Below are 57,671 nucleotides of genomic sequence, written 5' to 3' on the forward strand. Positions count from 1 at the left end.
CCACCATCCTCCCCCGGACGCCGCCCAAGCCGCCCAAGCCGCCCCGGCGCCGCCGGACGACTGGAAAGGACTCGAAGGGGACGGCCACTCCGCCGGAGACGCCCGAGCAGCGCGAGGCGCGCCGCAACCGCCGCCGCCTCACGCTCACCGAGCTGCGGGAGGTGGCGCGAAACCTGAGCCACTCCGCGAGAGATGACGGGCTGGAGCACTGCTACGGCCGCGAGGCGCTGGTGCGCGAAGTGGTGGACGCGCTGGAGGGCCGGGAGGGCGCGGCCATCGTCCTGGTAGGACCGCCGGGCTCCGGCAAGACGGCACTGGTGCACGAGGTGGTGCGCCGGCTCACCGCGCGCCAGGACGCCGCGGGACAGCGCCGCGACGTGTGGCGCGTGGATGGCAATCAGTTCATCGCGGGGATGATGTACGTGGGCCAGTGGGAGGCCCGCGCGCGCGGCGTGGTGAAGGAGCTGGTGGAGGTGGGTGACCTGCTCTACGTGGACGACCTGGCCTCGCTCGTCTACGCGGGGCGCACCTCCAGCGAGCGCACCAACGTCGCGCAGTTCCTGGAACCCCACATGGCGCGCGGCGAATTGACCGTGCTCGCGGAGTCCACGCCCGAGCGCTTCGAGCGGGTGCGCGAGGAGGCGCCGACGCTCGCCTCGCTGTTCCGCGTGGTGCACGTGCCCGCGTTGGAGCCCCGCACGACGTTGCCAGCCCTGCTGGGGACACTGCGGGAGTTGGAGGGCTCGGGCGAAGGAGGGCCCGCGGTGCGGCTGTCCCCGCTCGCGCTGGAGACCCTGCTGGACCTCCAGCAGCGCTTCGTCGCGCACGAGGCCTTCCCGGGCAAGGCGGTGCGGCTCTTGCGCCGGGTGCTCGCGAGGCCCGGCACGGTGGACCAGAACGTGCGCCGCTTCACGGAGGAGGACGTCACCGCCGCGATGCGCGCGCAGACGGGCCTGCCGGACTTCGTGCTGGGGAGCGCGCCTCCGAAGTCCCGGGACGTGCTGGAGCGCGAGCTGGCCGCGCAGGTGGCCGGACAGCCAGAGGCCGTCGCCGCCGTGGTGGATGCCATCCTCACGCTCCAGCGCTCGCTGCAGCCGCCGGACAAGCCGCTGGCCACCTACCTCTTCGTGGGCCCCACCGGCGTGGGCAAGACGGAGACGGCCAAGGCGCTGGCGCGCACCCTCTTCGGCAGCGAGGAGCGGATGGTCCGCTTCGACATGTCGGAGTTCGTCTCCGCCTCCAGCATCACCCGGCTCCTGGGCCTGCCCGGCGCACCGGACGGCGAGCTGACGACGGCGCTGCGCACCCAGCCGTTCTGCGTGGTGCTGTTCGACGAGGTGGAGAAGGCGCACCCGCGCATCTTCGACGCGCTCCTCCAGTTCCTCGGTGAAGGCCGGCTGACGGACGGCGCGGGACGCACCGTGGACGCGCGACAGGCGGTGGTGGTGCTCACGTCCAACCTGGGCGTGCGCGAGGCCGCCGCCCGCACGGGCTTCCACCGCGCTCCGGAAGGCGCGGAGGCGCACTACCTCTCCTCGGTGCGCGCCTTCTTCCGCCCGGAGTTCTTCAACCGCCTGGACCGCGTGGTGCCCTTCCGCTCCCTCACGCCCGCCGCGCTGCGCGTCGTCGTGGAGCACGCCCTGGAGTCGCTGCTGTCGCGGCGAGGCATCCGCCGGGGCAACGTGCTGGTGGAGGTGGAGTCCGCGCTGCTCGACCTGCTGGTGGAGCAGGCATATGACCCGCGCTACGGCGCGCGTCCCTTGAAGCGCGCGCTGGAGCGACGCCTCACCGTGCCCCTGGCCCACCACCTGGTGCGGCGCGGCGGCGAGGACCTGGCCCGCGTGGAGCTGTTCCGCCGGGGCGAGGACATGGGGCTGTCGGTGGAGCTGCTCATGAGGGAGCCCGCGTGGGCCCGTGAGCAGGACCCCACCACCTGGACGCTCCCTGGCGTGTCGCGCGTCCTTGAGGAAGTGACGACGCGACTGGAGTCGCTCCAGGCGGCGGAGGCGAGGCGCTCGGACGGAGAGGCACCGCCCGGTGGTGTCGAGGCCGTGGAGCTGGGAGAGCGACTGGAGCGCCTGTCGGCGGAGGCCCTGGACATCCGCGAGAATGAACTGGCGGACCGCGACTTCCTGGAGACAGAGGAGCGCGTGGGCAAGCTGGAGCGTGACGGGTACCAGGACAGCTGGAGGCACAACAAGGGACGGGGCGGGCTGCGGCCTCGGCCCTCCTATGTCCCGGAGCCGATGCCGGTGTCCCCCGAGGAGCGGCTGCGTCGCTGCCGCCCCAAGGTGGTGAACCTGCGCGATGAGGTGGAGTGGCTCGCGCATCAACTGGCCACGCGAGCGCGCGGAATGGAGGTGCACGCGTTGCTGGTGGAAGGGCTCGCGGACTCGCCGACCTCCGCGCTGGATGCCGTGGTGAAGGGGCTTCCCCAGGGCCTGGGACGCGTGGTCGTCCACGAGGAGCACGTGGAGCCGGACGGCACCATCAGCTGGGCGGCACCGGGCTCGGCGCGTCCCGCGGGGGTGCGTGTGCGGCGGCAGGTGGTGAGCATGGCGGCGTTCGGTCTGTCGGAGGTGCTCGCGACGCTGGAGGGCTATGCGCTGGTGCATCTGGGCGTGCGGCCCGCGCTGGTCCGCGTGGAGCTGCTGGCGGACGCGCCAGACTTGATGAAGAGCGTGTCCCGGGCGGTGGCGACTCGCGACGCGGTGAAGCTGGCGGAGCGGGAAGCCCGTCGCGCGGGCCTGGTGCCCGAGTCGCCCCAGGGCCGCGTCGTCATGGAGGGCGAACCCGAGAACGTCGTTCATCTGGGGAGCGGGAGAACTCCCTCCGAGTCCGTGGCCTGGGCGGCGCGAGTGCTGCGTGACTCCGCGCGAGGAGGGCACTGACATGGACAAGAACTTCCATCTGTTCGTGCGGAACTACCCCGGCGTGGGGGTGGCCGCGCACGTGTTGACGCACCCGCATCTGGCCTCGTTCGCGCCGGACCTGGCGACCGCGCGACTGGATGTGGCCGAGGTGCTGGGCCGACTGCTCAAGCGGGGGGACTTGCGCGACGCGCAGACCCACTGGCCGGACCTGCGCACGAAGAAGATGAACCTCACCGTGCGCGCCGTGCAGCACGGGCGACTGTTGCCCGTTCCGCTCAAGCTCACGGTGGTGACGCGCGGTGGACGAGGGAAGGCGGAGCGCGGTGGCCGGAAGGGCGCGGCGAAGGGGGCCGTGCACGTCTGGGTTCCTCGCGTGGACGTGGAGGGCTCGCTGCAGGACCTCGGGGACCTGGAGGCCTATGTGGAGGAGCTGGTCCGCCACGAGCTCTACATGGCGCCGCTGGAGCGCCTGCACTCGCTGGCCTACCTGGGCGATGAGACCGTCGAAACCATCTCCGTGACGGTGAAGTCCCGTGAGGCGACCCGCGCGCGCATCATCGAGGAGCCCCGAGGGCCGGTGCGCCGCCCTCCCCCACCTCCTGGGCTCGCCGAGGCGAGTCGTTGCCTCAACGAGGAGGCCCGTGCGGGACTGCTGGAGCGTGCCTGGGAGCGCGACACGGAGGTCGGCCTGCTGGCGGAAGCCGTCACCTCGAGAGCGCGCGCCAGCGTGCTGCTCGTGGGGCCCCCCTCCGTGGGCAAGACGTCGCTGGTGCATGAGCTGGTGCACCGGGCGGAGTCCGCGTCGGCCGGGAATGCGCTCCAGGGACTGGAGGTCTTCAGCACCTCGGGCGGTCGCATCATGGCCGGCATGCGCTATCTGGGGCAGTGGCAGAAGCGCGTGCAGCTCATGGTCAACGAGCTGCGGGTGCGGCGCGCGGTGCTCCACCTGGACAGCCTCTCCGAGCTGCTCTCCCTGGGCGGCGGTGACACGGGCCTGGACGTCGCGCGGCACCTGCTGCCGGCGCTGGAAGGGGGCGAGGTGGCGCTGGTGCTGGAGGCCACGCCAGAGGACGTCGCGCGAGCGGAGCGCACGCATGGCGCCTTCCTCCAGGCGCTGCGACACGTCGTCGTGGAGCCGCTGGCGCCCGAGAAGGCACGGGCCGCCGTGCAGCAGGCATCCCAGCGCGTCGCGAAGGCGCGCAAGGTGCGCTTCACACCCGCCTCGTTGGAGCGCGCGGCGGAGCTGACGGAGCGCTTCGGAGAGGGGCCGCCTCCGGGTGGCGCGGTGTCGCTGCTTCGCGCCGCGACGGCGCAGGCCGCCACGGGAACGGAAGTGGACGCGGGCGCGGTGACCTCCGCGTTCTGCACGCGCACGGGCTACCCGAGGGAGCTGGTGGACTCCTCGATTCGCCTGGACCCGGATGCGTTGCTGCGCCGGTTCCGCGAGCGCATCGTTGGCCAGGATGAGGCCACGCTGCTCCTGCGCAACCTCGTCGTCACGCTGAAGACGGGACTGGCGGACCCCTCGCGTCCCCTGGGGGCGTTCCTGCTCCTGGGTCCCACGGGCGTGGGCAAGACGGAGTCGGCGCTGGCGCTAGCGGAATACCTCTTCGGCGACATCGCCCGGCTGGCCCGCTTCGACATGGCGGAGTACGCCGCGCCCGGCAGCGCGGGACGGCTGGTGGGTGAAGTGGGAGGCCAGCAAGGAGGCCTCGCGCGGCGCGTGCGCGAGCAGCCCTTCGGCGTGGTGCTGCTGGACGAGGTGGAGAAGGCGGACGCGGGTGTGCATGACCTGCTGCTCCAGGTCCTCGGCGAGGGACGGCTGACAGACGGCACGGGGCGCACCGTCAGCTTCCGGAACACGGTGGTGCTGCTCACGAGCAACCTGGGCGCGGAGTCGGCGGCGCGCTCGCTGGGCTTTGGTGGTGACACGCCTCGGGACATGGAGGCGCACTACCTGGGCGCGGCCACGGCCTTCTTCCGTCCGGAGCTGCTCAACCGGTTGGACCAGGTGGTGCCCTACCGCGCCCTCGCGCCGGACGTCATCCGGACGCTCGCGCGACGCACGCTGGAGGCTGCGCTGGGCCGAGAGGGACTCGCGCGGCGTGGGGTGAAGGTGAGCTTTGGCGAGGACGTGGTGGACTTCCTCGCGAAGGCCGGCTTCGACGCGCGCTACGGTGCGCGCCCGCTGAAGCGCGCGGTGGAGCAGCATGCCATCGTCCCGCTGGCGCAGTGGCTCGCGACACATGCGGGCACTCCGCACCGACAGGTGACGCTGCGAGTGGGCGCCCAGGGCCAGTTGGAGCTGGAGGCCCGGGCATGACTCACGCGCCGAGCAGCCTCATGGGACTGCCCTGGCTCCAGGCCAGGATGTCCTCCACGGCGTCGCGGTAATAGACAGCGTAATTCTCCCGCGTGACGTAGCCGAGATGCGGCGTGAGCACCGTGTTGGGAAGGGACCTCAACGGGTGCTCGCGCGGCAGCGGCTCGACGGAGAAGACATCCAGCCCCGCACCGGCGATGCGCCCTTCGCGCAGGGCCGACACCAGGGACTGCTCGTCCACGAGCCCCGCGCGAGAGGTGTTGACGAGGTAGGCCGAGCGCTTCATCGCCCCCAGCTCCGTCGGGCCCACCACGCCCTGCGTCCGCTCGCCCAGCACCAGGTGCAGCGTGACGACATCCGACGAGGCGAAGAGCGTGGCCTTGTCGACGAGGCGTGCTCCAGCCGCCTCCGCGCGCTCGGCCGTCAGGCCGCGACTCCACGCCACGACCTCCATCCCGAAGGCGAGCCCCACGCGCGCCACCTGTGTCCCCAACTTGCCGAGCCCCACGACGCCCAGGCGCTTGCCGGACACCGTCTCCGTCAGCCCCGTCTGCCATCCCCCCGCACGCAGCGATGAGTCCTCGTCCGGGATGCGCTTGAGCAGCGCGAGAATCAGCGCCCACGTCAGCTCGGCGGCGGGTGCGCCCACCGCGCCCGTGCCACACACGGTGATGCCCTGGCGTCGGCAGGCCTCGACGTCGATGGCCGCGTTGCGCATTCCCGTCGTCACCAGCAGGCGAAGCCGGGGGAGCCGTGTGATGAGCGACGCGGGGAACGTCGTGCGCTCGCGCATCGCGACGATGACGTCGAACTCCTGGAGCGCCTCCGCCACGGCGTCCTCTCCCGCGAGGGGCTCGCGGAAGAAGCGCGGCTCGGCCCCAGCGGGAAGTCGGGACCAGTCCGTCGAAGAGCGTGCGACCTCCAGATAGTCATCGAGGACCGCGACTTTCACGTGCATCCCTCCTCGCCATCACACTGCCATGACACGACGGAGGACTCACGCGAGACCTCCCCCCATTGTCGGCGCGGAGACCGTGGCATACCGCGCAACCACGGCTTCCAGACGGGGCCGCACGCGCATGCGACGCCTCCCTCCGTCGGCATGAAGACCGAGGCCTCGAACGTGGCTCGTCCCCTGCGGCGCTCAGGCTCCGCCCAGCGCCCGCGCCTTGCGGCCCGCGCCCGCCTGCCCCCCTCGACGCCGCACCGCACGAGTCCCGCGCGAAGCCTCGCGCCACCGTGACGAAGCCGCCACGTGGCACCCTCGCCCCTGTCGCGCGGGGACTCTCTGCTATCGTCGCTCGCGCCCACTTCCCACCCCAGTACAGGAACCCTCCCGTGGGAGGGGACACCCTTCATGCGCTGCGTCGATGAGACCGTCTTCATGAAGTTGCTCCTGGGCGAGCTGTCGCCCACGGAGAGCGCCGAGGTGGATGCCCACCTCGACACGTGCGCCTCGTGTCGGACGCTCGTGGCCGAGGGACTGCGCGCGCAGTCTCCGGACCTCATCACCAGCGCGACGCCCACCGAGCCCATGCCCCTGTCTCCCCGCCGCGAGGACTCGCCGCTGGAGAAAGGCACGGCGGTGGGCCGCTACCTCGTCCTGGAGCTGCTGGGCGCGGGAGCCATGGGCGTCGTGTACGGCGCCTATGACCCGGAGCTGGACCGCCGCGTCGCCCTCAAGCTGCTGCGCACCGGCGCCCTGGGGCTCGACATGGAGAAGGAGCGCGCCCACCTGCTGCGCGAGGCGCAGGCCATGGCCCGCGTCTCCCACCCGAACGTGGTGGCCGTCTATGACGTGGGCACCTTCGGCCAGCACGTGTTCCTGGCCATGGAGCGGGTGGAGGCCCAGACGCTGGGCGAGTGGCTGAAGGCCGCGCCCCGCCCCTGGCGCGAGGTGCTGGACCTCTTCCTCGACGCGGGCCGGGGGCTCGCGGCGGCGCATGCCGCGGGCGTGGTGCACGGCGACTTCAAGCCCGCCAACCTCCTCGTCGGCGGCGACGACAATGTCCACGTCACGGACTTCGGCCTCGCGCGCCTGGGCGCTCCCACCACACGCGAGAGCGCGCTGCCCGCGCGCACGGACCCTCTGCGTGACAAGACCGTGGAGCGCTCGCTGACGGGCGGCACGCCGGCCTACATGGCGCCGGAGCAACTGCTGGGCGAGACGCGCGCGGGCGCGGCCGGAGACCAGTTCTCCTTCTGCGTGGCGCTCCACGAAGCCCTGTACGGCGCACGCCCCTTCGAAGGCGCCACCCTGGCCGAGCTGGCCTCCCAGGTGTCCTCGGGACAGGTGCGGCCTCCGCCCAACGGCACGCGCGTTCCTCCATGGCTGCGTCGCGTGTTGCTGCGGGGGCTCGCCCGTCGCGCGGAGGACCGCTTCCCGAACCTGGAGGCCCTGCTCGACGCACTCCAGAACGACCCGGCCACGAGGTGGAAGCGAGGCCTCCAGTTCGCCAGCGCGGTGGCCATCCTCGCCACCGCGGTGGGCCTCACACACGCGGTGCACACCCGTGGAGCACGGGCCTGCGCGAGCGCGCCGCAGGAGATGACCACCATCTGGGGCCCGGAGCAGGCCGCCGCCATCCAGGCCGCGTTCACCGCCACCGGCCGGCCCTATGCCTCCGCCGCCTGGGAGCGCGTGCGCCGGGAGCTGGACGCGTACACCGCCGCCTGGACGACGACGCGCACCACCGCGTGCGAGGCCACACGCGTCCGGGGCGAGCAGCCCGAAGAGGTGATGGCGTGGCGCATGCGCTGCCTCGACAATCGGCTGGCGGATGTCTCCGCGCTCACGCGACTGTTGTCCCAGGCGGACGCCAGGACGGTGGACGAATCGCACCGCGCGGTGAAGGGCCTGCCCCCCCTGTCGGGATGCTCGGAGGCGCTGGCACCCGGCGGGGCCACCCTGCCCGAGGGACCTGAAGCACGCGAGCGCCACGAGGCGCTGCGCGCGACGCTCGCACGAGGCCGAGCGCTCCTGGCCACCGGTCGCTACGCGGAAGGCGTCACGCTGGTGGAGCCGACGGCCGTGGCGGCGAAGCGGGCGGCGAACCGTCACGACGGCGCCGAAATCTCCCTGCTGCTCGGCGAGCTGCGCGAGGGCGCCGGAGACTGGCGTGGCGCGGAGGCCGCGCTCTTCGAGGCACTGAACGCGGCGGAGGCCACGCGTCAGGACGCCGTGGCCGCGCGCGCGTGGACGCTGCTGGTGCGCGTGTCCTGCATCGGCCTGGACGAGTACGAGCTGGCCTCGCGCTGGAAGGACCGCGCCGCGGCCGCCATCGAACGGCTGGGCGGTGGAAACGAGCTGACCCGCGTCCACCTCCTCACCTACTCCGGCACCGTCCTGCGCAAGCAGCGGCGCTTCGAGGAGGCCGTGGCGTTGCAGGAGCAGGCCCTGCTGTTCGCGGAGAGCACCTTCGGGCCGGACAGCCTGGAAGTGGCGGACGTGCTCCTGGAGCTGGGCTCCACGCAGTGGGTCCACCCCCGCCTCGCCGAGGCCCGGGCCCACCTGGAGCGCGCCGCCACCATCACCCGGCAGGCCCTGGGCCCCGAGCACCCGGAGGTCGCCCGGGTGCGACTGGCCGTGGTCCCCGTGCTCAGGGACCAGGAGGAGCTGAAGCTGGCGGAGGTGGTCGCCCGCGAGGCGCTCGGCGTCTTCGAGCGGACGCTCGGCCCGGACCACCCTCGCGTCTACGACGCGCTCAACGACCTGGCCTCGACGCTCGTCGTCCAATCGCGCATGGACGAGGCCCTCCCTTTCTACGAGCGCGCCCTCACCATCGTCGCGAAGACGGACGGGCCGGAGAGCTACGGCGCCTCCGTCATCCACGCCAATCTGGGCGTCCTCTTCTTCCAGAAGGGCCACTTCGACCTCTCCCTGGAGCACTTCCTGCGGACCATCGCCCTGCGCGACAAGTCGCGCGGACTGATGGACCCGTCGCTGGTGAGCCCGCTGCGCCTGGTCGGGAAGATCATGTCCCTCAAGGAGCGCTACGCGGACATGGCGCACTACTGCCAGCGGGCCGCGGACATCATGCTCCTGCAACCGGATGACAGCTCCGGACAGTGGACCCTCAGCCTGAGAGATTTGGGCACCGCCTTCCTCAAGCTGAAACGGCCCACGGAGGCGCTCGTGCCCCTGGAGCGGGCCGTCGCCGGCTGGGACAAGGCGCGGCCGGAGGTCGGCCAGCGCACCGAGGTGAAGTTCCTGCTCGCCCAGGCCCTGTGGGAGTCCGGCAAGGACCGCCCACGGGCCCTGCGCCTCGTTGCCGAGGCGCGAATCATGGCCATGACGGACGACCCCTCGGAGAAGACGCTCCCTCTCATCGACGCGTGGCTCGCGGCGCACAAGGTCCGCTGAAGCCTGGGGCCCCGCTCAGCGCGGCGTGGGTGACACCTGACGCTCGGCGGGACGGCCTCGGCTCCCCGCCTCCCACTCATCCCAGAGGTTGAAGGACTTCATCTGCTCGGTCAGGTCGGTGGCCTTCATGAGCGCCTCCACCTCCGCGCGTCCCTGCCGAGGGAGCCGCTCCTCCATGGTGGCGAAGCCCCACGCCAGCGCGCCCACCACCGCGGCATTGGCGCGCAGCGTGCGTGCGTCGCACTGCTCGAACTCGTCCGAGCGCGCATGGTAGTTCGGCCCATACGTGGCGGACTCCTGGTTGGCGATGAGGTTGGCCACGCCGCTCAGCATGAAGTCCAGGTTGTCGGTGCCCACCACCGGCACATCCACCTGAGTGAAGGGACCCAGGCCCGCCACCGGGAGGAGCGCCTTGTCCACCAGCGGCACCAGCGGAGGGCGGCCATTGGTGAAGAAGCCGTTGATGCGGCCACAGCCGATGTCCACCGACAGCGCCATGGCATGTCCATCCAGCTCCGCCGCGTGCGAGCGCACGTACCCGGCCGAGCCGTGCATGCCCTGCTCCTCGCCGTTCCACAGGGCGAAGCGGATGGTGCGCGCGGGCTTCAGTCCCAGCCGCCGCAGCTGCCGCGCCAGGTCGATGAGCATCGCCACGTTGGCGCCGTTGTCGAGCGCGCCTCCGCCCAGGTCCCAGCTGTCCAGGTGCGCGCCCAGCACGACGACCTCCTCCGGCCGCGTGGTGCCCCGAATCTCACCGATGACGTTGTGCGCCTCGTAGGGCCCGCCCGTCTTCAGCTCCAGCGCGGCCTTCATCGTGAGCGCGATGCCGGCCCGCAGCAGCCGCTGCGCGCGCCGGGCTCCATCGCGCTCCATCACCATCATCGGTCGGGTGTTCTTCGCGCCCGTCGACACGTTGTGCCGGTAGAGCTGATTGCCCGGACGGCTGCCCATGTAGACGACGCCCGCCGCGCCAGCGCCCACCGCGCGCGCCTCGATTCCCACCGCCTCCTCGTACTCGCGGAAGAGGCCCTCCACGTCCCGCAGCTCCTCCGTCTCCACCAGCACGAACGCACCCTTCACCTTCGTACCCACGCGCGTGAAGTCCGCCTCCGCGCCGCGTCCGACGTCCAGCAGCGGCGCGGCGAGGCCTCCCTTCGGCGTCGCCGTGGAGAAGGGCATCGCGGCCACCCGGGGCGCGAAGCGCACGCCCTTCCCTTGCACCGTCGCGCTCGCCGACTGCTCCAGCCACAGCGCCGGCATGCGGAAGGGCTCACTCGTCGCGGGGACGCCCGCCGCGCGGAAGCGCTCCAGCGCCCACGCCACCGAGCGACGGTTGGACTCCGAGCCCGTGGCCCGCCCCCCTACCTCGTCCACCAGCGAGCGCAGGTCCTCCACCATCGGCGTCGGGCCCAAGAGGGCCCCCGTCAGCAACATCACCTCGCGCTCCCGCCCCCCGGGCGCGGCGGCCTCCTGGGCCTCCCCTCGCGCGGATGAAACGAGGACCAGCGACAACAGCGCGGCGCTCCAGCGCCAGGACATGCGGGATGGGAACATGGCGCCAGCATTCCCAGCCTCATGGGTTTCATTCAAGGCGCGAGGTGCCAAGGTCTTCTCGGCACATCGGACTACAAGCGCAAATGAAGTTTCAATTCGGTTGCTTGAGTTTCAGGTTGAGGAATGGCAGACGGGCCCGAACACCCAGGGCGGTCGCCGGAGAGCGAAACCCGCGCCTCCGTCCTCACTGACACGGGGCCGAGACGATGCGTGGAAACCTGAAGCAAGCCTGGCTGTGGATGTTGCCGGTGGCCCTCCTGGGCGCCTGTGGTGGCGCGCCCGAGGCCGCGCTGGAAGACGGGGCGCTGGAGGAAGGCACGCAGGCGCTCATCTCCGCGCCGACGCTTCCCGCCAGCGGAAACATCGCGGACAGCACCACCCTCAAGGGTCCCCTGTCCATCGGCGGCGCGGTGGCGGGCTACCCGAGCACCTTGCCGGGGTACTTCGGCTACACGCTCCAGGCGAACGCGGGCGCGCAGCTCGCGTTGGAGGTGACACACCTGGGCAGCTCCATGTACCTGGACACCGGCCTGTTCCTCTATGGCCCCAAGGACGCGAGCGGCAGCCATGGCGCCACGCTGCACGCGCAGGATGACGACTCCGGCTACGGCACGTTGAGCAAGGTGGGGCTGGTGACGGTGCCGAAGACGGGCGAGTACCTGGTGGTGGTGGGCTTCGTGAACGGAGTGGACAAGCAGTTCCGCCTCCAGGCGGCGTGTGTGGGCGGCACGTGCCTGCCCAACCCGCAGCCGGCGCCCGCGGGAGCCGTGCTCACGTACGTGGAGAATCCGCTCACCGAGCGCCTCCAGTACACGCTCGACACCGCCAATCAGGTGCGCGAGGACGCGACGTCGTACCTGCGTCGGCTCGACTACCAGTGGCCGTACTCGGGCGAGGCCACGCTCACGCAGGCCGCCGCGGCCGTGCTCGCCCAGGGCCGCTACATCGGCTATCGGAGCGACCCGGCGCCGCTCGTGCTGAGCCTGCCGGAGTTGAACGACGCCATGTACTCGCAGTTCCGGCCGTTGCTGCCCGTCATGCTGGAGACGTACGGCAACGGCGTGGAGACGGTGCAGGTGAAGCGCTACTACCGCACGTTCTCCACGGGCCCCAACGGGGACAACTGGCGCAGCCTCTACGTCATCCTCTTCCCCCAGTCGTACAAGGTCCTCGTGTACGAGCAGACGGCCCACGAAATCTGAGGGCCCGGGCTGGCGGCCCGTCGAGCGCCAGCCCTCCGCCTCCCGCGCGTCTCCAGGCGGCGGCCAGCTCGCTTCCTGGTGAGCTTGTAGCTCCCCCGAGCCGCCGTGGATGCACAGCTTCCGGTGGAGGTGTCGTGCTCCCGGGACAGCGAGCAGGCACCGTCACCCTGCCAGCTCGTCCAGGGTGAAACGGCCGGGGGCACCGTGCGGGGACCAGGCGCCAGCGAGACGGAGAAGGAGAGCATCGAGGGCGTCTCCCCGGAGCAGTCGCGCTTCTTCCTCGAGACGATGGTCGCCGGCGCCCCCGTGGGCCTGGCCTTCGTGGACCTGGAGCTGCGCTTCATCCACATCAACGACGCGCTGGCGGAGATGAACGGCCTGCCACGCGAGGCCCATCTGGGCCGCAAGGTTCGCGACGTCGTCCCCGACCTGTGGCCCACCATCGAGCCACACTACCGGCAGGTCATCGAGCACGGGCTGCCGGTGCGAAATCTGGAGATTGTCGGGAGCACGGCCAAGGAGGCCGGAGTCCCCCGCAACTTCGTCATCAACTACTTCCCGGTGCGGGACGCGGGCGGCGCGCTGCAAGGCGTGGGCATCACCGTGGTGGAGACGACCGAGCAGAAGCGGGCGAATCAGGCCATCCGGATGAACGAGCAGCGCTATCGCTCGCTCGTGGAGGCCACCGCGCAGACGGTCTGGACCACCGATGGCCGGGGCGCGCTGAACGAGCCCGCGCCCCGTTGGATGGCCTTCACCGGACAGTCCCTGGGCGCGCACCTGGGACTCGGCTGGCTCGACGCCATCCACCCCGGGGACCGTGGCCGCTTCATGAAGGAGTGGGTCCGCGCGCTGGAGACCCGGGAGCCCTACCGGGGTGAGCTGCGGCTGCAGTTCCACGACAGCACCTGGCGCGACGTCATCGTCCGGGGCGTGCCGGTGTTCGACGAGGACGGCCTGGTGCGCGAGTGGATGTCCACCGCGGAGGACGTCAGCGAGCGAAAGCAGGCGGAGCAGGAGCTGCGCCAGACAACCCTGGCGCTCGCGGCGAGCGACGAGCGCTACCGGACCTTCGTCGCCCAGAGCACGGAGGGCATCTGGCGCCTGGAGATGGAGCCGCCGCTCGACACGCGCATGACGGAGGACGCGCTCGTCGAGGCCATGGCCAGCACGGGGCGCATCGCTGAGACCAACGAGGTCATGGCGCGCATGAGCGGCTTCGAATCGGCTCGCGCCATGGTGGGCTGCACCCTGCGTCAGCTCGTCACCCGCGTCGGGGACACCCAGGGCGCCTCCATCCGCGGCTTCGTCCGCGGCGGCTTCCGCGTGCAGGACATGGAGACGCGGCTGCCGGACCGGGACGGCGTCATGCGGGTGCGCCTGGCCAATCTCTTCGGCGTCGTCGTGGACGGATGGCTCGTGCGGGTGTGGGGGACGCAGCGGGACATGACGGAGCAGGCCCTGGCGAAGGAGGCGCTGGAGCAGAGCCGGGAGCAGGCGAGGCAACGGGAGCACCAGTTGCGCACCATCACCGACGCGCTCCCCGCCCTGGTGGCCTACCTGGACCAGGGCGAGCGCTACCTCTTCTGCAACCGCGCCTTCGAGACCTGGTTCGGCCTGCGCCCCAGTGACGTGGTGGGACGGACGATTCGAGAGGTGGGAGGAGAGACGCTCTATCCCCTCTTCAAGGACTGGGTGCGCAAGGCCCTGGCGGGCGAGCATGTCACGTACGAGACGGCGCTCGCGCTGCGCGACGGCCGGACGCTCCACGTCCAGTCGACCTATGTGCCGAGCGCGGACGCCCAGGGCCGCATCCAGGGATGTGTCGTCCTGGTCAACGACATCACCGACCGCAAGCGCACGGAGGCCGAGGTGGAGAACCAGCGCGCGCGGCTCTACGACATCCTGATGAGCGCGCCGGCCTCCATCGCCATCATCTCCGGACACGAGCAGGTCTTCACCCTCGTCAATCCCATCTTCAAGGGGATGTCGAATGACGCGGAGCTGGTGGGGCAGTCGCTGCGTGAGCTCGCGGAGAGGAGCGAGAAGGGCCGGGAGTATTCCCAGACGCTGGAGAAGGTCTACGAGACAGGCCTGCAGTTGCGGCTCACGGAGACGCCGCTGCTGCTGAACTTCCGCGGCACGGGCCTGGAGCAGCGCTACTTCAACATCACCTACCAGCCCCTGCGGGACACGAGCGGGCAGGTGGACTCGGTGATGTCCTTCGCGCTGGACGTGACGGAGCAGGTCCGTGCCCGGCATCAGGCCGAGGAGCTGGCCGCGCACCTGGACAGTCAGCAGAAGTGGATGGAGTCGGTGCTGGACCTCAGCCCCATCGCCCTGCTGTTGATGGAGCCCCACACCGGCAAGGTGCTCTTCGCCAATCAGGCGGCCCGCAACCTCACCGGAGGCCAGTTCCCGTTGGGTGTTCCCGTGCAGCGCTACGACACCGTCTACCGCGTCCTCGACCCCCAGGGCGGGGTCATCCCCAATGAACAGACTCCGGGTGCGCGGGCCGCGCGGGGGGAGACCCTGCGACGGACACCGCTGACGTGGCAGCTCGGCCCGGGGATTCCGCGGGAGTTCCTGGTGGATTCAGAGCAGTTGCCCTCCATGTACGGGCATCCGGCGACGATTGTCCTGGCGCTCCAGGACGTGACGCAGCTGAAGGATATCGAGGTGCGCCTCCAAGAAGCGGTGCGGCTGCGCGACGAGTTCCTCACCGTGGCCTCCCACGAGCTCAAGACGCCGCTCACGCCGCTTCAAATCAAGCTCCAGGGGCTCGCGCGCGAGGCCGCGACGTCCACGTCCGAGGAGCACCTGCGAGAGAGCGTGCTGCGGGCCTCGGAGAGCACCTCGCTCCAGGTGCGCAAGCTCGCCGCGCTCATCAACGACTTGCTGGACGTCACCCAGCTCACGGGCGCGACGCTGCCCCTGGAGCTGGGCCGCGTGGACCTGTCGGCCGTCGCTCGAGAAGTGGCGGAGCAGCTTCGGGCGCAGGCGGCACAGGCGGACTGCGCGCTCGACGTCCAGGCGCCCGTGCCGGTGATGGGCCGGTGGGACGCGCGCAGGCTGGAGCAGGTGGTGCGGGGGCTCGTGTCCAATGCCATCAAGTATGGGTCCGGCAGGCCCGTGCGAATCCGGGTGGAGGAGCGCGAGGGACGCGGGCGACTCACCGTGCGGGACGAAGGCATCGGCATCGCTCCCGAGGACCTGAGCCGCATCTTCGAGAAGTTCGGACGCGCCGTCTCGGCGCGAAACTATGGCGGGCTGGGACTGGGGCTCTTCATCAGTCGTCGCATCGTCGAGGCCCACCAGGGCACCATCCGCGCGGAGAGCCAGAGAGGACACGGCGCCACGTTCGTCGTCGAATTGCCGCTCACGGGGCCGGAGCCGTCCTCGCCGCCGTCCATTCATTGATGGGTGGCGGGAGCGGGAGTCGAGCACACGGCTGCACATCGTGCATCGCCCGGCGCACAGAATGGCCCTCGTGGCTTCGCTCTTCACCCGCGACACGTGGCAGCACGGCGCTTGCACTCAAGCCACGTCGGCCGGCACGGCGCCACCGCGTTGCTCCATGACGAGCGACCCGGGGCCCGTGAGTTCGACACCGAAGGTCATCCTCGAGAACCCAGCATGAGTGGAACCGTGATGATGCGTGGAGGGCTGTGCGCAGTGATGTTCGCGATGGCGGGGTGTGGTGAGGGAATGGAAGGACCCCCGGGGCCACAGGGAGAGCCTGGCCCCTCCGGAGAACAGGGTGTCCCTGGGGAGACCCAGACGTGTGATGGTTTGTATTTCGTGGATGCGAAGGGAGCCGTGGCCTTCCCTGTCTGCGCGCCGTACCTCGTCGATTCGCAAGGGTTTACCTGGAGGTTCGACTTCGAGTCGGGCCAGCCCACGCACGAGGCCTCCCTCCCATGGCACTCCACGCCCCTCTCTGACCTGGCGGCCCTGGTCCATTTCGAGACGGCGGATTGCACGGGAACGGCGTTCATGACGTTCCCCATCTTCCCGCGCATGCCGTTCCCCGTGCTGGGCAAGTACCGGGTGCGCTCGGATGACTCGACGTGGTCCACGCACTCGTTCCGCTCCGCATGGCGAGACGATGGCTCCTGCGATGGGTTCCAGGGGCGCCCCCCGGTCCGGGAATGGGAAGGCTTCCCGCTCGAAACCGAGCGGGAGTTGACCCCGCCCACGTCCTTCCAGGGTCCCCTGCACATCGAACGACGTCCCTAGCGACGACGACTCACCAGCCCGGCGGCGCCAGCGCGCCTGGAGGGAGCGGAGAGAGAAAAGCGCTCTGGTCCAGGTCGAGCTGACTGCCCGAGTGGCCGTAGTACTGGTCTCGGCCCGAATCGAGCACCACCGCGCCGGAGTAGATGTCCCAACCGGGGTCCGACGTCCCGGGCCTCGCGGCGTACATCAAGTCTCTCGCCGAATCGAAGACATGGCCCGAGGCGTGTTGATTGGGCGCGGCTGCGGGGACGATGCCCAGCCCGTGCAGCGTCTCATGCAGCATGGCGAACTCGATGTACCCCGGCAGCGTGCTCGACCCACCGATGGGATTCGAGGCGCAAGGCACCGGGCCGCTCGGCAATCCCTTGAGGTAGAGGGCGGTGACCCTGCCCACCAGCGTCGGAGGCCACGGGGCGCCACCACACGACCACTCACTGGTGCCGTCGTAGTAGACCGCGTACAGCTTCCGCGTGTCGCTGAGCAAGCCCATCGCGGCCAACTCGAGCTCGATGCGATCACGGACGTAGGCATAGCCCGTGTTCACATTGCCGGTGTTCGCCGTGCCCTTCATCACCGCGTCCGTCTTCGACAGACGGACGAACTGGATGTCCAACACGGAGCCCGAGACGTCGTAGCGGAGCGCCGCTCCGTTCGTCGTCTGGGAGGTGAACCACGAATACTGAGCCTGGACGGACCGGCAGAGAGCCCCGCTCGTGTCGAGCGCGCGGTCCACCCCATCCGAGGGCACCACATAGAGGATCTTCACCTTGTAGTCCGTGGTGCCATCCGCGCGGTCACCGGTGGCGCGCACGGAGGGACACGAGAACGGCGCGGGTGCCAGCGTGGGGTCTACGAAGGTGGACTCGGCGGCCTCCGCGTGAGGCCAGCCCAGTCCACCCAGGGCGACAATCGCCATCCCCGTCCCCAATATGGACAGCGTCAGCCTGCTTGTCTTCTTCATGGTCCCATGGCTCCCGTCATGCAATGCGAGACAGACTTCAAAGCGGGAACATCACTTCGAGGCACATCCAACCGCAGGCACCAGGAAGGCGCTCAGCTCGGATAGCATTGCCACTGACAGGACGCCATTCCCCCCGGCAAATCCACACATTGACGCGGCCAGCCGCCGCCCATCCCCACACAGCACGGCCAGCGCCACCCCAATTCTACACAGGCACCGTCCGGATGATGGGCAGCTCACGGACACGAGTCCCCGTGAGCGCGAAGATGGCATTGACGATGGCGGGGGCCACGGGCGGCACGCCGGGCTCCCCCACTCCACCGGGCGCCGCTTCGCTGCGCACGATGTCGACGTGGATGGCCCGAGGCGCATCGACGATGCGCACCAGCCGGTAGTCCCGGAAGTTCGACTGCTCCGTCGCTCCGTCCTTCATGGTGATGGAGCCATACATCGCCAGACTCATCCCGAAGATGACCGAGCCCTCCATCTGCGAGCGGACCCGGTCCGGATTGACGACGAGCCCCGCGTCCACCACCACCCAGGCCTCGTCCACCCGCGCCTTGCCCACCGCGTCCTTCTTCACCGACACCACCACGCCCACATAGCTCAGGAAGCTGCGGTGCGCGGCGAGCCCCAGCGTGCGCCCGTTCTTCGCGCGCTCGCTCCAGCCCGACAGCTCCGTGACGCGCTCGATGACCCCTCGCAGACGCCCCGCGTCGACTGGATGGTTCTCCACCGGCGCGCCGTAGTTCGGCAGCGCCGTGACGCCCAGCTCCGCCACCGACACGTGACGCGCGGGCCCAATCACTTCCAGCAGGTTGTCACGTGGATCCACGCCCCGCGCATGCGCCAGCTCGTCCATGAACGAGCCCACCGCGAACCCGTGGAAGATGTTGTTCACGGACCGCAGCCAGCCAATGCGCACCTTCGCCAGCGCCTCGCCCATCTCCGCCCGGACATTGGGAATGTCGAGCGCCAGGTCCAACACACCCTGGTTCAAGTCCCTGGCCACCGGCCCCGTCACGTCCTCGGAGAACGTCGAGCGGATGGCCGGAAAGGCCGTGCGATGCAGCCACGCCGTCGGCTTGCCCTTCGCATCCAATCCGGCGCTCAACCGCTGCGCACTGGCCGAATGGTAGTAGTCGTGACGGATGTCGTCCTCGCGCGTCCACTGCACGCGCACCGGCACCCCGGCCGCCTTCGCGAGGAACACCGCCTCCGCGACGAAGTCCGCCTTCGACTTGCGCCCGAAGCCGCCACCGAGGAGCGTGACGTTCACCGTCACCTTGTCCTCCGGCAGCCCCGCCATCTTCGCCGCCTCGGAGCGCGCCGCCTGCGGGTGCTGCGTGGGCGCCCACACCTCGCACACGCCCCCTTCCACACGCGCCAGCGCCACCGGCGGCTCCATGGGCGCATGGGACAGGTGAGGCGCGTAGTACTCGGCCTCCACCACGCGCGCCGCACTGGCCAGCGCCTTGTCCACGTCGCCCACGGACCGGGCCGGCTTGCCCGGCGCTCGGACCGACTCCAACAGCGCCTCGCGGTACTTCTCCGAGTCGTAGGACACGTTGGGACCGTTCTCCCACGTGATGTCCAGCGCCTCGCGACCGCGCATCGCCGCCCAGGTGTTCTCCGCCAGCACCGCCACGCCGCCCCAGCCCTGGAACAGATAGGGACGCTGAGGCGTGGGCAGCTCCAGCACCTGCTTCACCCCTGGAATCGCGAGCGCCCGCGTCGCGTCGAAGCGGGTCACCTTTCCGCCCACCACGGGCGGACGGGCCACCACCGCGATGAGCATCCCCGGCAACTTCACGTCCGCGCCGTACACGGCCTTGCCCGTGACGTACGCGGGCCCGTCGAGCAGCGGCAGCTCCGTGCCCACCCGGCGCAGCTCCGAGAGCGGCCGGAGCTGGACGGCCTCCGGCTTGGGGACGGGCAGCTTCACCGCGTCCGCCACCAGCTCACCAAAGCCCAGCGAGCGTTCCGACCCCCGAAGGTACACGGCGTGGTCACGCGCCTCGCACTGCTCCGGCTTCACCTTCCAACGCTTCGCCGCCGCGGCCACCAGCATGGTGCGCGCCGTGGCGCCCGTGCGGCGCAGCGCCTGGAAGACGCCACGGATGCTGCTGGAGCCGTCGGTGTTCTGGTCCCCGTAGACGGCGTCTCCCACCGCCTGGACGACCTTCACCCGGGCCATGTCCGCGCCCAGCTCGTCCGCGATGACCACCGGCATCGAGCTGCGAATGCCCTGCCCCATCTCCGAGCGGTGACAGACGATGGTGACGAGACCATCCGCCGCGACGTGCACGAAGACGTTGGGCCGCAATTCCGGCGCCGACTTCGCGCCCACGCCCGGAGCGGCCGCCTCGGCCGACACCGTGGGCACCAGGCCCAGGGCCAGCCCGCCGACGGAGAGGTTGAGTCCTTCGAGAAAGGAACGCCGGGTGAACACCACGGGCTGCTGGCTCATCGCATCCTCGCTACTTCGAGTCAGGCACGCCCGCGGCCTTCTTCACGGCCGCGCGGATGCGCGTGTACGTCCCACAGCGGCAGAGGTTGCCCGCGAGCGACTGGTCGATGTCCGCGTCCGTGGGCTGTGGCTTCTTCGCCAGCAGCGCCGCCGCGCACATGAGCTGCCCGGACTGGCAGAACCCACACTGCGGCACGCCCAGCTCCACCCACGCGCGCTGGAGCGGATGGCCCCCATCGGGAGACAACCCCTCGATGGTGGTGACCTCGCGCCCGTCCGCGCGACGAATGGGCGTCACGCACGCGCGCACCACCTGTCCATCCAGGTGCACGCTGCACGCGCCACACAACGCCTGACCGCAGCCGTACTTCGTCCCGGTGAGGCCGAGCACGTCGCGCAGGGCCCACAGCAACGGCATCTCCGGGTCGACGTCCAGCTCCTGCTCGACTCCGTTGACTCGCACCCGGATGCTCATGGCCGTACCTCCTCGCTGGGGCACTGCGCGCCCGTGGCCACCCAGGCCGCGACCAGCTCCCCGAACCTCGCCTGGGTCCCCGGCGCCGGCTGCCTGCCCGAGCCCGGAGCCCATCCCCACGCCACCAGCTTGTCATGAGCGTTGTGCTCGACCAGTTGCTCCAACGTCTTGCCTCCGTTCCGCGCGGGGTCCTTGAGCTGCTCACACAGCTGGCGGGGGCTCTTGCCCACCCAGGACATGGAGCGCGGAGCCAGGTGCCAGTTCGGCGCCCCCGGCACCCGCGCGAGCTCCAGGTTCCGCTCCTGGTGACACCCCGTGCACTCCATGCCCACGACCCCCTTGTCCTCGGGGCCTCGCGTCACCGGAGGGTTGTGGAGCATCTCACCGGAGTCTTGATAGGGGCTGTCGCCGTCGGGGTGACAGTTCGAGCAGCGCGGATGGAGGTAGACACGACTGGTCTCCAGGAACAGCGCGCGTGAGCGCTGCGCCGGGTCCTCGATGCGCTGGAACATGTCCAGCGAACGCAGCTCGCGCGCGTCCACCGGAGGTAACGACTCCCATCGCGCCGCCTCGGAGTCGGGCTGACGCCGACATCCTCCGGCACTCGCGAGGAAGACCACCGAGGCCATGACCGGAAGAGCACGCATCATCGCGACAAGGTTCCGGCATGTCGCCCGTCACCACAAGCCGAATGTTCCGGCGCGCGCTCCACTCAACGAAGGTGGGAGTCACGCCCCTGTTTCGCGCCTCACCGCGAGGCCGGGTCTCGCGGACGCCGCGAGTTCGCCCGCGTGCGGCGGGAGCGACGCACGGGCGGCGCGGGCGGAGCGATGCGAGGGCTCTGCCGAGGCACCTCGGACAGATAGGACACGGGAGTCCTCCCCACGCGAGGCCTGCTCGGCGCGAGAGGAGCCATCATCAGCAGCCAGAGGAAGTCATACATGGACGCGGACCTCAGAAGCCTCGGAACAGGGGACGGCCGTGGGACAGTCCAGCCCAGGGAATCGCGAATGCGACCAGGAGCATCGCGAGCAGGAGGCCCAGGGCCCACAGGCGGTGACGCGACACGGGGGCTTCCGCGCGCTGACTCAGCGCGGACGCCACGTGCACGGTGGCGAGCGCCAGCAGCATCAACGTCGGATGCTCGACACTGAAGAACCGGAGCGAGGGAACGGACAGGCTCGCGCGCAGCCCGCCCTCCAGCGCGGGGGGCGTGAAGGGACTCAGGCCGAAGTAGAGAATCATCCCCAGCAACATCTGGGTATCGAAGGCGGAGACCGCGAGCACCTGGAGCCTCCGGTCCGCGGGAGTCCAGGCCCCGCCACCGAGCCAGCCCCGCAGGGCCTTGCCCAGCGCGAGCAGGACGAGCAGCACCACCGCCCAGCGCAGCCACGAATGGATGAAGAGCACCACCGGGTACGCCATCGCACTCACCGCTCCGCCTCCGACGAGGACCGGCGCTCGTGGCCTCGTCGCCGAATGAAGAAGCGCGGGAGCGAGACGGCGCGCGGCAGGGACATCGAGCCTCCGACGCCTGTCACCCTACCGGACCGCGCGCGCCGCCTCGTGCGTCTTGGTGACGCACCCCGCGTCAATCACTGCCGCACGGGGTGCTTGGATAGCTTTCGCTGAAGGCTCCTGCGTTGGATGCGCAGCAGCCGAGCCGCCTGGGAGATGTTGCCACCGCAATCCGCGAGCACGCGCTGGATGTGCTCCCACTCCGCGCGCGCCAGGGACGGCACCTGATGTTCCAACGCCACGGCCTCGCCCGCCGGCAGCGTGGCCCCCGCGAAGGCGAGCAGGATGTCGTCCACGTCCACGGGCTTGGAGAGGTAGTGCGTGGCGCCCCGCCGCACGGCCTCCACCGCGGTGGCGATGCTCCCGTAGCCGGTGAGGACCACCATCGTCGTTCGAGCATCCAGCGCCTTCAGCTCACGGACCAGGTCCAACCCGGAGCCGTCCGGCAGACGCAGGTCGATGACGGCGTAGCCAGGGCGCAGCACGGGCGCACACTCGAGCGCCTCCTTCGCGCTGCCCGCGCCATGCGCCGCGAAGCCCTTGCGACCAAAGGCCTTCACCAATCGCTCGCGATAGGGCTCGTCGTCGTCGATGACGAGCACCACGGGGGACACCTCAGGCCGCGGCATGGACAGGCTCCCTCCGGCACGGCAGGTCGAGCGTGGCGCGCGTTCCCTTGCCCTCTTCCGACGACAGCTCCAACCGTCCGCCGCACAGCTCCGCGAAAGTCTGTCCCAGGAACAAACCCAGCCCCATGCCCTGCCCCGCGGGCTTGGTGGTGAAGAACGGCTCGCCCAGGCGCGCCAGCACGTCACGCGGAATGCCCGTGCCCTGGTCCTCCACCACGAAGGTCGTCCGCCCCGCGTCGCCGCGCACGCTCACCGTGACAGGTGACTGGGAGGCGTCGCTCGCGTGCAGGCCATTGCGCACGAGGTTGGCCAGCACCTGGACCAGTCCGCGCATGGGAAAACACAGCGACAGGTCCGGGCCCTCCGCGAAGCGCAGGCGCGCAAGCTCCCCCGCCGATAGCTGCTCGCGAAGGCGCTCCAGCACCACGCTGGTCGTCGTCGGCTCCGGCACCTCGCCATAGGTCTGCCCCGCCCGCGCGCTCATCCGCTCCAGGATGTCGCGACACCGCTCCACCTGGTCCCGGATGAGGCGCGCGTCCTCGAGCGCCTCGTGCGGCTCCTCCAGGATGAGGGCCTCCAGCTCGTTGGCCGCGATGGCGATGGTCCCCAGCGGCGTCCCCAGCTCGTGCGCCGCGCCCGCGGCCAGCGTGCTCAGGGATGCCAGCTTCTCCGCGCGCACCGTGAGCAGTTGGGCACGGACCAGGGCCTCCTGCCTGTCTCGCAGCGCGGCGGACACCCGCGCCACCATCAGCGCGATGAGCATCACCGTCAGCGTGAAGGCGACCCACATCCCCAACACATGTCGCGAGTTCGCCGGCATCGAACCGGAGACGTGCGCCAGCTCCCGCAGCGGGACATGGAAGTTGACCAGGAGCGCGGGCCCCAGGATGGACAGGAGCGACAGGCCGAAGGTCCAGCGAGGCCCCAGCACCAGCGCCGCCAGGGCCACGTGCACCAGGTACAGCATGGCGAACGGGTTGTCGGGGCCGCCGGACAGCGCGAGCAGCGCCGTCAGCAGCATGATGTCGAACGCGAGCACTCCTCCCAGGTGATGGGACTTCACCACCGGCGCGCGGCGGAGCCACAGCGCGAGGAGCAGGTTGGATACACCTGTCGTCGCCACCACCGCGAGCAACGGCATCACGGGGAGGTCCAGCCCCAGCACTCGCACGGCCACGAACACCGTCAGCGCGGTGCCCCCGACGGCGTGCCAGCGCAGGCGCACCAGCCAGCCCAGGGCAATCGCGCTGGACGACAACAGGTCCACCACGTCCTGGGCGGAGCGATGAAAGGCGGAGCGCGGCGACGGATGTCTCGACCACAAGGGGCCGCGCGGGGCCGCCTGCGAGTCGGTGGGCGGGCGGAACACGCCTCTTCTTACCCCGGGAGTCCCCTCCTCGCGAGCGCGTCAAGTTGACGCAGGGCCGCGCGTACACCGGACCAGGGAGGCGGGACACGGGGCCCCTGCTTCCCTGGCCGGTGCGGGCCCGACGACGCTCAGTGGAGAGTCGTCAGACGACCACGGGCTGTCAGATGTAGCCCATCAGCTCACCACGGTCCAAGGCCTCGCCCTTCGAGGTGTAGGACGAATACCAGGACGTGTTCTTCGTGCCGTACTGGTCCTTCTGGAAGTGCGAGTGCGCACCGGTGGCGTTGCCGGTGCCGCCCAGGTTGCCGACCTGGCAGCGGTTGCAGGTGCGGTCATAGGAGTCGCTGGTCTTGATCCAATGCCACTGGCGGAAGGACCAACCACTGCCGAGGTTGAGCAGCGCCTCGTTCTGGTTGCCGCTGCCATTGCCATTGCAGACGACGCCGGAGGTGCGGACCGTCACGTTCCAATAGACGGTGGCGGAGACGCCCGTCTCGGCGCCCCAGTAGTTGCAGCGCGAGTTCGCGACGTCCACGGCACCGTGGTACGTGCCGCTGGAGTAGTACGTGGTGGCCGTCACCGTGCTGGGGTACGGCGCGACGGCGGTGTAGGCGAGTGCGGCGGTGGGGAGGGCTACCAGGGCCGTCAGCGCCGCGAGGCGCGACTTGGGGCTACGCATCGTTGTTCCTTTCGGGCCGCCCATGCGGCCCCCAGAAGGACTGCTGCTCATCGAGCCTGCTGCAACCGCTGCTTCTCCCTCAGGATCAGGCTCCACTCCTGAAGACCCGTACTCAATGCTCGAATCCACGCGTCGACCTCCGGCACGAGGCGCGGGTCGACGTTGCGCAAGCCCCGCAGCTCCGGCACCGCGCTGGCGAAGCCCAGCCGGGCGAGGCTCTGGAGGATGGACGTGCGCACGCCCACGTCCGACTCATCGCGGTACAGCGCCACCAGCGTCTGGCGCGCGCGGGACATCTCCGGCGCGGGCACGCCTCCCAGCGCCTTCGCCGCCGCCGCGCGCACCTCCGCGTCATCGCCGCGCAAGAGCGTGTGGAGCTGCTCGGCCGACTCCTTGCTGATGGCCGCCGTGGAGATGTTGCCCAGGATTCGCGCCGTCACCTTCGAATCGCTCGAAGCCGCAGCCGCCGCCACCGCCGTGTCGGATGCCGGCCCGTGGAACCCCGCGTAGACGAACTGGTTGTCCTCGATGAGGTTCGTCGCGGCCTCCATCCGCACCTCCGGCGAGGCATCGCGCACCAGCCGCGAGTACAAATCCCCGGTGTGCTCCTCCGCGCTCGTGCGGCGAAGGGCCCGCGTGGCGGCGGCGCGCACGGCCGGGTCCGCGTCTTGCGAGGCCCGCTTCCCCACGAGCTGGAGGGTGGCCACGCTCTCGCCCCGGTCCGTCTTCGCGGCCAGCGCCGCCGCCAGGTGCTCCACCATGAGGGGCTCCGTCTCGCGCTCGAAGGCCGCGCGAAGCTGCTCCTCTGGCAGCGTGACGGCGGACTCCTTCAGCAGCTCGCGCAGATAGCGTCGGTATGCCGGAGACTTCGACTGGAGCCCGCGCCGGATGGAGTCCATCAAGCCCTCGACGGAGCACGTCTCCGGCTGGAGCGAGGGCGGAGGGAGCGGAGTCCCTGTCGCCTCGGCGAAGGACGGCGAGGGAGCCAGGAGGGACAACGACGTCAGCAGGCAGAGCGCCCGGGCCAGCAGGAAGGTACGCGTCATGGAGAGCTCAGTCGCGGTGGAGGCAGCCGTAGGGGTCCTGGTCCGCGAGCGCGAGCCACACGCGCTCGAAGTCGACGACGCCACTGGCGTAGATGCGCTCGAAGTCCTGGTACGTCGCCTGGAAGCGCGGGTCGACGAGCGCCATGTTCGCCATGACGGGCAGCGCATCCTTTCCGGCGGCGCGCGCGGAGAAGCGGAACAGCGCCCAGCGCACGCACACGTCCTTCTCCGGCTCGAAGGCGCTCGCGAAGGTCTCCAGCACCTTCGCCCGGTCCTCGGACAGCGACAGGTTGTGCGCGGCCGCGCCGCGTCCGTCGGGACTGCCCTCGGTGGTGAGGACCTTCGCGTAGCCGTCGGTGGCGCTCGCGTCCAGCACCGGCGCGGTCTCCATGGGCGTCGACAGCGCCATGTACCGGACGTGCTCGTCGAGCGACTGCGTGCCGATGTTCAACAGCTTGTCCAGGTATGGCGCCGCGTTCGCGGTCCGCTCATGGTCGTTCTTCATCACCCGGGCGATGGTCCGCGCCGCCGCCCAGCCCGCCTCGCCCGACGCCGGGTCCTTGGCGAAGTCCGTCAGGCGCGTGAGCACCTCGGGTGACAACTGCTTCTGCGTGTCCAGCGAGGACAGCACCCCGGCGCGCCGCTCCGGCTCCAGCGTCGCGTCCAGCCCCAGCTCGACAATCTTCCGGGAGACCTCCGGCAGATGGACGGCCTCCGAGTCCTTCAGCGCCATCGCGAAGACCTTGAACTCCTTCGGCCCGGCCTCACGCGTCCACCCCAGCACCTCATTCGCCCGACCCGCGTCGTTGCCGATGAGCTCCGTCAGGCGCTCCTTCAAGTACATGCGGACCAGCGGGTCCCTGGAGGAGAGCAGCGGCGCGGCCCACTCGCGGAACGTGTCGAGACTCACGCCCTCGTTGAAGCGCTCCAGGTCCTTCCAGCAGGTGGTGGCGTCGTACCGGGGCGCTCCCGCGACGGCCTCCTCCCCTGCTTCAGCGCCTGGAGCAGCGCCCGCCTTGACCGGCCCACGGCGTGAAGGGGCGACACCGGAGGCGGAGCCTGGCTCCACCGACTCGACCGGGGCGACGCCGTCGCCGCCACGTCGGGCGACGAGCCCCACGGCCAACAACAGGAGCCCACCGCCCAGCAAGGCGATGGCTCGGCGACGAGTGAAACGCGAAGGCCCGTCCGGGGGTGTGGGACGCGAAGACGATTCGGGACTCATGCCCCGCCGACCCTACTACCGGACTCCTCGCCTTCCTTTTAATTTCTTAAAAATCGGAAAAATCCGTCCCAATCCAACAAACGGGCAGTCCTGTCGCCAACGCCCGGAGTGTGTGTTTGAGACATGTGAGCCGGCTCACGGGGCCGAGGGTGGCACCAGGGAGCTGGTCGCCATCAGCAGGTTGCCGGAGGCGTCCTTGGCGAGCGCGTACAGCTTGATGGGGCCCTTCACCGAGGGGACCTTCACGCGCCACGAGCCCGGTGTGGCGCCGGGCGTGGAGCGCAGGCGGATGACTTCGCCGCGCTCGAACCGGGTGGCCGCGCCCCGGAAGTTGTAGGCGAAGGAGATCTCCAGCGGCTTGTCGTCGGCCGGCTTCGCCTCGAGGCGCACGTCCGCCCAGGTCCCCGTGGGCTCCTTCTTCACGCCCTCCACGGTGAGGCCCTTGATTTCGGGCAGGGGCGTCGCCGGCTTCTGACCGGAGTACGCCTCGCGCACCGCGTGCCATGCGGGCCGAGTCGACTTGCCCGACAACATGCCGAGCCAGAGGCTGGTGTGGTCGAACGTCGAGCTGAAGTTGAAGACGAACAGGCCCAGGCAGTTGCCCGCCTTCACGTGAGGCGCCAGCGCGTTGTTCCACGCATCGACGATGACGGCGTACTTCTCCTGGTCGTCCGGCTCGCGGGCAATGCCGTGGACGTCCTTGGGAGCCTCCCACTCGCCCTGCGCGCCGAACTCGGTGATGAGCCAGGGTTTGGTACCGCCCTCCTTCTTCAGCGCGTCCGGAAGCGCATGGATGCCCCGGCCGTAGACGTTGAGCCCATACGCGTCGAGCGACGGGACGAACTTCTCCCACCACTTCACCGCGAGCACCCACGCGTCCACGGAGATGACCGGGTGGTTCGCGTCCGACTTCTTGATGTCCTGGACCACGCCCTCCAGGAAGCGCGCGTAGGCCTCCTTCGCCGCGTCGCTGGGGCTGTTGAGGATGACCTCGTTGCCCACGCCCCAGGCCAGCACCGCCGGGTGGTCCTTGAAGCGCCGCACGCTCTCCAGTGTGTCCGCGCGCTGCTTCTTCATGCCCGCCGTGTCGGTGAGGTAGTCGAAGGAGTCGTCATCCTCCGCGCCGGGCTGGCCGTGCCGCATCCACAGCCCGACGAGGACCTTGAGGCCGTGTTTGTGCGCGGCGTCCAGGAGCAGCGGCGTCTCCGCGCCCACGCCCCAGGTGCGCAGCGTGTTGACGCCCAGGGCCGCCAGCTTCGCGCAGTCCTGCTCATACGCGGCGGAGCTGCCACTGCCGCTGAAGGTGACACCCTTGGCGACATAGGGGCGTCCATCCACCTGGAGCTGCCATTGCCCGTCCACCCGCAGCAGGGCGGTCCGGGCCTCGGCGGCCAGGGCCGGACACAGCACGAACGCACACAACAACAGCAGGACGCCGCGAGTGGGGTGGAAGCGAGGGGCCATGGGGCGTGGATGGTAACTCCTTTCAGCTCCCATTTCCGGCATGCCACGAAATCTCGGAGAAGGAATCCCAGGCTCCCCGTTCAGCTCGCCAGCAAAGGAGCAACCACGATGAACTTCTTGGGAAGCATCCGCCGGAGCCGGCGGCGAGTCTGGGGAATGGCCTGCGCGCTGGTGCTGGGCGCCTGTGGAGACAGCACGCCACCAGGAGACGATGGGACATCCTCGGAGCTGGAGACGGGCACCACCGCGCAGCCGCTGGCCTTCTCCTCGCCCATGGAGTTCTCGGAGCTGCGCGGCCTTCCCGCGGCGCCCGCGACGATGGACACCACGGTGGGCGAGCTGCTCTCGGTGCTCCCCAGCCCCCGCTTCGACGACCTGCGCGGCGTGCTCTCCGGGCGCCACGTGCCCACCGACAAGGTGCGCGTGCTGACGTCCTATGCCCGCGACTATCCCGTGTTCCTCAAGGGCAATCAGGCCCTGCTGCCTCACGCGGACGGTGTCGTCGCCCTGCAGAACCCTGTCGTCAACTGGCAGACATTGCCCGGCAACGCCTGTTCATTCAGTCATGCGTGCGCCAACCTGTTCGAGGTCTCCGAGCAGGACCCGACCCAGCGCAAGTACGCGGCCGTCGTCGTGGTGGCCCCCGTCGTCGAGCTGGCGGGTCCGGTGGACACGGGCGGCGCGACGCTGGTCATCGCCTCTGGCGCCTACACGTCCCGAGGCTTCCCGCTGCGGACCCTTCCCGTGGTGCGCACCGCGCAGGCCGACCCGGACCCGACCGACGCGATTGTCCCCCCCGGACGCAACGGGCAGAACAGCGGCAGCTTCGTGCTCTACACCAACGTCCTCGACGGCGTGCGCGTCAACACCACGGGCGAGCGGGGCGAGGATGGCTGGCTGGGCGCGGATGGCCCGCCGATCGCCATCTCCCACACCATCACCGGCAACAACGGTCCCGACCCCAAGCTCAACTGCACCGGCACCATCGTCAAGCCGCCGCAGAACGGCAGCAACGGCGGCAACGGCGGACGCTCCGGCGACGTCGTCATCCGCTACACGTCCCTGCGCGGCCCCGGCCTGGTCAACGAGCCGAACAAGGCCTCCCCGGTGACGCCCGAGCAGTGCTTCATGGACGAGGCGCTGCACTGCCAGAGCCTGCGCTGTCGGTGGAACCCCGCCATCGCCCTGTGTGATTTGCTGACCGAGGCGGACAACGCCCAGTGCGCCGACGGCATCGACAATGACCACAACGGCTTCGCGGACTGCCAGGACTACGCCTGCTCCAAGAACCCCCACGTCACGGTGTGCGCTGACGCGTCCTGGGGTCCCATCCAGAAGGAGTCCTCCGCCGAGGCCTGCAGCGACGCCAAGGACAACGACGGAGATGGCGCCGTGGACTGCGCGGACACCAAGTGCCGCCTGCGCGGCTTCTGTCAGCAGTCGCGTCCGTCCAACAGCGAGTTCTCCGAAGACGCCTGCGGCGACACGCTGGACAACGACGGCGACGGGTACGTCGACTGCGCGGACTACTCGTGTCTGAACCACTCGACGACGTGTGGAGCGCAGGGCGAGGGCGGCGACGAGGAGTGCCGCGACCTGCTCGACAATGACGGCGACGGGCTGGGTGACTGCTCGGATCCGGGCTGCCTCGGCAATCCCTACTGCGGCCTGGGCCCCGCGCTGGTCCTCACCAGCGGCCTGGAAGAAGCGAGCGACGCGGCGTGCTCGGACGGCCTCGACAACGATTTGGACGGCCACAAGGACTGCGCGGACTACGAGTGCCGCTTCAACCCGCGCGTGCTCTCCGCCTGCGGCACCGAGCGCACCCCGCAGGCCTGCTCGGACGGCCTGGACAATGACGGCGACGGCAAGACGGACTGCCAGGACTCGAACTGCGCGAGCAATCCGTACGCGAAGGTGTGCGAGCCGGACGACTACCCCTTCCTCCAGGAGGCCACCGCGGCCACGTGCAGCGACGGCGTGGACAACGACGGGGACAACTGGACGGACTGCTATGACTTCCAGTGCAGCAACAGCCCCCTGACGGGAAGCGTCTGCGGCGCGCAGGAGAACACCTATGCGCAGTGCACGGACGGGCTGGACAACGACAACGACGGGTTCAAGGACTGCGCCGACGAAACCTGCCGCAACAGCCCCTTCATCGGCGACCTGGCGTGCAAGAACAAGGTGCAGACCTTCCACGACGTGTCCCTGTCGGAGTCCTACAACGGGCGCTACGTGGACACGCGCGCGGAGCTCATCACCGTGGCGCCCGGCGGCGGCAAGAAGGGCCTGGGCGGCAACCGCCCCTTCAAGACGGTGTCGGTGACGGTACTCGAGTCCCCTCCGGGAACCTGTGAGCACTGGGAGACCTACCTGTGCATTCCCCGGGAAGAGCAGCGCACCTGCTTCCTGGGCACCAAGTCCACCGCGGGCGTCGCAGGCACCGCGGGCATCGCCGGGACGCAGCGCATCCTCCGCTCGGCGCGCCGGGACGTGGACATGCTCCGCGCGCTGCTCGCTCCCCAGTCATGGCGGGTGAACCAGGCGAACGGCAACACCCTCTTCAAGCGCGGCGAGTTGGAGCGGGCCGCCTTCGTCTACACGCAGAACATCATGGAGATGGGGGGCATCCTCGCCCAGGCGGGCCTCGTGTGTGACGAGCCGCTCGACGCGCAGGCGCCCTTCTCATCCGCGTACCTGTACGGCGCGCTGTGCCCGCTGATGGCCCACGACGTCACCCGCCTGAGCTACCTCCAGGGCCAGCGCAACTTCTACGGTCTGGCCAGGGAGACCCCCTTCAACTCGCACCTGCGCTACGAGCAACTCCGCGCGGAGTTCGACTCGCTCTACGACGTGCTGGACAGCTCCGTGAACCAGTGGCTCGCGCTCTCCAATGGCATGCAGTTGTCCGCCTGGATGACGCAGAACCAGGTCGCGATGAACGCCGAAGTCATCGCGCTGGAGGCCCAGGAGGCCGCGGACAGCCAGCGCATCACCGCGGCGAACGCGGCGCTGACCGCCCTGCAGACGTCCATGAACAACCGCAAGGCCGCCATCACCCAGCTCACCGAGAGCATCCAGGCGACGGACACCCGCATCACCAACCACTACAACGCCAACAACAAGGACTTCGCGGACTTCGTCCTGGACGTCATCGGCAAGGTGGCCGCCTCGTACGGGGGACAATTCGCCGCCGACCTGGTTGGGAATGGCGCGGAGAGCATGTGGAGTGAGATGAAGAAGAGCTTCAAGTCGGAGGCCAGCGCCACGCCCGTGCCCGGCGCGGGGTCGACGAGCAGCGCGAGCACGTCCTTCCACTCCCAGGTGTGGGAGGCCCTGAAGACCAGCGGCGCCGAGGCGGCCAAGAGCAAGCCCTTCAAGGACACGCTGAAGACGGGCGGCACGCAGCTCTGGGACATCATCAACGGCAACCAGAAGAACCCGGCGCGCAGCGTCATCTCGGACGAGGTGAAGAAGGAAATCCTGTCCCAGTCCCAGGTGGAGATAACCCTGGACCTGCTGGACCTGCAGGCCCAGCTCATCAAGGCCCAGGCGGACTACAAGCTGGCGTTGATGGAGCGCGACACGACGCTCCTGCGCCAGCGCAACGCGGTGGCGGCGCGCGACGCGCTCAACGACATCCTCCACTTCGGCAGCGGCACGGAGCTGCGGAAGTTCGACCAGTTGCTCATCGGTCAGCAGGTGTACGCGCGGGCGCTGCGGACGTTGGACCAGCTCACGATGCGCTACTGGGAGCTCATCCGCGTGGCGGAATACCAATACCTGCCCTTCGACCCGAGCACCGGTGGCAGCGCCATCCCCGTCTCCTTCCGCGACAACATCGACTTCCACCTGGGCAACTACCCGGACATGAAGACGCGGCTGGTGGAGGGCCTGGACAGCCTGGCCTCGCACACCGTGCAGAGTCCGGCGCAGTACTACCGGCGCCTGCCCGCCGGCGCCTTCCACGCGCTGTCGGGCAACGAGTTGGAGCGGCTCAAGCCCCTGGGCGAGCTGGTCAACGGGACCACGACGTACCGGGGCGCGCGCTTCCAGGTGACGGCGACGGACCTGGCGGCCTCGCCGGACCTGGCCCTGCGCAAGGGCCACCGCGTGCGCAACGTGCGCGTCAACGTGGTGACCACCAGCGGCGCGACGGCCAACGTGTCGGCCGTGCTGGTGCGCGACACGATGGATGGCTTCAAGCTCGGCAACCACTTCGCCGAGTTCGAGCTGCTGAGCAAGGACGACTACACCTCCGGAGGCAACCGGCAGGTGCTGCACTACGTGCCCTTCTCCGCCTGCGCTTCCGGCCCGCCGGTGTGCGACCTCGCCAACGCGACCTGCACCACGCCCTTCCAGTCGGCCTCGTTCACGGACTCGTGCAGCATCGCCCTGGGCGGCTCCACCCCGGCCACCAACTCCTTCTATGACCGGAGCCTCCTGGGTGAGTGGACCCTGCTCATCGACACGACGAGCTTCACCAACCTGGGTGAGGTGCGCGCGGCGGAGGTCGTCTTCCTGACGCTAGGCAGCGTCATCTGATGCCGGGATGACTCCGGGTGCGGGCTCGCGACCAGGCGGGCCCGTGCCCGGAGTTTGGGGTGGCTCCCACGCTCCGGGTGCCGCAGCATGCGGCCCATGGAGACTCCCAAGCCCGTGCCGACGGCTCTCACCATCGCCGGCTCCGACAGCGGTGGTGGCGCCGGCATCCAGGCGGACCTGAACACCTTCTCATTCCACCGTGTCCACGGCACCACCGCGCTCACGGCCATCACCGCGCAGAACACCCGGGGCGTCACCCGCGTGGACGTCCTGCCCGCCGCCGCCGTGGCCGCGCAGATGGACGCCGTCGTCGAGGACCTGGGCGTGGGCGCGGTGAAGACGGGCATGCTCGTCAACGCCGAAATCATCTCCGTCGTCGCCTGGCGACTGAAGGCCCTGAAGCCCGGCCCCCTCGTGGTGGACCCCGTCATGGTGTCCCGCGCCGGAGCGCGCCTCATCGACGACTCGGCCGTCGGCGCCTTGAAGGAGCACCTGCTGCCCCTCGCCGATGTCGTCACCCCCAACCGCCATGAGGCGGAGCTGCTCGCGGGGATGGCGCTGAACACGCTGGACGACATGAAGGAGGCCGCGCGGCGAATCCACGGGCTCGGGCCGCGCGCGGTGCTCATCAAGGGCGGAGGCATGTCCGGAGAGCTGCGCGGCCTGGACGTCTGGTTCGACGGCGAGCGGATGGAGACGCTGTTCCTGCGCGCGGTGAAGACGCACAACACCCACGGCACCGGCTGCACGCTGTCCGCCGCCATCGCCGCCTGGCTCGCGCTGGGGCAGGACGCCCGTGAGGCCACCCGGCGCGCGAAGGCCCACGTCACCGCCGCCCTGGAGCACCCCCTCGCCCTGGGGCGGGGCCATGGCCCCTTCAGTCACTTCTCCCCTTTGGGGACACCCTCCTGACGCGGTCCGGAAATCCTCCGGAAATAGACTGTCGATTCGCCTCCCTCCCGTTCGATTCCTGGGCGGGAGCGTCTGCTCCCCCAACACCGTGAGGACCGACCCATGAAGTACCTGCTGATGATTTACGAGAACGAGAAGGCCTGGGAGTCGAAGTCCAAGGAGGAGTCCGAGCAATTCCTGGGTGAGTACTTCGCCTACACTGACTCGGTCCAGAAGAGCGGCAACCTCATCGCGGGCGAGGCGCTGCAACCGACGCAGACAGCGACGACGGTGCGCGTGCGCGACGGCAAGCGGCTGACGACGGACGGGCCTTTCGCGGAGACGCGGGAGCAGCTCGGAGGCTTCTATCTGGTGGAGGCCAAGGACCTCGACGAGGCCATCGCCCTCGCCTCGCGCATTCCCAGTGCGCGGCTGGGCTGCATCGAGATCCGCCCGGTGTGGGAACTCTCCGAGTCCGCGGGCTGAGGCCCGCTGCTCGGGCCCCGGGCGGTGCCTCGGGGCCTGGGTGGAGTCTTCATGACGGACCTGCCGTCGCTGCTCGAACAGACCTGGCGCGCCGACTATGGCCGCATCGTGGCCACGGTCATCCGGGTCATGGGCGGAGACTTCGGCTCGGCCGAGGAGGTGGTGCAGGAGGCCTTCGAGGCGGCGCTCCTCCAGTGGCCGCGCGAGGGTGTGCCGAAGGAGCCTCGGGCGTGGCTCCTGCGCGCGGCGAAGAACAAGGCGGTGGACCGGGTGCGCAGGGGGGGCCGGCTCGGCGCGCGCGTGGACGCGCTGGAGGTCATCGCGCGACTGGAGCAGGAGCTCGCCTCGCCGCTGGATGGGAGGGACTGGCAGGACCATCCAGATGACTCGCTCCGGCTGCTGTTCACCTGCTGCCACCCCGCGCTGGCGGAGGACATCCAGGTGGCCCTGGCGCTGCGCACGCTGTGCGGCCTGACAACGGAGGAAGTGGCCCGCGCGTTCCTGGTGCCCGCGGCGACGATGGCGCAGCGACTGGTGCGGGCGCAGCGCAAGATTCGCGATGCGCGCATCCCCTACGTCATTCCGGAGGCGGATGCGCTGGCCGAGCGCACCCGAGGCGTGTTGCACGCCATCTACCTGCTCTTCTCGGAGGGACATGCCGCGACGGAGGGCACGGAGCTATTGCGCACGGACCTGTGCGCGGAGGCACTGCGGCTGGCGAGGCTGGCGCGCTCGCTGCTTCCGCTCCATCCCGAGGTGGCCTCGCTGTTGGCGTTGATGCTGCTTCATCACTCGCGTCGCCGCGCGCGCGTGGCCGAGGATGGAGGGCTGGTGCTGTTGGACCGGCAGGACCGGAGTTTGTGGGAGGCCGAGGAGATTGAAGAGGGGTTGAAGCAGCTCGATGCGGCGATGGCGTTGGGCGCGCACGGGCCCTACACCGTCCAGGCGGCCATCGCGGCGCTCCATGCTCGGGCGAAGCGTCCGGAAGAGACCGACTGGGAGCAGATCGCCGCCCTCTATGGACGGCTCACCGAACTGACCCCCGGCCCGGTGGTGGAGCTCAATCGCGCGGCGGCGGTGGCGATGGCGCGCGGTCCGGAGCAAGGGCTCGCGCTGGTCGATGACCTGGAGTCCTCTGGCAGGCTCACCGCGTACCACCTGCTGCCGGCGGCCCGCGCGGAACTGCTGCGCCGACTGGGCCGCTGGCGGGAAGCCGAGGCTGCCTACCGACGGGCGCTCGCGCTGGTGCGCACCGAGCCCGAGCGGCGCTTCCTGGAGGAGCGCTTGCGAGAGGTGCTCGCGAGCCCCCCGTCATCCGCCTGACGTGAAGCGGGCCTTTGCGAGAGCGTCGGGGTTCGCCCGCGCGAGCCCCTCGCACGACAAGGGCCCGCGCGGAGCCCCTTGTCGGCCTGTCGTCATCGAGCGTCGTGCCTCAGTTCCAGAGCTCGCGCGCGAGCGTGTCCACCAGCGCCACGGCGACCTCCGGCGAGGGCAGGCCGAGCTCGCGAATGAGCGCGGCATCGCTCGGCTCGGCCACCTGCGCGCGCAGGGCCTCCACGGCGCGCACCTGAGCCTCGCGCACGGCCGTCCGCTCGCTTTCGGGGAGACGCGTGCTCGCCCAGCGGTCAATGGCCCACGACAGGTCGGCGTGCCGCGTCTCATCCTCGGCGATGCGCGCCATGGCCTCGCGCACCTCGGCGTCCTCCGCATGCAGGGCCTGGTGGTAGGCCACGAGGGCGCCGTACGTCTCGCGCACGCACCCCTCCACCGCATTGTCGAGCACCACCTCCGCGAGCGGCCTCGGAGGAAGCGCTGCCACCACGGCGGGGCTCGGCGTCGCGCCGTGCTTCCGGGCAAGCCGTCCGCAGACCTCCGCGTGCGCCACCTCCTCCATCGCGCTGCGCAGCGCCGCGTCCTGGAGTTCGACGCCCGCGCCGTGCAACGCCAGCTCCTCGCGCAGCCGCAGGAACGCCTGGATGGAGGCCGCCTCCATGTGGGCGATGATGGCGAAGTGGTGTCCCAGGGCATCCGAGCAGTCGACCACGCCATTGGAGCGAAGCCCCGCGGGCCTGCGTCCGTCGCAGTTGCTGGGGCCTGTCTCCAGACGCTCGCTGCGCGTCTCGCGCACCTCGCCCTCGGGCGAAACCAACAGCACATGCTGCGTCAACCGCCCGCCTCCCCCGCAGCCGGTACCCGTGGTGGCAACCACGTTGAAGGTCCCGTCGGCGTTCGCCTTCACGGCCCCGTGCTCCAGCTTGGAGCAACTCACATGATAGGAACGGTCGTTCTCAGCGAAGACGCGCAGCACCGCTTCCTGCGGCGTGTCGATGGTGCCCAGGAAGGTCAGGAGCGCCTCCACCGAGTTGTGCGCTGTCACCACGTCCCCCTGCGTGGTCGCGAGATAGTGCGCCGCGCATTCCGGGAAGAGCTCGCCACAGCTCGTGCGGAAACCCGTCGTGGAAGTCAGGGCCTCGAGCCTGGAGCGACAGGTCGGTTGATCCGTGGCCGTCGCGCAGCGAACGCCCGAGGACGAGAGGACGGACTCGGTGAAGGGCGGCTCCATCCTGACCCCGCGGACACGGCGCAGCTCGACGAAGTCCGTCGGCACCACGGGTGAAAGGCCTCTGAACACGAGATTGGTTCTAATGCAATCGGGTGGTGAATACCCATCAAGGTCCAGGCCGCCGCAGCCCGCCAGCACCAGGGGCGAGGCCAGCGAGGCACGCAGCGCCCGCGTGAAGATTTCGCGCAATCGATTCGAATTCATGGAGCATTATTCCTGTCGCAAAGAAGGTCTCAGTTCCAGAGCTCGCGAGTGAGCGTGTCCACCAGGGCCACGGCGACCTCGGGCGCGGGCAGGCCGAGTTCACGGATGAGCGCGGAGTCCGTCGGTTCGGCCACCTCCGCGCGCAGGGCCTCGATGGCGCGCAGCCGAGCCTCACGCACGGCTGTCCGCTCGCTTTCGGGGAGACGCGTGCTCGCCCAGCGGTCAATGGCCCACGACAGGTCGGCGTGCCGCGTCTCATCCTCGGCGATGCGCGCCATGGCCTCGCGCACCTCGGAGTCCTCCGCGTGCAGGGCCTGATGGTGGGCGACCAGCGCGCCGTACGTCTCGCGCACGCAGCCCTCCACCGCGTTGTCGAGCATCACCTCCGCGAGCGGCCTGGGCGGAAGCGACGCCACCTGGGGCCGCTCCGGCGTCGCACCGTACTTCCGGGCCAGATGTCCGCAGACCTCCGTGTGCATCACCTCGTCCATCGCGCTGCGAAGCGCCGCGTCCTGGAGCGAGAGGTCCGCGCCGTGCAGCGCCAGCTCCGCGCGCAGCCGTAGGAACGCCTGGATGGAGGCCGCCTCCAGGTGCGCGATGAGGGCCAGGTGCCGCCCCACGGCATCCGCGCACTCGACGAAGCCTTCCGACTGGAGTCCCGCGGGCCGACGTCCCACTGAACAGCCCTTGTCGCCACGCTTCAGGACGTCGCGTTCCTTCTCGACCACCTCGCCCGAAGCCGACACCCCCAGGACGAACTGCGTCTCCTGGGTCCCCTCTCCGCAGGCGAAGCCCTGGGTCGCGACGACGTTGAAGCTGCCATCGCCGTTCGCCTTCACCGCCCCCCGCTCCAGCGTGGTGCAGCTCAGGGTGTAACCGTCAGCGAAGACACGCAGCAGGGCTTCCTGGGGCGTGTCGATGGCGCCCAGGAAGCCGATGAGTGCCTCCAACGAAGTCTTGGCCGCCACCGTGTCGCCTTCCGTGGTCGCCAGGTAGTACGACTCGCAGAACAAGTTGCAGACGGAGCGAAAGCCCTCCTGAGGGGCCAGGGCGGCGAGCTCCGCCTGACACGTCGCGGGCTGGGACGCCGTCGCGCAAGCCGTGCCCGAAGACGACAGCACCGTATGGAGGCGCGGGTTGCTGCTCCCATCCCCGGTGTCCTGGCTCCGGCGGAGCTGCACCAGGTCCGGCTGGGTCGCCGGAGACAGGCCACTCATCGCGAGCTTCCAATCGTCCTCACACACGGGAGGCGAGTAGCCCTTCAGGTCCAGGCCGCCGCAACCGGCCAGCAACAAGGGGGAAGCCAACGAGGCTCGCAGGGCCTTCGCGAAGAGCTGGCGCAGTTGATTCGAGTCCATGAAGGCTCCCATCGAGTGAGCCTCTTTCAACAGCAATGATGGTGCCAGCGAGCTGTCACTCGGCGCGCAATCCGGAACGCTGACAGGCACACCCTGATTTCCCCCAGCCTGCTCAGAAACCTGAGGCGGGGATTGATCAACTCGAAGGCCTTCGGCGTCCAAGCGGGCTCACCATGACGCCACCTCGCTCCGAGCCCCCCTGTGCCCGGAAGAGGGGTCGGCCCACTCTCAGGCCCACACCCATGAAGTTCCGTTCCACCACACCCCTGTCCCTTGTCCTGTCAGCGTTTGTCCTCGGCGGCTGCACGAACCCGACCGACCTCTCGCCCCAGGCCGCCACATCCCAGCGCACCGGGACACGGCGCGTCCCTCACCACTACATCGTCGTGCTCAAGCCACCCGCGACCCAAGGCATGCTCCTGCCCCAGAAGGCGCGCGAGCACGTACTGAGCGTCGCCAGTGCCCACGCGGCGAAGGTGAGTCGCACGTATGCCCATGCGCTCCAGGGCTTCGCGGCCGAGCTCGATGAAGCGAGCGTGGCGGCACTGCGCGCGGATGCACGCGTCGCGCTCGTCGAACAGGACGCCTGGGTGCGCCTGCACGCGGAGCCGAGGACGGACTCCTGGGGCCTGGACCGCGTGGACCAGGAAGACCTCCCCCTCGATGGCCTCTACCAGCCCACGCACGGCGGCGCGGGCGTCCACGCCTATGTCATCGACACGGGCATCCGCTCGACGCACACGCAGTTCCTGGGGCGCCTGGGAGCGGGCTTCGACGGAGTGGACCCCAACGGCGGCGCGGAGGACTGCGACGGCCATGGCACCCATGTCGCGGGAACGCTCGGCGGTTCGACGTGGGGCGTGGCCAGGGCGGTGACGCTGCATCCCGTGCGCGTCCTGGACTGCGGTGGAGAGGGCACCGTCTCTGGAATCATCGAGGGCATCGACTGGGTCACCGCCCACCATGAGTCTCCCGCCGTCGCCAACCTCAGTCTGGGCATGGAGCCCTCGGAGGCGCTGGACCTCGCGGTCCGCAATGCCGTGGCAGCGGGCATCACCACGGTGGTGGCGGCGGGCAATCGCAGCGGCGACGCATGCGGTGGGTCACCGGCTCGTACGCCGGAAGCCCTCACCGTGGGCGCCACCAACCTCGCGGACAGGAAGGCGTGGTTCTCCAACTACGGCGCCTGCATCGACCTGTTCGCGCCGGGTGACGAAATCATCTCCGCGGGCATCGCCGACGACAGTGCGACCGAGGTGCTCTCCGGTACGTCGATGGCCACACCGCACGTCGCGGGCGTCGCCGCGCTCTATCTGGAGGCTCACCCCACCGCCACTCCGACGCAGGTGATGGCGGCACTCGCGGGCGCCGCCATTCCGGGACGGGTGAAGGAGGCCGGGCCGCGCTCACCCAACCTGCTGCTCCAGGCCCGCCTCGCCCCCTCCCCTCGCGATGACCACCGCCCCTGGGCGCACCTGCTGACCCCTCTACCGGGAACCACGGTCCGAGACACGCCGCGCGTGCATGTGCTGGCCTGGGATGACGTCGCCATCCGCCGCGTGGACCTCTGGGTCAACGGAGTGCTCCTCGCCAGCGACGACACCCGCCCCTTCGACTTCGCCTGGGACACGCGACAGGAACTCAATGGCCCCACCACCCTGGAGGTCCGCGCCTATGACACGGCGCTCAAGGCCCACCGGACCGCGCCCGTGACGGTGACGGTGCGCAACCCTGGCATCGCCGACTACGACTCGACGCTCCTCGCCCCCCGATGCACCGCGCTCACGGCCTCGTGCGACACCGGGCAGCTCGTCCGGGGAATGGGAGGCGTCGGTCCGGAACCCCATGCGCCCAACACGCTCGGCGGCAGCTGCCCGGATGGAGAAGAGGGCACCTATCTCGTCACCGCGACGCTGGAGGGCCTGCGCATCACCAGCCAGGATGGCGGCCCCCTCACCGCGGGCAGGCAGGTGACGCTCACGGCGACTGTCTTTGGCTTCGTGCCGTTCCTGGAGGAGGTGAATCTCTTTCACGCCCCAGACGCACGCACCCCTCAATGGACACACGTCGCGAGGCTCCAGGTCGAGGTCCCCGGTGAACATGAGCTGTCCACCACCTTCACCCTGCCCGACGGAGGACTCCAGGCGATTCGGGGCGTGCTCGGAACCAATCCCTCCCACGCCAGTTGCGAGCCCGGGATGTGGTTGGACCACGACGACCTCGCCTTCTCCGTGGCGCGCCGGGGCCGCTGAAGCACGCTTGTGAAGTCTCGTCGTAGGGCCCGGGACGTCAGTGCGGTCGAGGCGTCCCCGGGCCCGCATCGAGCATGCGCACCACCACGATGCGACACGCTCCGCACACCACGCCCGCGCGCTCCCAGTGGACCTGGTCTTCCAACTCGCGGGCGTCCTCGGGCCCTTCCTCCAGCCGTTGGACCAGCTCCGCGAGGGCGTCCCGCTCCCCGTCTCCGGGCTCGTCACCGGAGTCGAGCAGGTCCTGCTCACCCTCCAGCACCAGGTTGAAGCGGTAGTACACCTCGCGGGGGCTCAGCGCGCGCCCACACGTCGCACAGTGCCGGGGTCTCGGCTCCGTCATCGCAAGTCCCACCCTCGCTCGAGTGAGCAGCAGCCATGGCAATCCGCCATCCCCAGCGTGGCACACTGCCACGCCCTCCCGACACCACTCCGTGAATTCAGGGAGATAGTTTGAGGCACGAGTATTGCTGAGTGGCCGCGTGGTGCTTGTCGCCCCTGGCCCCCCACCACCGTGCCCCGAACATGAATGAGTCGTTTTCTCCCGAAGTCCCGGGGCGCCGTGCCCTGGCGCGCCCGCGCAGCCTCACCCCACCCGGGAGATGGACGCTCTCTGGGGCGCTCGCCCTGCTCATGCTGTCGCTCGGTGCCTGTCGGGACACGCCTCGTGAGGAGCAGGAGCCCGGTGAGCAGGTGGAGGAGGCGCCCCATCCGGTCGGCCTCACCATCGACGCCATGGACAACGAGCAGCACGTCCTGCGCGGCGGCTTCCGGGTCGATGCGGGCGTCGTCCGGGTAGAGGTCTACGAGGGTTCGATGCTCCTCGGTGAGGCGGTGCTGGAGGGAGAGGGTCGGTGGAGCATTCCCTGGCAGCCGAGTCACGCGAGCGAGGCCCTGGAGGTCATCGCCTATCACGACACCGGGACGGAGAACCGCACCCGGCTCGACTTCCAGCGCTTGAGCTTCACGTCGCCGGAGAGCCTGTATGCATCCGAGGCGCTCCTCACGCTGCCCACGTCACCTGACACGACGACGCGCTACACCCTGGATGGTTCGACTCCGGGGCCCTCCTCTCCCGTCTACACGGCCCCCCTGGCGCTGATGAATCGGAGCGGGCAGCCCGCGCCGCTCAGCCTCATCCGGACCAACCCCGAGGTTTCGCCCGAGGATTGGCGCTGGAAGCCACCCACCCTGCCCGTGACGCTCGGCACGGTGGTGCGAGTGCAGCGGTTCGCGGGTGAGACGCCGGTGGAGACGGGGCAGGCGCGCACGTATCTCATCGGCCAGCGGCCCTACACGCTGCCCGTCCTGTCACTGGTGACGGACGCGGAGAACTTCTTCGACGCCGTCCGCGGAATCTATGTCCCGGGCCGCGTCTACGAGGAGACGCCTGGTGGGTTCGAGGGGTGGGGCACCGGCAATTACATGCAGGATGGCAAGGATTGGGAGCGCCCGGTCCACGTCGAGTGGTTCGAAGAAGCGGGCACGCCTGTGATTGCCCAGAACGCGGGGGTGCGCATCCACGGCTCGGGGAGCGCGGCGCTGCCGCAGAAGAGCCTGCGGCTGTATGCCAAGGAAGACTATGGCCCCGAGCTGTTCCACGCCGACATCTTCCCGGGCCATCCGCTGCGCGACTTCAAGCGCCTGATGGTCCGCACCTCGGGACAGGACCAGCAATACACCAAGCTCAAGGACTGCGTCTTCCAGGGCCTGCTGCGCGACACGACGCTGGCCCTCCAGGCCTGTCGGCCCACGGTGGTGTTCCTCAATGGCGAGTACTGGGGGCTGCATGAGCTGCGCGAGCGCTATGACGAGTATTACCTGGCGAGCCACCATGGGCTGAACCGGAAGGACATCGTCATCCTGGAGAACGCCGGCGACCTCGACACGGGGGAGCCGGAGGACAGCCTTCCGTACACGGAGCTGCTGACGTACGTGCGGGAGCACGACCTGTCCGTCCCCGAGCACTATGCACACGTCGTGGAGCGCATGGATGTGGAGGACTTCATCGACTACCACGTCGCGCAGCTCTACTTCGGCAACGAGGACTGGCCGGACAACAACGTCAAGTTCTGGCGCAATCGCGCGGGGAACGGCGCGACGGGAGCCGGGGACGGTCGCTGGCGCTGGCTGCTGTACGACCTGGACGCCTCGTTCTTCGCGGGGCCGGAGTTCAACTCGCTGGGACGGCTCCTGCATGACGAGCGCCTCGGCGAGCCCTTCGTGGTGCTGCTGCGGAGCCTGCTGAAGTCGCCCGACTTCAAGGGGCTGTTCATCGCCCGCTTCCGCTGGCACCTGGAGAACACCTTCGCGCCGGAGCGAGTCGTCGCGTTTCTCGACGCGGCGGCGGCGCGGCTCGAGCCCGAGCTGCCCGAGCACATCGGGCGGTGGCGGTACCCGACCTCGATGGAGCGCTGGCGTGAGGACGTCCAGTTCATGCGAGACACCGCGCTGCGGCGACCGGACGCATTGCGCGGGTTCCTGGAGCAGGAGCTGGGCGCGCCGTAACGGGCCGAGGGCGCCCGCCCTTCCGCGCCCGGACGCTCGACGTCTCCATGCCACGCCGACCCGAGCTGGATGCCTTGCGGGGACTGCTTCTCGTCTTGATGACGCTGACGCACCTGCCCACGCGGCTGAACGCGTACAGCAGTCAGCCGTTCGGCTTCGTGTCGGCGGCCGAGGGGTTCGTGTTCCTGTCGGCGTTCCTCGTGGGGGGCTCGCACGCGAAGAGCTGGGACACACCCGTGCGCCTGTGGGCGAGCCTGCGAAGTCGGGCGCTGAAGGTCTACGCGCACCATGTCGGGCTGTTGCTCTTCGCCTTCACCGTCATCGGCACGATGGGGTGGCTGGCGAACCGGCCCGCCATCCGCAACCTGCTCGACTTCTACCACCAGGAGCCGCTCACAGCGCTGCTGAGCAGCCTCGTCCTGCTGTACTGCCCGCCGCTGCTCGACATCCTGCCGCTGTATGTCGTGCTGCTGTTCCTGACGCCGTTCGTGCTGCTCGCGGCGCGCGAGGCGGGCTGGGCGAAGGTGCTGTGCCTGAGTGGACTCGTGTGGCTCTGGGCGCAGCTCGGATTGAAGCGCGCGCTGTACACATGGATGGGAGACCTCACGTGGCTGCCCATCAAGATTGACCAGTCCGGGGCGTTCGACTTGTTCGCCTGGCAGTTTCTCTGGGTGCTGGGCGTGTGGACGGGGAGCCAGCGGGCCAGGACGAAGGCGCCTCAGGGACGCGCATCCTCGGTGCTGCTGGGGGGCGCGTGGGTGGTGGGCCTGATGTTCCTGCTGGCGCGGTACGAGGTGGAGCCCTTCGTGTTGCTCACGCGCCTGCCCGTGCTCCTGGACAAGTGGACGCTGGCGCCGCTGCGACTGGTGAACTTCCTGGCGCTGGCGGTGCTCGCGGACCGGGGCTCACCGCGCGTCTATCACTGGCTGAAGCCGCGGGTGCTGGTGCTGCTGGGGAGCGCGTCGCTTCCCGTTTTCAGTGTCCACCTGGTGCTGTGCCTGTTGAGCCTGGCGCTCATCAACGAGAACGAGGCGCCGCTCGACAGCCTGGAGGAGATGGCCGTGCTGGTGGTGACGTTCGCCAGCATGCTCCTCGTGGCCGTACGTCACCGGCGACGCACGGCGCTCACGGGGTGATGGCGGTCAGGGCGACGGCTCGGCGCACGCGTAGACCGTGATGACGACCTCCGCGTTGATGCTCACCGCGAGGGCGAGTGCCGCCACGGGGAGCTGGTAGCGCACCTGATGCGGCGTGGCGCCGGCTTGGATGCCGATATCCAGCGTCCGCTCCGAACACCGGTCCCACTCCTCCCGCGCATCCTTGGGAAGGCGGGTGATGAGGGTCGCCAGACGCATCACCGCCTCCTCGGGCGACTCGGGTTGCTCGTCGAGCTCCAGGCACGCGAACCCGTCCTCGGCGTGAACCGGGGCGACCGAGTCGCCTAGCGCGCTCAGCAACCTGGACAGGCCGAACTGACTCTTGAGGTCCAAGTCGACATTCAGGAACGTGGTCTCTGCGTGCCGCGACATGGGTTCTCCTGACAAGGTCACTCGCCGGGAATGGACTGACAAGGGCCAAGGCAGCCCGAGCATTCGACGGGAGCACCGTCCTGACGAGCCGTCATGTCACGTCGCCTGACAACGTGCCTCGAAATCGGTGGGCGAAGCTTCAGGGTGTCACCCTCTCCCCAGAGAGGGCGCGCTCACTCCTGGGCTTCGGGATCACCTCGGTGTGCGTGAGTTCGGAGAACGAGGTGCTGGTGAGCGCCTCGACAAAAGCCACCAGGTCGGCCCGCTCTTGAGGGGTGAACGGGGGCCGGCGGGCGCCTCGACTGACGCGAGAATCCAGCTCGCGCTCCACGGCCTCGCTCAGCGAGGGAACACCGCCGTCGTGCATGTAGGGCGCCGTGAGGGCGGCATTGCGCAGGCTGGGCGTCCGGAAGCGCCCCATGTCCTCCGGGCGAAGTGTCACGACGAAGCGCCCCAGCGCGGCCACGTCCTCTCGTGTGGCCACGGCGGAGAAGCGCTCGGTCTCGGACATTCGGGTCACTTCGCGAGCCACCGTGGGCAGCCGCGACTTGAGGTCCTCGCGCGGCTCGCCCGCGTGGAAGCGCCCATCCGTGAAGGTGGCCGCCTGGGGGCCCACGGTGTGGCAGCGACCGCACTCGGCGCGACCCAGGAACAGCTTGAGGCCCCGGCGCTGGGACTCGTCGAGCGCGGCGGAATCCTTGCCGAAGTGGAAGCGCTCAAACGGAGAAGGGCCGGACTTGAGCGTGCGCACATAGGCCGCGATGGACCGGGTGATGGTCCCGGTGGAGACCTCCTCGTTGGGAAAAGCCAGGGCGTGGGCCGCGGCATGGCGCTGACGGACACGAGCCACCAGGTTCTCGGGAGAACTCAGCGCGTGCTCTTGAGGATGCAGGAGCGGGTCGAGGATGAGCGCTTCCAGGGAGGTCCTCCTCCCATCCCAGAACAACGTCCGAGCATCCGCCACATCGAGCAGGCTGGGAGCATTTCGCGTGCCCACGCGGTGATGCGCGCCGAGAGAGCGAGCATCCCTGTCGGAGAAGACGCGCTCCGGCAGATGGCAAGACATGCAGGCGACCCGGCCATCGGCGCTCAAGGAGGTATCGAAGAACAGCGCGCGGCCGAGCACCTCCCGCTGCCGCTCGGACGCCGACGCCGTCATTGCCAGACAAAGGCCGGACATCACGGCCCAGCTCAAGAGTTGGCGCAACGAAAGCCCCCTGCCTCTCCAACGTCAATCCAGCCGTGTCGAACAACCATCAGGCCCGGGAATTAGCACCCGGGAGTACGGGCCCGCTCAGAACACCTGACGGAGCCCGAAGCGACCACGGGCGCGCGCGGAGTCGCCGTCCACGGCGACCACGGGGGCGTACTGCCCAAGTTCCGGGTCATAGGCATGCACCGAGCCGGACTCGAGCTGGTACACCCAGGCATAGAGGTTGAGCTGGCGGCGTGCGAGCCCTTCGGCGACGACGGGCAGCGAGCGCAGGTGCTCGACCTGGACGAGGACGTTCTCCATCACAGCCGCGGTCTGCAAGGAGGGGCCGGTCAGGTGGCTGTAGCTCTCCTGGAGGATGCGGCGGGTGGGCTCAGCGTGGCGGAGCCAGTCGCGCATCTCCGGGAGGCGGGCCAACTGCTCGGGGTGGAGAAGGCCCTGCATGGCGCCGCAGCGGGTGTGGCCGCAGACGATGATGTGGCGCACTTCCAGGGCCGCCACGGCGTACTCGATGGTGGCCGCCTCGCCGTTGTTGGGGGTGCCGTGGGGCGGGACGAGGTTGCCCGCGTTGCGGATGATGAAGAGCTCGCCCGGCCCCGCGCCGGTCAGCTCGTTGGGGAGGACTCGCGAGTCCGAGCAGGTGATGAAGAGCACCTCGGGGCTCTGCGCCTCGGCGAGCCGGGAGTACAGCTCCTGCTTGGAGCGAAAGACCTCCGTCTGGAAGTGGTGAAGGCCGGGGATGAGTTTCTCCATGGAGCGGAGACTTCCCCATGAGCGGGGGCGCCGACAACCCTGATGTCGAGGAGAATGTCGTCCGCAGTGCGACATCCAGGAGGGCTCGCGTTGCGCACACTCGGGCCGTGCGATGCAACTTCGAACTCCTGATTCTCGCCAGAAGCGGTGAGGCATCGCCCCATTCATCGTCGCCGTTGAGTCAGCGGGAACAGGCGATAGTGGGACTGTGAGCGAGACCGACGGAGCCGGGGCCGAGGGAACGCAGCGCCTGCTGCGAGAGACGTACTTCGAGAACGAGACCTTCACGAACCTCGATCTCCAGAACGCCGAACTGGCCGACAAGGAGTTCTATCGCTGCACCTTCGAGAACTGTCAGCTCCAGGAGAGCCGGTGGAAGGACAGCATCCTCGAAGCGTGCGTCGTCCGGGGATGCAACGTCACGCGCGCGCAATTCGGCCGGATCGCGCTCAGGGAGGTCCGGTTCGAGGGCTCCAAGCTGATCGGCATCGACTGGAGCAACATCGCCTCGAACCCGGAGTTCTCGTTCGTGGATTCGGGCCTGTCCTACTGCTCATTCGTCGGGCTCAGCATGAGGAAGATGGAGTTCCTGCGCTGCGTGGCCCGCGAGGTGAACTTCTACGACCTGGACCTGACCGACTCGGACTTCAAGGGGACAGACCTCTCCGGAAGCAACTTCCGGGGCTGCACGCTGACACGGACGGACTTCTCGGAGACCCAGGGAGCGTTCCTGGACCCGGCGCACAACCGGCTGAAGGACACCCGTGTGCCGCTGGACTCCGTGGTCAATCTGGCCAAGACACTCGGCATGCGCGTGGCGGGATATCACGACGAGGTGTCCACGAAAGGGAAGAAGAAGGCTCGGTAGCGACAGGGCCGAGCCTTCTCGGACGGCAGGGATTTGTCAGAAGGGAGGCGTGTCGCAAGAGATCCAGTTGCAGTTCGACCTGAACGCCCAGGTCAGGTGATATCCATCACCGTCCGCGTCCAAGACATCCCACCGATGGTTTCGGATGTAGTACTCCTGCACGCCGCAGGCCTGGCCACCCGGGCAGGCCCAATAGCTGGCGGAATGCCACCAGTACGACGCCATCTCCCCCGCGAAAACGGCCCAGGCCCCTCTCGCGACATTGTCGTAGGAGAGCTGCAACCTCAAACTCCCCCGATAGGGTGCCGCCTGGATGAACGCCGTCTTGGCGTTACGGGAGGCCGCACCATTGCCGGTTCTATTGGGCAGACAGTCGAAAAACTCTCCCCACTTGTAGCAGGCAGAATCTCGCCAAAGCGCCCCCTGGTCACTCGTCCATGACTGGGTGACAGAGTCTCCCGTCTGCGCACCAGGATCCGGGGCAAATCCCTCGGAGAAGTCCAGGCTCGGGACGGCCGCATCCCACGCAGGCAGATGGAAGTCATCGGGCGCCTCCCGGCGCGATTCGGCCCGGACCAATGCGTCCGGCGGCGTGGCGCCTCCCGTGAGCCGGCGATAGAGCGCGACGGCGGAGCGGTCGGCCCCCTCCTGGTCGCGCAGGAAACGCCCATCCTCAACGGGCCCGCGCTCCACGACGAGGAGGCCACCGGGCTGCACATCGTAGAATTCAACGAAGTGCGCGGGTGCCATCTCGACACGGGCAACCAGGTGGTTGAGTTCATCGAGCTTCGGCCGCAGCTTCTGCGTGGCGTCCAATGCGGCCGCCGGGTCGGATTCGTAGAGTTGGTCGATGCGCTGGAGTGACAGTTGCGCCTCAGCCAGTGATGGAGGGGCGAGGTTGATCGGCGTTTGACCATCATCCAGAGAATCACTGCACCCTGTTGACGCCAGTGCGGCCGCCAGCAGGAACCCCCGTCGAAATAGGCCATTGCGCTTCATTGCGTATCCTCCAATCACGTCATTGGGCACGCCCAACTGCCCATTCACATACCCCGACGGCCCGCGAACAAACATCCCTAAGCCTAGGGATGGACCTGTTCGCGTGGCGACCCGCGAAATCGCGTCGGCATCGAGGGCACGGAGCCTCATCTGAGCGATTCTGGACACTCGCCACTCATGCAACCAGGACTCTCATGCAAGTCAGTTAATATACGACTGCCTTTCCACCCTGAACACACAGGAGCGCCTCATGTCAGTTCCGACTATCGTGAAGCACTTTCTACGTGGTGCGGTGATAGTTTCGGCAGGGGTCTTGCTTGGTGCCTGTGGCGAGCCCCTTGCGTCCGAGGAAGAGGGAATCGACACGGGAGACACCGTCACCGCCCTCGACATCCCTCCTCCAACGGCAACCATGGGATGCGGAAGAAACCCGCAGACCTATGCGGTCTCCTGCACCGGCAGCGCCAGTAACGGTGTAGCGCCGTATACCTACCAGTGGTCGATCATTGATGACTTCGGGAATGGGCCGTATGGCGACGACTGGTGGAACAACTCGACCACCTATAGTGACTACTGCCAGTGGGGGCTCTACACATACGGGACATACTACGACAAGTACATCCGGTTCCGCGTCCTCGACGCCAACACCTACGTGTCGAACGTGGTTCAGGTCAGGTACCGCTGCTGGAGTCCAAACTAACAGCACGCCGCATATGACTGAGCGTGCTTGACGTCTCGCAGAAGCATACTCAGTGACACATCCCGGACGAACGTCGGAACCCGCCCACCGAGAAGTGGGCGGGCGGCGTGGGCAGATTCAGGCGGCCGCGACCAGCTCAGACGAGCGAAATCGAGTCGCACATTTGGAATGGTCGCCTTCGGCGGGCGTCCCGCAGCATTCCTTTTGCGTGGGTACGAACAGCTAGTCAACGCAACAAACAGACCTATCAACGGTGTAGCCGCCCCCCTCGTCCACCCTGACGACGGTGCATTTCCCATAGCTCTTGACGCTACTGCCGCGACGCGCGCAGTCTTCCCGTCCGTACTGAAGTGATTGAGCACACGCAGCCGCATATGATTCTCGTTCAGCGCGATACAGCAAACAGGACTCCAGGGCGCCCTCATCGCTGACCGGATCTTGCGGCGATGCGCCCGGTTCAATGCCGCCACACCCGAACAGAATGATCGCTGAGAGTCCCACGGCAACAATCCCATTGCGCGCCATGCGATTCCTTCCTTTCGAGTCACGACTACGCGGAAACCATAGCATCACACAACATTCCTAACAACATGGGCATCCAAGAGCCCCTTCGGCGCTTGCCGCAAAACTGAAGGACTCGTGCGGCATTGAATTCCCAAACTCCCAGAGGCAGTCTTTTGATGGCTCCTCGACAGGCCCGCCGAGAAGCCACCCAGCGACGTGAACGACTCATCACGTCGGCGTCGAAGCCTTCGAGTTCCACCCGGCGTAAGTCGACCCGCGAATCTCACGGGAAATCGGCACGGATCTCAAGGCACTGCACTTCGCCCGAGGCCAGCGTCGGATGGAGGGAGGGAACACGGCCGCTCGTCTACTACCGGTGAGCGTCAAGGTAGTTGTCGCGCGCGAGGGCTCAGCCGAGGCCACTTCTTCCCCAACACAGGGGAGGCCAGAGCCCCCACCGTCCTCCAGGACAATAGGTCTATCACCCAGCAAACACGCACTGAGCCAACAAAATCCAGCAGAAATTCCCGCTCTTGTCTTTAACGAAAACCGCCGCATCCTGAACATGCCTGCCCCACTCGGACCCCGATCCCCAAGAGACACAGACGGCCGAAACAGGAGGCAACAATGCAACACGCCAAGCCGCCACAAAGTGACTGGTACCACCTCGGGATTGCGGTAGCGCTACTCTCCTCGGGAGTCGCAGCAGCAGAAACAGTGACGCTGGAATGCGCAGGCACAAGCGCCCTTCATTACGAGCCTGGTCTCACAAATACACCACAGCAGGTATCTTTCACATCGAAGACCACCTATGGCCCGTACCTGGGGATTCCGCTGGAAATTGCATCAGGAACTTCACAAGGCTTTGGCTCAAGCATCAATAGCGGCACCTTCGCCTCCACCTCATTCACACACACCACCACCTGGAATGACAGCACCACCAGCGTCATCACAGGAAGCAGCGTTGTCTCAGCCAGGCCTGCGGGAGAGAAGATAATTGTCGCGAATGGCGTCGCCGTAAGCGGTAGGTTTCAAGGGGCCCAGGTCGTGAGAACATTGACGTTGTTGAACACCGACCTGCTTGGATGCTTCACGCCCGAAGTGGTTTCGGACGTTGCGGGACCTGTGACGCCCACAGTCGTCAAACTGCTCTAACGACGCGCCTCGGGCCACTACTCGAAAGCCGTGAAGGAGAAGGTCGATTGGAAGTCGACGTTCGCGCCCTTACTCGTGAAGGAGGGGGCCGCCGAGCCGCGCAGTACCACATTGAACTTGCCTGCGAGAAAGCGCGTGTAGTCCTCCGCCGCCATTGCCTCCGAGTCAAAGTCGACGATGAACGGCACTGGGCCACTTCCCGTGGGGTTCTCCAGATGGCCCGCGAAGTACGTGTTGTTGGACTCCTCTGTGAGGAAGAGGATGTCCACGCGGCCGGTGAAGACCTCGTCGAGCGACGCCACGCCCACGCTGGCTGCGCCCAGGGTGAGCGTGAGGCTGGCGAGCTCAACGCGCGATGGCTGCCGGCCATTCAACTTCTCGCGCGCTGTATCGACGAAGACCTTGAAGGGATTGCCCGACTCCGTCGAGATGCCCTTCTGGGAAGTAACGGTGGCATTGACCGTGTCGGACGACTTGGCCTTGAGGTTGATGCCGACCGGCGCTGAGTATGAAACCGCATCGCCGCCACAGCCGATGAGTGCCTGGGCGGTGAGCAGAACGAGCAGGAAAATTCGGTGAGTCATGGGAGCCTTTCCGGGAGAAATGGGTACGCTCGACTCGGCTCATCCTGTGAGCGCTGCACTTTGCGAATAGAGACCCCTTCGGGAGTCCGCTGGCCACATCGCCAGTTGCCCGGAAACTCAAGAGCCCACGCGCTCGGCCCGCTGAGGCAACAGGCCCCCGCTGTGAGGAGCGGAGAGGTCACACTCCCGGTGACGGAAAGATCGAACCCCTCCCGGAAAGAGCCCCGGCGTCCCCCTGTGACAGGGGTGTACCGGCACACCGACGAGCGAGTCGCGGCCCTTCAGCAGGCCCACGACTTCGCTCGCTTCATTGAGCAGACTGAGGGCACGCCGCACAAGCCATACCTCTCAAACTTCGCCGGCGACCTGCATTGAATGCGCGCAATGCCAACCCCGTAAGTGCCCGCGCATGATGAGGTGGCGTCGACTTTCAACATGCGGCGCCACGCTACAAGCCACTACATCGGCGTGAGCTGCGATGCATTGATGATTTTGAGTGAGATGCATTTTCCTGCGGCATCCACATCGAATCGAACAAGGCTGCTATCCGTGATTGTTCGAACCGCCTCAATCATTCTCGGATCTGTTGAAGCACACGAGGCAAACTGGCCAGTACGATTCCTTGCTCCACACCGCACCACGTAGAGGCTAGGGGTGACTTCAGTCTCGCAATATATAAAGACTGAGCAAAGAAGTGCACGAGCCGGGAATCGAACCCGGACGGCCCTTTCGGGCCAGCGGATTTTAAGTCCGCTGCGTCTGCCAGTTCCGCCACTCGTGCGCCAGGAGTTCCGGCACCTTACCTCGCCCCACCCCGCTTTGCATCCCGGTGCAGGCGCCCTGAACCCCTTGCTACCCAAATTCCCCAACAAGGTGAAGCAGATCATTCCCAGTGCAGCCACTCCTCCCGTCAAACCGGGAGGAGCACCACGGAAGCAGGGTCAGTTCCCTCCCACCGTCGCCCTGCCATTCAGGTACGTCTGAATCACCGGAATCCGGCTGATCTGCGTGGGGTCCCCGCCCCGGGCCTTGTCGTAGTCCAGTGGATTGGCCCCCAGCACGACGAAGTCCGCCACCTTGCCCGGCTCGATGCTGCCCACCCACTGGTCGATCTCATGCTGCCGGGCCGGCTCCACGGTCACCGCGCGCAGCGCCTCTTCGACCGTCACCACATGCTCGGGCCCGAGCACGAAGGTCTCCGTGAAGTCAGGATAGGCCCACGTGCGCCGAGTGACAGCCTGCTCCACGAACCAGAGCGGGCGAGCCGGCGTCACCATCGAGTCACTGTGAATCGAGAACGGGATTCCATACCGGCGATCAAACGCCATCGGGTCGAGGTTGCGCGCCCCCTCCTCTCCCAGCATGTCCTTGAAGGCAGCCCCCCAATACGCCACGTGGCCAATGAGGTGCGTCACCCGGACGTCCAGGCTCGGCACCGTCTTCCCGTCGGCAGCCACGTAGGCGCCCTTGCGCATGTCGCCGATGTTCTTGGAGAGCTGCTCCTGCCCCACCGTGTTGTGGATGAGCAGCACCCGATGCGGGCTCACCTGCTGCTGCTGGAGCTGCGCGAACGCATCAATGGCCCACTGATTGGCCAGGTTGCCATTCGCATGCAGTTGGAACCGCCAGGACTTCGTCGCCCAGAGCGGGCTCAAGACGTCGACGATGGCCTGCACGTTCGCGAAGTCGGCCTCCCCCTCCTTCGCGTCCGAGCAGTGGCCCCCATCCGCCAGGTACACATAGGGAGGCCCCAGCAGCGCCGTGCAGCCCTGCGTTGAGCCATCCACCCAGAGCTTGATGCCCCCAGCGCCCAGCCACTTCGGCAGCTTGCACTGTGAGTCCTTGCTCGGGTCGCAAGAAGGCCCCGTCTGCTGGATGTTCCCCTGCGTCGCCGCGTCGTGAGTCACCAGGGCCGTGACACGCAGCGGGAAGTCCTTCTGCTCCGCGAGGAACTTCACGGCCTGGACCTGTGACGCGCTCGCCAGTCCTCCATCCGCGATGGTCGTCAGCCCGGCCCTGCGCAGGTCCTGAATCCCCCGCGCGATGTCCTTCTCGTACTCCTCGACGAGCTGGCGTGGATTCGAGTGCGCCAGCCCCAGCGGCAGGCCCTTCTCCATCGCCGCCATGAAGGGCGCGAAGGCCGCGGACTCCTGGAGCAGCCCCGTGTAGTTCCCATTGTCGTCCTCCACCCACCGTCCACCGTTGGCAGTGACGGACTCGGGGGGCTTGCACTTCCGTGCCCCCTTGCAGACGACCTCGAAGGCCTTCTCGTTCACGTACGCCAGGTGCCCCGACTGGTCCAGGATGAGGACCGGACGGTCCTTGCTCACACACGCATCGAGGTAGAGCTTCGGCTGCTTCATGAAGGGCACTTCGCCGCTCACGCCACACTTGCCCCGAACGAACTGCTGCCGCGACGGGTCCAGGTTCATCCCCAGGACGAACTCCTTGCCCGCGTTCGCGCCAGCGGACTTCACCTGCATCGACTGGAGCGCGCTCAGCAGATCCGCATGCGTGGAGCAGTCCTTCGGCGTGTCCAGCCTGTACGGCGGAGGCAGGCAGGGCGCCAGGTTGTGGGTCCCCAGGAGGTTCTGGGCCAGCGTCGGCAACAGGTGCATGTGCGGATCGATGAACCCCGGCATCAGCACCTGCTCCGGCTGCAGGCGGACCCACTCCACCCCGGAGCCGAGCCCGTCCGTCACCTCCTGCTCTGTCCCCACCTTCAAGATGCGTCCGAGCCCATCCACGGAGACGGCCTCGGCGACTGTCCCCTGGTCATCCAGGGTGACAATCTTCCCGACGAAGACGGTGGTGCCAGCACCGCCAGTGCCGCCGCCTCCCTTCGTCGCGCAGGAAGCCAGGAGGGCGAGCGCCATGGCGGACACCACGGCACGTGCAAGGACATGAGAGTGAACGAGCAACTCTCGACGCAGGTATCGATTCATGCGGCTCCTTTCGAGGGAACACGGCCTATACCAATCGCTCACATCGAGACCTATCGAAATCCATCCCATCCACACGAATCCCCGCGCAATCACTGCCTCCCGAAAGCTGACGCGTCAGCCAGATGTTTTGACGTGTCAAAGCCAGCGCCTGACACGTCAAGGCACGTCGACCCGGCAGGTCGGACAGGTCCGGGCGGCGCCGCGGCCATCCGCCGCTCCCCGGCCCGCACTCCCGATGGACCCCGCATCCCACCTGTGAGCGCTCGGACACTCCTGCCCTCCCCGCACACGCCACGTCCTCCTCACAACTCACGCGCGCCGCCTCGCTCTCAGATTCAGCGAGAATTCCGGAATTCACTGTCCTGAAAGAAGCGCACGTCCCAGACCCGGGGACGAACGACTTTCACCGGTCACCCGTCCATTCTCGGCGGCGTTCAAAGACAGGCTTCATCGCAGCTCCACCCCCGGAGAACGCTGCTCATGAGCACGTCGTCCAGTACGCTACGAGCAGACCTCTTTCTCCTGCACGCGCCCAGCGTGTATGACTTTCGTGAGCGCGACGACCTGCTGTTCGCCTATCTCAGCGACTCGGACAGCGTCAACGTCACGTCCATCTACGAGATGTACCCCATCGGGTTCTTCTCCATGCAGGAGCACCTGCGCAAGCACGACCTGTCGGTGAAGATCGTCAACGTCGCGGCGCTCATGCTCAAGCACCCCGAGCTCGACGTGGACCAGCTGCTCGGGCGGCTCGAGGCGCCGGTCTTCGGGTTGGACCTGCACTGGATGGCGCAGTGCCACGGCACCATCGAGCTGGCCAAGCGCATCAAGCTCGTCCACCCCGACGCGGTCATCATCTGCGGTGGCATCTCCGCGACGTTCTACGCGGAGCAGCTCATCCAGTATCCGGAGATCGACATCGTCGTGCAGGGCTACGACACGCTGGAGCCCGTCCGACGCCTGGTGGAGACCATCAAGTCCGGCGAGCGGCGCCTCGTGGACATCCCCAACCTGCTCTACAAGCGCCGCACCCAGCAGGTGGAACGCACCGGCTTCAGCCACAAGCCCGCGACGAACTACAACGACGCCACGGTCGACTGGTCCTACTACCGCGACGCCGTGGACGACGTCGCGACCACCAAGCTCATCATGACGCTGCCCAACACCGGCTGCGCCTATGACTGCCCCTGGTGCGGCGGCTCGCGGTCCGCCTATCGCAACATCATGGGCGTCAAGAAGACGCTCATCTCCAAGGACCACTCGCGCATCGTCGACGAGCTGAAGTCCATGGGCCCCGCCGCGGCGACCACGGGCATCTACGCGCTCCAGTGCTACTCGGAGACGCGCCCGCGCTTCCACGAGTACCTCGACGCCGTGAAGCAGAGCGGCTACCGCCAGCTCTTCGTCGAGCAGTTCCACCTCACCCCGGACGAGACGCTGAAGAAGATGGGGGAGTCGAGCCAGTCGTACATCATGCTGTCCCCCGAGTCGCATGACCCGGTCATCAGCAAGCTCGCCGGGCGCGGCACGTACACCATGGAGCAGATGGAGGCGTGGATTCCTCGCGCCCTCGACGCGGGCATCGCCGGCGTCATGATCTGGTTCTTCATCGGCATGCCCCAGCAGACGCCGCAGTCCATCTTTGACACGGTGGACTACAGCATCCGGCTGATGGAGAAGTTCCAGGGCCAGCGCGTCCTGCCGCTTTTGTGCCCCATGGTCCCCTTCCTCGACCCGGGCTCGCGCTTCTTCGTCGAGCCCGAGCAGCACGGCTACCGCATCTTCCACCGCACCCTGGAAGAGCACCGCCAGGCCATGGTGGAGCCGCTCTGGCACCGGCGCCTCAACTACGAGACGCGCTGGCTGTCCCGCAAGCAGCTCCAGGACACGACGTACAGCGCGGTCGCCGCGCTCGTTCGCGCCAAGGGCCAGGCGGGAGTCCTCCCTCGCGCCATCAGCCAGAGCATCCTCACCGCCATCTCCGACACCCAGGAGCTGCTCGCGGACATGGAGCGCGCCATCACCCTGGATGGCGCCCTGCCCTCGTCCCTGCGCGACGTCATCCGCTCCTACAACCGCCGCGTCCTCTCGTACTCCAGCGATCAGATCATCCCCATCCAGCGCCCCTTCGGAGGCCGCTGGTTCGACGACTTCACCGTCCCCCCGGAGCTGCTCGCCCAGGTCATGTCGCCGCGTCCACGGGCCCCCGTGCCCGCGCTCACGGGAAGCGGAGGCTGAGCCGTCATGGACTTCGCGTGGACACCCGACGAGCGGCGGATGAAGGCCGCGGCGGTCGCCTTCGGCCGCGAGCGCCTCGCCTTCGACGTCGTCACCCTCGACGCCGAGGGCACCTTCAACCGCGAAGGGTGGCACCGGCTCGCCAGCTTCGGTGCCGCGGGCTTTCCCATTCCGCGCCGGTATGGCGGCGCGGAGCACCCGGTGCCCATCACCGCCCAGGCGCTGGAGGGGCTCGGGTACGGCTGCGCCGACAACGGGCTGCTCTTCGCGCTGGGCGCCCACCTGTGGGCCTGTGCGCTCCCCATCCTGCTCTTCGGCACGGAGGCGCAGAAGGAGCGATACCTGCCGGCGCTCGCGCGCGGAGAGATGCTGGGGGGCCACGCCATGACGGAGCCCGAGGCGGGCTCCGACGTCGCCGCCCTCCAGACCACCGCGACGCGCAAGGGCGAAGGCTACGTCCTCCAGGGCCGCAAGGTCTTCGTCACCAACGGTCCCGTGGCGGACGTCCTGCTCGTCTTCGCCACCGTGGACGCCTCACGGGGACGCGACGGCCTGACGGCCTTCCTCGTGGAGAGGGGCCAGCCCGGGCTCCACGTGGAGCGCACCGTCCCGAAGATGGGCCTGCGCACGGCGAGCATGGGCGAGCTGCGGCTCGACGACTGCGAGGTCCCCGCGAGCAACCGCCTGGGTGAAGAGGGCGGCGGGCTTGCCCTCTTCTCGCAGATGATGGAGTACGAGCGCGGCCTCATCCTCGCGCCCGCGCTGGGGGCGATGGAGCGCACGCTGGAGCGTTGCATCCGCCGCGCCCGTGAGCGCCAGCAGTTCGGCAGGCCCATCGGTGGCTTCCAGGCCATCTCCAGCAAGCTGGTGGAGATGAAGCTGCGGCTGGAGACGGCGCGGGGCCTCTTGTACCGCTTCGCCTGGCTCAAGCAGCAGGGCCGCTCGGCCATGTTCGAAGCCTCCCTCGTCAAGCTCCACGTCAG

General features: G+C 68.6%; 41 protein-coding genes and 1 tRNA gene (1 of these 42 running past the window's edge). 18 read left to right on the forward strand and 24 right to left on the reverse strand.

Annotated features, from left to right (window positions below):
• The coding region (locus FJV41_RS10715; protein WP_141642347.1) for an AAA family ATPase at positions 1 to 2,891 on the forward strand (2,891 nt) is incomplete at its 5' end.
• A gap of 1 nt (position 2,892) precedes the next feature.
• Positions 2,893 to 5,196, forward strand: coding sequence for an AAA family ATPase (locus FJV41_RS10720; protein WP_141642348.1), 2,304 nt, complete (start codon positions 2,893 to 2,895; stop codon positions 5,194 to 5,196).
• 1 nt (position 5,197) lies between these two features.
• On the opposite strand, the gene FJV41_RS10725 is transcribed toward FJV41_RS10720, so the two are convergent.
• The gene (locus FJV41_RS10725) at positions 5,198 to 6,148 is read right to left on the reverse strand and encodes a D-2-hydroxyacid dehydrogenase family protein (protein ID WP_181790544.1); all 951 of its coding nucleotides are present in this window, start codon (positions 6,146 to 6,148) and stop codon (positions 5,198 to 5,200) included.
• A gap of 405 nt (positions 6,149 to 6,553) precedes the next feature.
• Between FJV41_RS10725 and FJV41_RS10730 the strand changes: the two genes are divergently transcribed.
• A complete protein-coding gene (locus FJV41_RS10730; protein ID WP_141642350.1) occupies positions 6,554 to 9,559 on the forward strand; it encodes a tetratricopeptide repeat protein in 3,006 nt (1,001 codons plus the stop codon).
• 15 nt (positions 9,560 to 9,574) lie between these two features.
• On the opposite strand, the gene FJV41_RS10735 is transcribed toward FJV41_RS10730, so the two are convergent.
• Positions 9,575 to 11,113: a M28 family peptidase gene (locus FJV41_RS10735; RefSeq protein ID WP_246137143.1), complete on the reverse strand. Its 1,539-nt coding sequence runs from the start codon at positions 11,111 to 11,113 to the stop codon at positions 9,575 to 9,577.
• A gap of 206 nt (positions 11,114 to 11,319) precedes the next feature.
• Between FJV41_RS10735 and FJV41_RS10740 the strand changes: the two genes are divergently transcribed.
• From FJV41_RS10740 to FJV41_RS10750, 3 genes are all read left to right on the forward strand, one after another.
• Positions 11,320 to 12,315: a hypothetical protein gene (locus tag FJV41_RS10740; protein ID WP_141642351.1), complete on the forward strand. Its 996-nt coding sequence runs from the start codon at positions 11,320 to 11,322 to the stop codon at positions 12,313 to 12,315.
• Between the two features lie 105 nt (positions 12,316 to 12,420).
• Positions 12,421 to 15,735 carry a PAS domain-containing sensor histidine kinase gene (locus FJV41_RS10745; RefSeq protein ID WP_141642352.1) on the forward strand — a complete coding sequence of 1,105 codons (3,315 nt, stop codon included), beginning with the start codon at positions 12,421 to 12,423 and terminating at the stop codon, positions 15,733 to 15,735.
• 381 nt (positions 15,736 to 16,116) lie between these two features.
• Positions 16,117 to 16,554, forward strand: a complete 438-nt coding sequence (locus FJV41_RS10750; protein WP_181790546.1) for a hypothetical protein — start codon at positions 16,117 to 16,119, stop codon at positions 16,552 to 16,554.
• Positions 16,555 to 16,564: 10 nt separating this feature from the next.
• Here FJV41_RS10750 and FJV41_RS10755 read toward each other — a convergent pair whose 3' ends face one another.
• From FJV41_RS10755 to FJV41_RS10810, 12 genes are all read right to left on the reverse strand, one after another.
• Complete coding sequence (locus FJV41_RS10755; RefSeq protein WP_141642354.1) at positions 16,565 to 17,515, reverse strand: hypothetical protein; 951 nt, start codon at positions 17,513 to 17,515, stop codon at positions 16,565 to 16,567.
• A gap of 205 nt (positions 17,516 to 17,720) precedes the next feature.
• Complete coding sequence (locus FJV41_RS10760) at positions 17,721 to 19,985, reverse strand: xanthine dehydrogenase family protein molybdopterin-binding subunit (RefSeq protein WP_141642355.1); 2,265 nt, start codon at positions 19,983 to 19,985, stop codon at positions 17,721 to 17,723.
• 10 nt (positions 19,986 to 19,995) lie between these two features.
• Positions 19,996 to 20,460 carry a (2Fe-2S)-binding protein gene (locus FJV41_RS10765; RefSeq protein WP_141642356.1) on the reverse strand — a complete coding sequence of 155 codons (465 nt, stop codon included), beginning with the start codon at positions 20,458 to 20,460 and terminating at the stop codon, positions 19,996 to 19,998.
• Entirely contained in the window at positions 20,457 to 21,110 is a 654-nt protein-coding gene (locus tag FJV41_RS10770; RefSeq protein ID WP_141642357.1) for an Isoquinoline 1-oxidoreductase subunit, read from the reverse strand. The genes FJV41_RS10765 and FJV41_RS10770 overlap by 4 nt, the downstream gene beginning before the upstream one ends.
• 98 nt (positions 21,111 to 21,208) lie before the next feature.
• On the reverse strand, positions 21,209 to 21,403 hold the full coding sequence (locus FJV41_RS10775; RefSeq protein ID WP_141642358.1) for a hypothetical protein: 195 nt from the start codon (positions 21,401 to 21,403) through the stop codon (positions 21,209 to 21,211).
• 11 nt (positions 21,404 to 21,414) lie between these two features.
• Positions 21,415 to 21,885 carry a hypothetical protein gene (locus FJV41_RS10780; RefSeq protein ID WP_141642392.1) on the reverse strand — a complete coding sequence of 157 codons (471 nt, stop codon included), beginning with the start codon at positions 21,883 to 21,885 and terminating at the stop codon, positions 21,415 to 21,417.
• Between the two features lie 170 nt (positions 21,886 to 22,055).
• Positions 22,056 to 22,607: a response regulator transcription factor gene (locus FJV41_RS10785; RefSeq protein ID WP_141642359.1), complete on the reverse strand. Its 552-nt coding sequence runs from the start codon at positions 22,605 to 22,607 to the stop codon at positions 22,056 to 22,058.
• Positions 22,594 to 23,976 carry an ATP-binding protein gene (locus tag FJV41_RS10790; RefSeq protein WP_141642360.1) on the reverse strand — a complete coding sequence of 461 codons (1,383 nt, stop codon included), beginning with the start codon at positions 23,974 to 23,976 and terminating at the stop codon, positions 22,594 to 22,596. Before FJV41_RS10790 ends, FJV41_RS10785 begins: the two co-directional genes overlap by 14 nt.
• 160 nt (positions 23,977 to 24,136) lie before the next feature.
• Positions 24,137 to 24,655: a hypothetical protein gene (locus tag FJV41_RS10795; RefSeq protein WP_141642361.1), complete on the reverse strand. Its 519-nt coding sequence runs from the start codon at positions 24,653 to 24,655 to the stop codon at positions 24,137 to 24,139.
• A gap of 47 nt (positions 24,656 to 24,702) precedes the next feature.
• Positions 24,703 to 25,701 carry a HEAT repeat domain-containing protein gene (locus tag FJV41_RS10800; RefSeq protein WP_141642362.1) on the reverse strand — a complete coding sequence of 333 codons (999 nt, stop codon included), beginning with the start codon at positions 25,699 to 25,701 and terminating at the stop codon, positions 24,703 to 24,705.
• A 7-nt stretch (positions 25,702 to 25,708) separates the two neighbouring features.
• The gene (locus FJV41_RS10805; protein ID WP_141642363.1) at positions 25,709 to 26,926 is read right to left on the reverse strand and encodes a hypothetical protein; all 1,218 of its coding nucleotides are present in this window, start codon (positions 26,924 to 26,926) and stop codon (positions 25,709 to 25,711) included.
• Between the two features lie 135 nt (positions 26,927 to 27,061).
• Complete coding sequence (locus FJV41_RS10810) at positions 27,062 to 28,390, reverse strand: glycoside hydrolase family 2 TIM barrel-domain containing protein (RefSeq protein WP_141642364.1); 1,329 nt, start codon at positions 28,388 to 28,390, stop codon at positions 27,062 to 27,064.
• Positions 28,391 to 28,498: 108 nt separating this feature from the next.
• Here FJV41_RS10810 and FJV41_RS10815 point away from each other — a divergent pair, with 108 nt between their 5' ends.
• The 4 genes from FJV41_RS10815 to FJV41_RS10830 all read left to right on the forward strand — a co-directional run bounded on the left by FJV41_RS10815 (position 28,499) and on the right by FJV41_RS10830 (position 35,638).
• Positions 28,499 to 32,938 carry a hypothetical protein gene (locus tag FJV41_RS10815; RefSeq protein ID WP_141642365.1) on the forward strand — a complete coding sequence of 1,480 codons (4,440 nt, stop codon included), beginning with the start codon at positions 28,499 to 28,501 and terminating at the stop codon, positions 32,936 to 32,938.
• A gap of 87 nt (positions 32,939 to 33,025) precedes the next feature.
• Positions 33,026 to 33,850 carry a bifunctional hydroxymethylpyrimidine kinase/phosphomethylpyrimidine kinase gene (thiD, locus tag FJV41_RS10820; protein WP_174458832.1) on the forward strand — a complete coding sequence of 275 codons (825 nt, stop codon included), beginning with the start codon at positions 33,026 to 33,028 and terminating at the stop codon, positions 33,848 to 33,850.
• A 102-nt stretch (positions 33,851 to 33,952) separates the two neighbouring features.
• Entirely contained in the window at positions 33,953 to 34,315 is a 363-nt protein-coding gene (locus FJV41_RS10825; protein ID WP_141642367.1) for a YciI family protein, read from the forward strand.
• Between the two features lie 51 nt (positions 34,316 to 34,366).
• Positions 34,367 to 35,638 (forward strand): RNA polymerase sigma factor, encoded by a 1,272-nt coding sequence (locus FJV41_RS10830; RefSeq protein ID WP_141642368.1) that lies wholly within the window; start codon positions 34,367 to 34,369, stop codon positions 35,636 to 35,638.
• 109 nt (positions 35,639 to 35,747) lie between these two features.
• On the opposite strand, the gene FJV41_RS10835 is transcribed toward FJV41_RS10830, so the two are convergent.
• Together FJV41_RS10835 and FJV41_RS10840 are read right to left on the reverse strand one after the other, a co-directional pair.
• Positions 35,748 to 37,082, reverse strand: a complete 1,335-nt coding sequence (locus tag FJV41_RS10835; RefSeq protein WP_141642369.1) for a ferritin-like domain-containing protein — start codon at positions 37,080 to 37,082, stop codon at positions 35,748 to 35,750.
• 29 nt (positions 37,083 to 37,111) lie between these two features.
• Positions 37,112 to 38,440, reverse strand: coding sequence for a ferritin-like domain-containing protein (locus FJV41_RS10840; RefSeq protein WP_141642370.1), 1,329 nt, complete (start codon positions 38,438 to 38,440; stop codon positions 37,112 to 37,114).
• 242 nt (positions 38,441 to 38,682) lie between these two features.
• Here FJV41_RS10840 and FJV41_RS10845 point away from each other — a divergent pair, with 242 nt between their 5' ends.
• Positions 38,683 to 40,692 carry a S8 family serine peptidase gene (locus FJV41_RS10845; protein WP_141642371.1) on the forward strand — a complete coding sequence of 670 codons (2,010 nt, stop codon included), beginning with the start codon at positions 38,683 to 38,685 and terminating at the stop codon, positions 40,690 to 40,692.
• Positions 40,693 to 40,729: 37 nt separating this feature from the next.
• Here FJV41_RS10845 and FJV41_RS10850 read toward each other — a convergent pair whose 3' ends face one another.
• Positions 40,730 to 41,035 carry a hypothetical protein gene (locus tag FJV41_RS10850; protein WP_141642372.1) on the reverse strand — a complete coding sequence of 102 codons (306 nt, stop codon included), beginning with the start codon at positions 41,033 to 41,035 and terminating at the stop codon, positions 40,730 to 40,732.
• A gap of 182 nt (positions 41,036 to 41,217) precedes the next feature.
• Between FJV41_RS10850 and FJV41_RS10855 the strand changes: the two genes are divergently transcribed.
• The gene (locus tag FJV41_RS10855) at positions 41,218 to 43,200 is read left to right on the forward strand and encodes a CotH kinase family protein (protein ID WP_141642373.1); all 1,983 of its coding nucleotides are present in this window, start codon (positions 41,218 to 41,220) and stop codon (positions 43,198 to 43,200) included.
• Positions 43,201 to 43,247: 47 nt separating this feature from the next.
• Positions 43,248 to 44,336: an OpgC domain-containing protein gene (opgC, locus tag FJV41_RS10860; protein ID WP_141642374.1), complete on the forward strand. Its 1,089-nt coding sequence runs from the start codon at positions 43,248 to 43,250 to the stop codon at positions 44,334 to 44,336.
• 6 nt (positions 44,337 to 44,342) lie between these two features.
• Here opgC and FJV41_RS10865 read toward each other — a convergent pair whose 3' ends face one another.
• The 3 genes from FJV41_RS10865 to FJV41_RS10875 form a co-directional block, all read right to left on the reverse strand.
• On the reverse strand, positions 44,343 to 44,729 hold the full coding sequence (locus FJV41_RS10865) for a hypothetical protein (RefSeq protein ID WP_141642375.1): 387 nt from the start codon (positions 44,727 to 44,729) through the stop codon (positions 44,343 to 44,345).
• Between the two features lie 139 nt (positions 44,730 to 44,868).
• Positions 44,869 to 45,909, reverse strand: a complete 1,041-nt coding sequence (locus tag FJV41_RS10870) for a cytochrome-c peroxidase (protein WP_220137849.1) — start codon at positions 45,907 to 45,909, stop codon at positions 44,869 to 44,871.
• Between the two features lie 114 nt (positions 45,910 to 46,023).
• The gene (locus FJV41_RS10875; RefSeq protein WP_141642377.1) at positions 46,024 to 46,695 is read right to left on the reverse strand and encodes a carbonic anhydrase; all 672 of its coding nucleotides are present in this window, start codon (positions 46,693 to 46,695) and stop codon (positions 46,024 to 46,026) included.
• Between the two features lie 208 nt (positions 46,696 to 46,903).
• On the opposite strand from FJV41_RS10875, the gene FJV41_RS10880 reads away from it, so the two are divergent.
• Positions 46,904 to 47,563 (forward strand): pentapeptide repeat-containing protein, encoded by a 660-nt coding sequence (locus FJV41_RS10880; protein WP_141642378.1) that lies wholly within the window; start codon positions 46,904 to 46,906, stop codon positions 47,561 to 47,563.
• Between the two features lie 36 nt (positions 47,564 to 47,599).
• Here the strand turns inward: FJV41_RS10880 and FJV41_RS10885 are convergent, their stop codons facing one another.
• The gene (locus tag FJV41_RS10885) at positions 47,600 to 48,562 is read right to left on the reverse strand and encodes a hypothetical protein (protein ID WP_141642379.1); all 963 of its coding nucleotides are present in this window, start codon (positions 48,560 to 48,562) and stop codon (positions 47,600 to 47,602) included.
• A gap of 250 nt (positions 48,563 to 48,812) precedes the next feature.
• On the opposite strand from FJV41_RS10885, the gene FJV41_RS10890 reads away from it, so the two are divergent.
• Together FJV41_RS10890 and FJV41_RS10895 are read left to right on the forward strand one after the other, a co-directional pair.
• Positions 48,813 to 49,262 carry a hypothetical protein gene (locus FJV41_RS10890; RefSeq protein ID WP_141642380.1) on the forward strand — a complete coding sequence of 150 codons (450 nt, stop codon included), beginning with the start codon at positions 48,813 to 48,815 and terminating at the stop codon, positions 49,260 to 49,262.
• Between the two features lie 1,131 nt (positions 49,263 to 50,393).
• Positions 50,394 to 50,921: a hypothetical protein gene (locus tag FJV41_RS10895; protein ID WP_141642381.1), complete on the forward strand. Its 528-nt coding sequence runs from the start codon at positions 50,394 to 50,396 to the stop codon at positions 50,919 to 50,921.
• Between the two features lie 17 nt (positions 50,922 to 50,938).
• Here FJV41_RS10895 and FJV41_RS10900 read toward each other — a convergent pair whose 3' ends face one another.
• The 3 genes from FJV41_RS10900 to FJV41_RS10910 form a co-directional block, all read right to left on the reverse strand.
• The gene (locus FJV41_RS10900; protein ID WP_141642382.1) at positions 50,939 to 51,505 is read right to left on the reverse strand and encodes a hypothetical protein; all 567 of its coding nucleotides are present in this window, start codon (positions 51,503 to 51,505) and stop codon (positions 50,939 to 50,941) included.
• A gap of 695 nt (positions 51,506 to 52,200) precedes the next feature.
• Positions 52,201 to 52,286 (reverse strand) — tRNA-Leu (locus FJV41_RS10905).
• Positions 52,287 to 52,446: 160 nt separating this feature from the next.
• On the reverse strand, positions 52,447 to 54,381 hold the full coding sequence (locus FJV41_RS10910; RefSeq protein ID WP_246137144.1) for an amidohydrolase: 1,935 nt from the start codon (positions 54,379 to 54,381) through the stop codon (positions 52,447 to 52,449).
• Between the two features lie 549 nt (positions 54,382 to 54,930).
• Between FJV41_RS10910 and FJV41_RS10915 the strand changes: the two genes are divergently transcribed.
• Both FJV41_RS10915 and FJV41_RS10920 read left to right on the forward strand, forming a co-directional pair.
• Positions 54,931 to 56,688 carry a B12-binding domain-containing radical SAM protein gene (locus tag FJV41_RS10915; RefSeq protein WP_141642384.1) on the forward strand — a complete coding sequence of 586 codons (1,758 nt, stop codon included), beginning with the start codon at positions 54,931 to 54,933 and terminating at the stop codon, positions 56,686 to 56,688.
• 6 nt (positions 56,689 to 56,694) lie between these two features.
• A protein-coding gene (locus FJV41_RS10920) for an acyl-CoA dehydrogenase family protein (RefSeq protein ID WP_141642385.1) crosses the window boundary here: on the forward strand, positions 56,695 to 57,671 show its 5' portion. 169 nt of this gene lie beyond the right edge of the window; only the first 977 of its 1,146 coding nucleotides appear in the window; the start codon lies at positions 56,695 to 56,697; its stop codon lies off the right edge, out of view.

The organism is Myxococcus llanfairpwllgwyngyllgogerychwyrndrobwllllantysiliogogogochensis, from assembly GCF_006636215.1.
GTDB lineage: Bacteria > Myxococcota > Myxococcia > Myxococcales > Myxococcaceae > Myxococcus > Myxococcus llanfairpwllgwyngyllgogerychwyrndrobwllllantysiliogogogochensis.

What these genes read in the sequence shown, in the direction of transcription:
- FJV41_RS10800 (WP_141642362.1), bottom strand. Translation starts at nt 25,701, where the DNA reads ATGACGCGTACCTTCCTGCTGGCCCGGGCGCTCTGCCTGCTGACGTCG.
- FJV41_RS10760 (WP_141642355.1), bottom strand. Translation starts at nt 19,985, where the DNA reads ATGAGCCAGCAGCCCGTGGTGTTCACCCGGCGTTCCTTTCTCGAAGGA.
- FJV41_RS10875 (WP_141642377.1), bottom strand. Translation starts at nt 46,695, where the DNA reads ATGGAGAAACTCATCCCCGGCCTTCACCACTTCCAGACGGAGGTCTTT.
- FJV41_RS10895 (WP_141642381.1), top strand. Translation starts at nt 50,394, where the DNA reads ATGCAACACGCCAAGCCGCCACAAAGTGACTGGTACCACCTCGGGATT.
- FJV41_RS10915 (WP_141642384.1), top strand. Translation starts at nt 54,931, where the DNA reads ATGAGCACGTCGTCCAGTACGCTACGAGCAGACCTCTTTCTCCTGCAC.
- thiD (WP_174458832.1), top strand. Translation starts at nt 33,026, where the DNA reads ATGCGGCCCATGGAGACTCCCAAGCCCGTGCCGACGGCTCTCACCATC.
- FJV41_RS10795 (WP_141642361.1), bottom strand. Translation starts at nt 24,655, where the DNA reads ATGCGTAGCCCCAAGTCGCGCCTCGCGGCGCTGACGGCCCTGGTAGCC.
- FJV41_RS10885 (WP_141642379.1), bottom strand. Translation starts at nt 48,562, where the DNA reads ATGAAGCGCAATGGCCTATTTCGACGGGGGTTCCTGCTGGCGGCCGCA.
- FJV41_RS10865 (WP_141642375.1), bottom strand. Translation starts at nt 44,729, where the DNA reads ATGTCGCGGCACGCAGAGACCACGTTCCTGAATGTCGACTTGGACCTC.
- FJV41_RS10765 (WP_141642356.1), bottom strand. Translation starts at nt 20,460, where the DNA reads ATGAGCATCCGGGTGCGAGTCAACGGAGTCGAGCAGGAGCTGGACGTC.
- FJV41_RS10815 (WP_141642365.1), top strand. Translation starts at nt 28,499, where the DNA reads ATGAACTTCTTGGGAAGCATCCGCCGGAGCCGGCGGCGAGTCTGGGGA.
- FJV41_RS10775 (WP_141642358.1), bottom strand. Translation starts at nt 21,403, where the DNA reads ATGTATGACTTCCTCTGGCTGCTGATGATGGCTCCTCTCGCGCCGAGC.
- FJV41_RS10810 (WP_141642364.1), bottom strand. Translation starts at nt 28,390, where the DNA reads ATGGCCCCTCGCTTCCACCCCACTCGCGGCGTCCTGCTGTTGTTGTGT.
- FJV41_RS10830 (WP_141642368.1), top strand. Translation starts at nt 34,367, where the DNA reads ATGACGGACCTGCCGTCGCTGCTCGAACAGACCTGGCGCGCCGACTAT.
- FJV41_RS10720 (WP_141642348.1), top strand. Translation starts at nt 2,893, where the DNA reads ATGGACAAGAACTTCCATCTGTTCGTGCGGAACTACCCCGGCGTGGGG.
- FJV41_RS10785 (WP_141642359.1), bottom strand. Translation starts at nt 22,607, where the DNA reads ATGCCGCGGCCTGAGGTGTCCCCCGTGGTGCTCGTCATCGACGACGAC.
- FJV41_RS10890 (WP_141642380.1), top strand. Translation starts at nt 48,813, where the DNA reads ATGTCAGTTCCGACTATCGTGAAGCACTTTCTACGTGGTGCGGTGATA.
- FJV41_RS10840 (WP_141642370.1), bottom strand. Translation starts at nt 38,440, where the DNA reads ATGGACTCGAATCAACTGCGCCAGCTCTTCGCGAAGGCCCTGCGAGCC.
- FJV41_RS10730 (WP_141642350.1), top strand. Translation starts at nt 6,554, where the DNA reads ATGCGCTGCGTCGATGAGACCGTCTTCATGAAGTTGCTCCTGGGCGAG.
- FJV41_RS10835 (WP_141642369.1), bottom strand. Translation starts at nt 37,082, where the DNA reads ATGAATTCGAATCGATTGCGCGAAATCTTCACGCGGGCGCTGCGTGCC.
- FJV41_RS10910 (WP_246137144.1), bottom strand. Translation starts at nt 54,381, where the DNA reads ATGGCGCTCGCCCTCCTGGCTTCCTGCGCGACGAAGGGAGGCGGCGGC.
- FJV41_RS10845 (WP_141642371.1), top strand. Translation starts at nt 38,683, where the DNA reads ATGAAGTTCCGTTCCACCACACCCCTGTCCCTTGTCCTGTCAGCGTTT.
- FJV41_RS10770 (WP_141642357.1), bottom strand. Translation starts at nt 21,110, where the DNA reads ATGATGCGTGCTCTTCCGGTCATGGCCTCGGTGGTCTTCCTCGCGAGT.
- FJV41_RS10850 (WP_141642372.1), bottom strand. Translation starts at nt 41,035, where the DNA reads ATGACGGAGCCGAGACCCCGGCACTGTGCGACGTGTGGGCGCGCGCTG.
- opgC (WP_141642374.1), top strand. Translation starts at nt 43,248, where the DNA reads ATGCCACGCCGACCCGAGCTGGATGCCTTGCGGGGACTGCTTCTCGTC.
- FJV41_RS10825 (WP_141642367.1), top strand. Translation starts at nt 33,953, where the DNA reads ATGAAGTACCTGCTGATGATTTACGAGAACGAGAAGGCCTGGGAGTCG.
- FJV41_RS10780 (WP_141642392.1), bottom strand. Translation starts at nt 21,885, where the DNA reads ATGGCGTACCCGGTGGTGCTCTTCATCCATTCGTGGCTGCGCTGGGCG.
- FJV41_RS10740 (WP_141642351.1), top strand. Translation starts at nt 11,320, where the DNA reads ATGCGTGGAAACCTGAAGCAAGCCTGGCTGTGGATGTTGCCGGTGGCC.
- FJV41_RS10735 (WP_246137143.1), bottom strand. Translation starts at nt 11,113, where the DNA reads ATGTTCCCATCCCGCATGTCCTGGCGCTGGAGCGCCGCGCTGTTGTCG.
- FJV41_RS10805 (WP_141642363.1), bottom strand. Translation starts at nt 26,926, where the DNA reads ATGAGTCCCGAATCGTCTTCGCGTCCCACACCCCCGGACGGGCCTTCG.
- FJV41_RS10870 (WP_220137849.1), bottom strand. Translation starts at nt 45,909, where the DNA reads ATGTCCGGCCTTTGTCTGGCAATGACGGCGTCGGCGTCCGAGCGGCAG.
- FJV41_RS10900 (WP_141642382.1), bottom strand. Translation starts at nt 51,505, where the DNA reads ATGACTCACCGAATTTTCCTGCTCGTTCTGCTCACCGCCCAGGCACTC.
- FJV41_RS10755 (WP_141642354.1), bottom strand. Translation starts at nt 17,515, where the DNA reads ATGAAGAAGACAAGCAGGCTGACGCTGTCCATATTGGGGACGGGGATG.
- FJV41_RS10855 (WP_141642373.1), top strand. Translation starts at nt 41,218, where the DNA reads ATGAATGAGTCGTTTTCTCCCGAAGTCCCGGGGCGCCGTGCCCTGGCG.